Origin of the sequence: Streptomyces rubellus (assembly GCF_036323805.1) — a bacterium.
Lineage (GTDB): Bacteria > Actinomycetota > Actinomycetes > Streptomycetales > Streptomycetaceae > Streptomyces.
In genome coordinates this window covers 1-56,021 of sequence record NZ_JAZDCX010000013.1, presented here as the reverse complement: position 1 = coordinate 56,021, position 56,021 = coordinate 1, and the positions used below count along the sequence as shown (strand labels likewise).

Annotated in this window: 55 protein-coding genes; 40 read left to right on the top strand and 15 right to left on the bottom strand. The window is 77.1% G+C overall.

The genetic code is table 11. From position 1 onward, the window contains the following. The first annotated feature begins 133 nt into the window (after positions 1-133). From rsgA to V1L54_RS16930, 3 genes are read left to right on the top strand one after another with little or no spacing between them, the layout of a single operon-like run. Positions 134-1,231: a ribosome small subunit-dependent GTPase A gene (rsgA, locus tag V1L54_RS16940; RefSeq protein ID WP_330118849.1), complete on the top strand. Its 1,098-nt coding sequence runs from the start codon at positions 134-136 to the stop codon at positions 1,229-1,231. 57 nt (positions 1,232-1,288) lie between these two features. Next, on the top strand, positions 1,289-1,891 hold the full coding sequence (locus V1L54_RS16935) for an AAA family ATPase (RefSeq protein WP_330118848.1): 603 nt from the start codon (positions 1,289-1,291) through the stop codon (positions 1,889-1,891). A gap of 19 nt (positions 1,892-1,910) precedes the next feature. Beyond that, positions 1,911-2,516, top strand: coding sequence for a hypothetical protein (locus V1L54_RS16930; protein ID WP_330118847.1), 606 nt, complete (start codon positions 1,911-1,913; stop codon positions 2,514-2,516). A 165-nt stretch (positions 2,517-2,681) separates the two neighbouring features. Here the strand turns inward: V1L54_RS16930 and V1L54_RS16925 are convergent, their stop codons facing one another. Continuing rightward, positions 2,682-2,909 carry a hypothetical protein gene (locus V1L54_RS16925; RefSeq protein ID WP_330118846.1) on the bottom strand — a complete coding sequence of 76 codons (228 nt, stop codon included), beginning with the start codon at positions 2,907-2,909 and terminating at the stop codon, positions 2,682-2,684. A gap of 29 nt (positions 2,910-2,938) precedes the next feature. After that, positions 2,939-3,550, bottom strand: coding sequence for a helix-turn-helix domain-containing protein (locus V1L54_RS16920; RefSeq protein WP_330118845.1), 612 nt, complete (start codon positions 3,548-3,550; stop codon positions 2,939-2,941). Positions 3,551-3,700: 150 nt separating this feature from the next. Here V1L54_RS16920 and V1L54_RS16915 point away from each other — a divergent pair, with 150 nt between their 5' ends. From V1L54_RS16915 to V1L54_RS16905, 3 genes are all read left to right on the top strand, one after another. Then, positions 3,701-5,221, top strand: a complete 1,521-nt coding sequence (locus tag V1L54_RS16915; RefSeq protein ID WP_330118959.1) for a DNA-3-methyladenine glycosylase 2 family protein — start codon at positions 3,701-3,703, stop codon at positions 5,219-5,221. Then, on the top strand, positions 5,218-5,700 hold the full coding sequence (locus V1L54_RS16910; RefSeq protein WP_330118844.1) for a methylated-DNA--[protein]-cysteine S-methyltransferase: 483 nt from the start codon (positions 5,218-5,220) through the stop codon (positions 5,698-5,700). The genes V1L54_RS16915 and V1L54_RS16910 overlap by 4 nt, the downstream gene beginning before the upstream one ends. 80 nt (positions 5,701-5,780) lie before the next feature. Continuing rightward, complete coding sequence (locus tag V1L54_RS16905) at positions 5,781-7,022, top strand: protein phosphatase 2C domain-containing protein (protein WP_330118843.1); 1,242 nt, start codon at positions 5,781-5,783, stop codon at positions 7,020-7,022. A gap of 90 nt (positions 7,023-7,112) precedes the next feature. Here the strand turns inward: V1L54_RS16905 and V1L54_RS16900 are convergent, their stop codons facing one another. The 4 genes from V1L54_RS16900 to V1L54_RS16885 form a co-directional block, all read right to left on the bottom strand. Beyond that, positions 7,113-8,135, bottom strand: coding sequence for a DUF2637 domain-containing protein (locus tag V1L54_RS16900; RefSeq protein ID WP_330118842.1), 1,023 nt, complete (start codon positions 8,133-8,135; stop codon positions 7,113-7,115). Positions 8,136-8,323: 188 nt separating this feature from the next. Next, complete coding sequence (locus V1L54_RS16895) at positions 8,324-9,178, bottom strand: (2Fe-2S)-binding protein (protein ID WP_330118958.1); 855 nt, start codon at positions 9,176-9,178, stop codon at positions 8,324-8,326. Between the two features lie 139 nt (positions 9,179-9,317). Further along, the gene (locus V1L54_RS16890) at positions 9,318-10,106 is read right to left on the bottom strand and encodes a hypothetical protein (protein ID WP_330118841.1); all 789 of its coding nucleotides are present in this window, start codon (positions 10,104-10,106) and stop codon (positions 9,318-9,320) included. 229 nt (positions 10,107-10,335) lie between these two features. Beyond that, a complete protein-coding gene (locus V1L54_RS16885) occupies positions 10,336-11,589 on the bottom strand; it encodes a hypothetical protein (protein WP_330118840.1) in 1,254 nt (417 codons plus the stop codon). A 148-nt stretch (positions 11,590-11,737) separates the two neighbouring features. On the opposite strand from V1L54_RS16885, the gene V1L54_RS16880 reads away from it, so the two are divergent. The 11 genes from V1L54_RS16880 to V1L54_RS16830 all read left to right on the top strand — a co-directional run bounded on the left by V1L54_RS16880 (position 11,738) and on the right by V1L54_RS16830 (position 25,507). After that, positions 11,738-12,754 carry an ABC transporter substrate-binding protein gene (locus tag V1L54_RS16880; protein WP_330118839.1) on the top strand — a complete coding sequence of 339 codons (1,017 nt, stop codon included), beginning with the start codon at positions 11,738-11,740 and terminating at the stop codon, positions 12,752-12,754. Continuing rightward, positions 12,751-13,836, top strand: a complete 1,086-nt coding sequence (locus V1L54_RS16875; RefSeq protein WP_330118838.1) for a FecCD family ABC transporter permease — start codon at positions 12,751-12,753, stop codon at positions 13,834-13,836. Before V1L54_RS16880 ends, V1L54_RS16875 begins: the two co-directional genes overlap by 4 nt. Positions 13,837-13,946: 110 nt before the next feature. Next, complete coding sequence (locus tag V1L54_RS16870) at positions 13,947-14,912, top strand: FecCD family ABC transporter permease (protein ID WP_443076669.1); 966 nt, start codon at positions 13,947-13,949, stop codon at positions 14,910-14,912. A 137-nt stretch (positions 14,913-15,049) separates the two neighbouring features. Then, entirely contained in the window at positions 15,050-15,850 is an 801-nt protein-coding gene (locus tag V1L54_RS16865; RefSeq protein WP_330118956.1) for an ABC transporter ATP-binding protein, read from the top strand. Between the two features lie 72 nt (positions 15,851-15,922). Then, positions 15,923-16,033 (top strand): streptamidine family RiPP, encoded by a 111-nt coding sequence (amiA, locus tag V1L54_RS16860; RefSeq protein WP_330118955.1) that lies wholly within the window; start codon positions 15,923-15,925, stop codon positions 16,031-16,033. 214 nt (positions 16,034-16,247) lie between these two features. Next, positions 16,248-17,165 (top strand): hypothetical protein, encoded by a 918-nt coding sequence (locus tag V1L54_RS16855; RefSeq protein ID WP_330118837.1) that lies wholly within the window; start codon positions 16,248-16,250, stop codon positions 17,163-17,165. A gap of 62 nt (positions 17,166-17,227) precedes the next feature. Next, the gene (locus V1L54_RS16850) at positions 17,228-18,754 is read left to right on the top strand and encodes a CocE/NonD family hydrolase (protein ID WP_330118954.1); all 1,527 of its coding nucleotides are present in this window, start codon (positions 17,228-17,230) and stop codon (positions 18,752-18,754) included. Further along, a complete protein-coding gene (locus V1L54_RS16845) occupies positions 18,751-20,145 on the top strand; it encodes a YcaO-like family protein (protein WP_330118836.1) in 1,395 nt (464 codons plus the stop codon). The genes V1L54_RS16850 and V1L54_RS16845 overlap by 4 nt, the downstream gene beginning before the upstream one ends. 22 nt (positions 20,146-20,167) lie before the next feature. Continuing rightward, a complete protein-coding gene (locus tag V1L54_RS16840) occupies positions 20,168-21,694 on the top strand; it encodes a nitroreductase family protein (RefSeq protein ID WP_330118835.1) in 1,527 nt (508 codons plus the stop codon). Then, positions 21,691-23,463: an ABC transporter ATP-binding protein/permease gene (locus V1L54_RS16835; RefSeq protein WP_330118834.1), complete on the top strand. Its 1,773-nt coding sequence runs from the start codon at positions 21,691-21,693 to the stop codon at positions 23,461-23,463. The genes V1L54_RS16840 and V1L54_RS16835 overlap by 4 nt, the downstream gene beginning before the upstream one ends. A 283-nt stretch (positions 23,464-23,746) precedes the next feature. Then, on the top strand, positions 23,747-25,507 hold the full coding sequence (locus V1L54_RS16830) for an ABC transporter ATP-binding protein (RefSeq protein WP_330118833.1): 1,761 nt from the start codon (positions 23,747-23,749) through the stop codon (positions 25,505-25,507). A 288-nt stretch (positions 25,508-25,795) separates the two neighbouring features. Here V1L54_RS16830 and V1L54_RS16825 read toward each other — a convergent pair whose 3' ends face one another. Beyond that, positions 25,796-26,005 (bottom strand): DUF3099 domain-containing protein, encoded by a 210-nt coding sequence (locus tag V1L54_RS16825; protein ID WP_443076662.1) that lies wholly within the window; start codon positions 26,003-26,005, stop codon positions 25,796-25,798. Positions 26,006-26,077: 72 nt separating this feature from the next. On the opposite strand from V1L54_RS16825, the gene V1L54_RS16820 reads away from it, so the two are divergent. The 9 genes from V1L54_RS16820 to V1L54_RS16780 all read left to right on the top strand — a co-directional run bounded on the left by V1L54_RS16820 (position 26,078) and on the right by V1L54_RS16780 (position 36,216). After that, complete coding sequence (locus V1L54_RS16820) at positions 26,078-26,626, top strand: GNAT family N-acetyltransferase (protein ID WP_330118831.1); 549 nt, start codon at positions 26,078-26,080, stop codon at positions 26,624-26,626. Between the two features lie 63 nt (positions 26,627-26,689). Further along, positions 26,690-28,195 carry an ABC transporter substrate-binding protein gene (locus tag V1L54_RS16815; protein ID WP_330118830.1) on the top strand — a complete coding sequence of 502 codons (1,506 nt, stop codon included), beginning with the start codon at positions 26,690-26,692 and terminating at the stop codon, positions 28,193-28,195. Positions 28,196-28,226: 31 nt separating this feature from the next. Further along, positions 28,227-30,095 (top strand): ABC transporter permease subunit, encoded by a 1,869-nt coding sequence (locus V1L54_RS16810; protein ID WP_330118829.1) that lies wholly within the window; start codon positions 28,227-28,229, stop codon positions 30,093-30,095. Further along, the gene (locus tag V1L54_RS16805) at positions 30,092-31,393 is read left to right on the top strand and encodes an MDR family MFS transporter (protein ID WP_443076661.1); all 1,302 of its coding nucleotides are present in this window, start codon (positions 30,092-30,094) and stop codon (positions 31,391-31,393) included. Before V1L54_RS16810 ends, V1L54_RS16805 begins: the two co-directional genes overlap by 4 nt. Before the next feature lie 93 nt (positions 31,394-31,486). Next, positions 31,487-32,224, top strand: coding sequence for a GntR family transcriptional regulator (locus V1L54_RS16800; RefSeq protein ID WP_330118828.1), 738 nt, complete (start codon positions 31,487-31,489; stop codon positions 32,222-32,224). Positions 32,225-32,468: 244 nt separating this feature from the next. Next, positions 32,469-33,122 carry a hypothetical protein gene (locus V1L54_RS16795; RefSeq protein WP_330118827.1) on the top strand — a complete coding sequence of 218 codons (654 nt, stop codon included), beginning with the start codon at positions 32,469-32,471 and terminating at the stop codon, positions 33,120-33,122. A 259-nt stretch (positions 33,123-33,381) separates the two neighbouring features. Next, positions 33,382-34,101: a class I SAM-dependent methyltransferase gene (locus tag V1L54_RS16790; protein WP_330118826.1), complete on the top strand. Its 720-nt coding sequence runs from the start codon at positions 33,382-33,384 to the stop codon at positions 34,099-34,101. Positions 34,102-34,152: 51 nt separating this feature from the next. Then, positions 34,153-34,839, top strand: a complete 687-nt coding sequence (locus V1L54_RS16785) for a maleylpyruvate isomerase N-terminal domain-containing protein (RefSeq protein WP_330118825.1) — start codon at positions 34,153-34,155, stop codon at positions 34,837-34,839. Between the two features lie 93 nt (positions 34,840-34,932). Continuing rightward, positions 34,933-36,216 carry an XdhC family protein gene (locus tag V1L54_RS16780; protein ID WP_330118824.1) on the top strand — a complete coding sequence of 428 codons (1,284 nt, stop codon included), beginning with the start codon at positions 34,933-34,935 and terminating at the stop codon, positions 36,214-36,216. Here the strand turns inward: V1L54_RS16780 and V1L54_RS16775 are convergent. Continuing rightward, complete coding sequence (locus V1L54_RS16775; RefSeq protein WP_330118823.1) at positions 36,173-36,667, bottom strand: nuclear transport factor 2 family protein; 495 nt, start codon at positions 36,665-36,667, stop codon at positions 36,173-36,175. The genes V1L54_RS16780 and V1L54_RS16775 overlap by 44 nt on opposite strands. Before the next feature lie 163 nt (positions 36,668-36,830). Between V1L54_RS16775 and V1L54_RS16770 the strand changes: the two genes are divergently transcribed. The 3 genes from V1L54_RS16770 to V1L54_RS16760 all read left to right on the top strand — a co-directional run bounded on the left by V1L54_RS16770 (position 36,831) and on the right by V1L54_RS16760 (position 39,496). Continuing rightward, entirely contained in the window at positions 36,831-38,012 is a 1,182-nt protein-coding gene (locus V1L54_RS16770) for a winged helix DNA-binding domain-containing protein (RefSeq protein ID WP_330118822.1), read from the top strand. Positions 38,013-38,166: 154 nt separating this feature from the next. After that, positions 38,167-39,024 (top strand): RluA family pseudouridine synthase, encoded by an 858-nt coding sequence (locus V1L54_RS16765; RefSeq protein ID WP_330118821.1) that lies wholly within the window; start codon positions 38,167-38,169, stop codon positions 39,022-39,024. Positions 39,025-39,103: 79 nt separating this feature from the next. Next, the gene (locus tag V1L54_RS16760; RefSeq protein WP_330118820.1) at positions 39,104-39,496 is read left to right on the top strand and encodes a VOC family protein; all 393 of its coding nucleotides are present in this window, start codon (positions 39,104-39,106) and stop codon (positions 39,494-39,496) included. 55 nt (positions 39,497-39,551) lie between these two features. Here V1L54_RS16760 and V1L54_RS16755 read toward each other — a convergent pair whose 3' ends face one another. Both V1L54_RS16755 and V1L54_RS16750 read right to left on the bottom strand, forming a co-directional pair. Then, on the bottom strand, positions 39,552-40,358 hold the full coding sequence (locus V1L54_RS16755; protein WP_330118819.1) for a hypothetical protein: 807 nt from the start codon (positions 40,356-40,358) through the stop codon (positions 39,552-39,554). A 232-nt stretch (positions 40,359-40,590) separates the two neighbouring features. Next, complete coding sequence (locus V1L54_RS16750; RefSeq protein ID WP_330118818.1) at positions 40,591-41,289, bottom strand: nucleotidyltransferase family protein; 699 nt, start codon at positions 41,287-41,289, stop codon at positions 40,591-40,593. 311 nt (positions 41,290-41,600) lie between these two features. Between V1L54_RS16750 and V1L54_RS16745 the strand changes: the two genes are divergently transcribed. The 7 genes from V1L54_RS16745 (at position 41,601) to V1L54_RS16715 (ending at position 47,297) form a co-directional block, all read left to right on the top strand. Beyond that, positions 41,601-41,915, top strand: a complete 315-nt coding sequence (locus V1L54_RS16745) for a DUF5955 family protein (RefSeq protein WP_330118817.1) — start codon at positions 41,601-41,603, stop codon at positions 41,913-41,915. Between the two features lie 189 nt (positions 41,916-42,104). Continuing rightward, on the top strand, positions 42,105-43,307 hold the full coding sequence (locus tag V1L54_RS16740; RefSeq protein ID WP_330118816.1) for a cytochrome P450 family protein: 1,203 nt from the start codon (positions 42,105-42,107) through the stop codon (positions 43,305-43,307). 127 nt (positions 43,308-43,434) lie between these two features. Next, a complete protein-coding gene (locus V1L54_RS16735) occupies positions 43,435-44,580 on the top strand; it encodes an ROK family glucokinase (RefSeq protein ID WP_330118815.1) in 1,146 nt (381 codons plus the stop codon). After that, the gene (locus V1L54_RS16730; protein WP_330118814.1) at positions 44,577-45,155 is read left to right on the top strand and encodes a hypothetical protein; all 579 of its coding nucleotides are present in this window, start codon (positions 44,577-44,579) and stop codon (positions 45,153-45,155) included. The genes V1L54_RS16735 and V1L54_RS16730 overlap by 4 nt, the downstream gene beginning before the upstream one ends. 43 nt (positions 45,156-45,198) lie before the next feature. Beyond that, positions 45,199-45,867, top strand: a complete 669-nt coding sequence (locus V1L54_RS16725; RefSeq protein ID WP_330118813.1) for an MBL fold metallo-hydrolase — start codon at positions 45,199-45,201, stop codon at positions 45,865-45,867. Between the two features lie 83 nt (positions 45,868-45,950). Continuing rightward, complete coding sequence (locus tag V1L54_RS16720) at positions 45,951-46,727, top strand: exodeoxyribonuclease III (RefSeq protein ID WP_330118812.1); 777 nt, start codon at positions 45,951-45,953, stop codon at positions 46,725-46,727. A gap of 129 nt (positions 46,728-46,856) precedes the next feature. After that, positions 46,857-47,297, top strand: a complete 441-nt coding sequence (locus tag V1L54_RS16715; protein WP_330118811.1) for a DUF6278 family protein — start codon at positions 46,857-46,859, stop codon at positions 47,295-47,297. Between the two features lie 35 nt (positions 47,298-47,332). Here V1L54_RS16715 and V1L54_RS16710 read toward each other — a convergent pair whose 3' ends face one another. Next, the gene (locus tag V1L54_RS16710; RefSeq protein ID WP_330118810.1) at positions 47,333-48,079 is read right to left on the bottom strand and encodes a GntR family transcriptional regulator; all 747 of its coding nucleotides are present in this window, start codon (positions 48,077-48,079) and stop codon (positions 47,333-47,335) included. 185 nt (positions 48,080-48,264) lie between these two features. Beyond that, positions 48,265-49,044, bottom strand: a complete 780-nt coding sequence (locus V1L54_RS16705; RefSeq protein WP_330118809.1) for a hypothetical protein — start codon at positions 49,042-49,044, stop codon at positions 48,265-48,267. A 207-nt stretch (positions 49,045-49,251) separates the two neighbouring features. Here V1L54_RS16705 and V1L54_RS16700 point away from each other — a divergent pair, with 207 nt between their 5' ends. Further along, positions 49,252-50,730: a hypothetical protein gene (locus tag V1L54_RS16700; protein WP_330118808.1), complete on the top strand. Its 1,479-nt coding sequence runs from the start codon at positions 49,252-49,254 to the stop codon at positions 50,728-50,730. A 412-nt stretch (positions 50,731-51,142) separates the two neighbouring features. Here the strand turns inward: V1L54_RS16700 and V1L54_RS16695 are convergent, their stop codons facing one another. Continuing rightward, entirely contained in the window at positions 51,143-51,919 is a 777-nt protein-coding gene (locus V1L54_RS16695; RefSeq protein ID WP_330118807.1) for an SIR2 family NAD-dependent protein deacylase, read from the bottom strand. A 166-nt stretch (positions 51,920-52,085) separates the two neighbouring features. Between V1L54_RS16695 and V1L54_RS16690 the strand changes: the two genes are divergently transcribed. Together V1L54_RS16690 and V1L54_RS16685 are read left to right on the top strand one after the other, a co-directional pair. Then, positions 52,086-52,904 carry an inositol monophosphatase family protein gene (locus V1L54_RS16690; protein WP_330118806.1) on the top strand — a complete coding sequence of 273 codons (819 nt, stop codon included), beginning with the start codon at positions 52,086-52,088 and terminating at the stop codon, positions 52,902-52,904. A 28-nt stretch (positions 52,905-52,932) separates the two neighbouring features. Beyond that, on the top strand, positions 52,933-54,357 hold the full coding sequence (locus tag V1L54_RS16685) for a phytoene desaturase family protein (RefSeq protein ID WP_330118805.1): 1,425 nt from the start codon (positions 52,933-52,935) through the stop codon (positions 54,355-54,357). Positions 54,358-54,867: 510 nt separating this feature from the next. Here the strand turns inward: V1L54_RS16685 and V1L54_RS16680 are convergent. Both V1L54_RS16680 and V1L54_RS16675 read right to left on the bottom strand, forming a co-directional pair. Further along, positions 54,868-55,494: a Clp protease N-terminal domain-containing protein gene (locus tag V1L54_RS16680; protein ID WP_330118804.1), complete on the bottom strand. Its 627-nt coding sequence runs from the start codon at positions 55,492-55,494 to the stop codon at positions 54,868-54,870. Positions 55,495-55,500: 6 nt separating this feature from the next. Beyond that, positions 55,501-55,725: a hypothetical protein gene (locus tag V1L54_RS16675; RefSeq protein ID WP_100205412.1), complete on the bottom strand. Its 225-nt coding sequence runs from the start codon at positions 55,723-55,725 to the stop codon at positions 55,501-55,503. A 65-nt stretch (positions 55,726-55,790) separates the two neighbouring features. On the opposite strand from V1L54_RS16675, the gene V1L54_RS16670 reads away from it, so the two are divergent. Beyond that, a complete protein-coding gene (locus tag V1L54_RS16670; RefSeq protein ID WP_330118952.1) occupies positions 55,791-55,991 on the top strand; it encodes a DUF2191 domain-containing protein in 201 nt (66 codons plus the stop codon). Positions 55,992-56,021 lie beyond the last annotated feature (30 nt).

Below are 56,021 nucleotides of genomic sequence, written 5' to 3'. Positions count from 1 at the left end.
CCGTGGGGTCCGCCCACGGCCACCAGCCCGCCAGTCCCACTTCCGCGGTCTCCGGCTGACGTCTCTCCTTCCTCCGGGCTCCTCGCCAGGAGCCCCCTGCGCCGGGGCCGCCCTTCCCGAAGGGTCATCCGCGTTGCGCGCCTTCGACACCGCACACGCTTCCGCACATCCGCTCGCCCCTTACGGCTGGGACGAGCACACCGCCGAGTCCTTCGCCCCCCACGGGCGGCAGGGCCTGATCCCCGCCCGGGTGGTCCGGGTGGACCGCGGCCGGTGCGACGCCGTCACCGCCGACGGCACCGTACGGGCCGACAGCGCCTCCGTCACCGGCCCCGACCCGGTGCGCACCGTCTGCACCGGCGACTGGGCCGCCCTCGGCCCCGGTGCCGGCGGGTTGCCCGAGGTACGCGCCCTGCTGCCCCGGCGCACCGCCTTCGTACGGTCCACCTCCTCCAAACGCGCCGAGGGCCAGGTGCTGGCCGCCAACGTCGACCACGCCGTGATCGCCGTCTCCCTCGCCACCGAGCCCGATCTGGGCCGGCTGGAGCGCTTCCTCGCCCTGGCCTGGGAGAGCGGCGCCCAGCCGCTGGTCGTCCTCACCAAGGCCGATCTCGCCCCGGACGCCGGGCACGTCGCCGCCGACGCCGAGGCCGCCGCACCGGGCGTGCCGGTGCTGTCCGTCAGCGCCCGCACCGGCGAGGGCCTGGACGCGCTCGCCGCCGCACTGTGCGAGGGCACCGCCGTCCTGCTCGGGCAGTCCGGCGCGGGCAAGTCAACCCTGGTCAACGCGCTGGTCGGGCAGGAGGTGGCGACCGTACAGAGCACCCGGTCCCGGGACGGCAAGGGGCGGCACACCACGACCGGCCGCGAGCTGTTCCTCCTCCCCGGCGGCGGCGTCCTCATCGACACCCCGGGGCTGCGCGGCGTCGGGCTGTGGGACGCCGGGGACGGTGTCGGCCGCACCTTCGCCGACGTCGAGGAGCTGGCACGCGAGTGCCGCTTCCCCGACTGCGCGCACACCGCCGAACCCGGCTGCGCCGTCCTCGCCGCCGTCGACGACGGCACCCTGCCCGTGCGCCGTCTGGACAGCTACCGCAAGTTGCTGCGGGAGAACGAGTACCTCGCCGCCCGCACCGACGCCCGGCTGCGGGCGGAACTGCGGCGCGACTGGAAGCGGAAGCAGGCGCTCGGCCGCCACATGGCGGAGCGCAAGCGCGGCCCGCGGCGGTAGGCCGGACCGTTCCCGGAACGCACGGGGCGGTGGTGGCCCGGCTGCTACCGTCGCCCCGTGCTCCTCTGGATCAACGGACCGTTCGGTGTCGGCAAGACGCACACCGCCCACGAGCTGGCGCGGCGGCTGCCGGGCAGCACCGTCAGCGATCCCGAGCTGCTGGGTTTCGGCATCCACCGCATGCTGCCGCGCGCCCTGCGGGACGACTTCCAGGACTTCCCCGCCTGGCGGCGCGGCGTGTGCGAGGTGCTGGACCATCTGCTGCGCCACCACGACGGTCCGGTGGTCGTCCCGATGACACTGGTGGTGCCGCAGTACTTCGAGGAGACCGTCGGCGCCCTGCGCGCCGGTGGCCACGAGGTGCGCCACGTGACGCTGCTGGCCGAGCGGGAGACGGTGCTGCGCCGGCTGCGCGGGCGCAGGCCGCTGCCCGGGCTGCCCGCCGACCGCTGGGCGGCCGGACAGCTGGACCGCTGTCTGACGGCGCTGCGCGGACCGGAGTTCGCCGAGCACGTCCACACCGACAACCTCCCCCTGCCGCGCGCCGCCGAGGCGGTCGCGGACGCGGCGGGGCTGCGGATCGCCCCGCCCACCGGCGGAGCGCTGCGACAGCGGATGCGCCGGGCCCGGACCACGCTGCGCAGCATCCGGTTCGACTGATCCCGCCCGAGGAGTCCTCATGCCCCCCACCGCACCGCGCGGCACCCCGGCCGGACCGTTCGGCCCCCGCGAGTTCCAGCTCGTCCTGCTGCGCCGGATGGCCGACTTCCAGCCCGGCCTCGTCCTGGACGCGCTGCGGACGCTGGACGCCGACCGGGCCGAGCTGCGCGAGGCCAACCGCCGCTGGCAGGCGTGGAACCACTCGGGCGGCTCCCCCCGCGCCCGCGGCGCGGCGGCCCGCTACCGCTTCGTCCTCGGCGAGCCCGAGACGGACGAGCCGCGCCGCGTCGGCGACCTGGCGTGCCGGGCGCTGCGCTGGCCGGTGCCGCTCTGGCCCGACCTGCGCTTCGAGGTGCTGACCGCGCCAGGCGGCGCGGTCTGGAACGAGTGGCTGGTACGCGCCCCGGGCGCGCCCGCCCCCGAGCTGCGCACCGTGGAGGACCTGCTGCCGTGGAGCTGCACGGTGGACGAGGCCGCCCGCGCCTTCGCCCCCGCCCGGCCCCTGGAGGGTTCCGCCCCCACCCGCTGGCGGCTGTCCTTCACCGCCCCGGACCGCTCCGGGACGCGGCACACGGTGCTCGCCGAGTTCACCTGGGGCCTGCTCCAGCGCCTCCCGGACCACTGACCCCGGTCTTCCCGCGGGCTTCCTCCGCCGGGCGGTCCATCGTCCGCCAGGCGGGGAGGACCAGCGGGCTCAGTGTCGCCGCCAGACAGAGCCCTCCGGTGACCAGCAGCGCGGGCCCGAGCCCGGCCACCTCCACCGCGGCTGGGGCCGCGGTGGGGCCGCCGGTCACGGCGCTGTCGCGCTCCGGCCGGAGTGGACCAGGCGCAGCCCCGTCTCGACCAGGGCCCAGCCGACCCGGCGGCGTACGGCGGACCGGCGCGGGCGCGCGCGGGGCCCGTGCGCCGTACGGGGCCCGGCCGCGCGGGCCAGGCGCCAGGCGGCGGCCTCGCGCCGCAACTCGGCCGAGCGCGACCGGGCGACGAAGAGGTGGGCGTCGGGCTGGAAGGGATGCACGGATGCCTCCGCCGGTGTCGGGTGCCGGATCAGTCCCCGGCACGGGGGAAGGAGTGCAGATGGACGCGGAACCGCTCGGCCCGCTCGTCCCCGGCGGCCCGGTCGCGGTAGCTCTCGACCAGCTCGTGCAGCCGCTCGTTCAGCTCCCTGGCCAGCTCGGGGGGCAGCCGCAGACTGAAGTCGCTGAGCTCGGAGGCCCGCTGCCACTCCTCGGGCCACTCGTGCACCGTCCCCAGCCAGGTGTCCAGCTCCCGGGCGTGGATGGTGGCCACCTCGTGCAGCAGCAGGCCGAGCGCGCCGCGCACCTCCGGGTCGGGGTGCCGGAGGAACTGCTCGACGTCGCCCACCTGCGTGCCCCGGTGCACGGCCTTCCACCAGCGCTCCCGCGCGGTGCCGCGCCCGGTGTCCTCCTCGGTGAAGCCGTACGCGGCCAGTTGCCGCAGGTGGTAGCTCGTCGCCCCGCTGGACTCGCCGAGCCGGTCGGCCAGCCGGGAGGCGGTGGCCGGGCCGTACTCGCGCAGCGCGCCGAGGATGCGGATGCGCAGGGGGTGGGCCAGGGCGCGCAGTGAGCGCGGGTCGAGGGTACGGACGGGATGCTGAGGACCGGGGCGCCGGGAGTCGGGGGACGGATCGTCGGGCATGGGATGACGGTAAGGGTGCAAAGGAATCTTTGCAACAGATTTTTGCAAAGAAATCTTTGTACAGTGGACCGGCCCGGTGCGGAGCCGTTCACCACCGCGTCCGATTTCCGCCAGTGGCGCGGCGCCGCGCGGCGCACACTGGATCCCGTGATGGACGACGACAGCAGGTACGAGGCGGTACGCGGCCGGGACGAGCGGTTCGACGGGGTGTTCTTCACCGGGGTGCTGACCACCGGCATCTACTGCCGTCCGAGCTGCCCGGCCGTCACCCCCAAACGGCACAACGTGCGCTTCTTCCCCTCCGCGGCCGCCGCCCAGCGGGCCGGGCTGCGGGCCTGCCGCCGCTGCCGCCCGGACGCCGTGCCCGGCTCGGCCGAGTGGAACGTACGGGCCGACCTCACCGGCCGCGCGATGCGGCTGATCGCCGACGGGGTCGTGGACCGCGAGGGCGTCGAGGGGCTCGCCCGGCGGCTGGGCTACAGCGTCCGCCAGATACGCCGCCAGCTCACCGCCGAACTCGGCGCGGGGCCGGTGGCCCTGGCCCGGGTGCGGCGGGCGCACACCGCCCGGGTGCTGCTCCAGACGACCGAGCTGCCCGTCACCGAGATCGCCTTCGCCGCCGGTTTCGCCAGTGTGCGGCAGTTCAACGACACCATCCGGGAGATCCACGCCCGCACCCCGCGCGAACTGCGGGCCCGGGGCCGCACCCGGTCCGGGGCGCCCGCCGCCGGGGCCGGGGGAGTGGCGCTGCGGCTGGCCTGCCGGGGGCCGTACGCCACCGGCGCCGTCCTCGACTTCCTGGCGCGGCGGGCCGTGCCCGGGATCGAGGAGGTCACCGGCACACCGGGACAGCGCGTCTACCGGCGCACCCTGGCACTGCCGTACGGGCACGGGATCGCCGAGATCCACGAGAGCGGCGGCACCACGGCCGGCGGCGGCACCGCGGGCGGCGGCTGGCTGCCGTGCCGGCTGCACCTGGCCGACCTGCGGGACCTGACCACCGCCGTCCAGCGGATCCGGCGGCTGCTCGACCTGGACGCCGACCCGTACGCCGTCACCGAACGGCTGGGCGCCGACCCGCTGCTGGGCCCCCTGGTCCACCGCCGGCCGGGGCTGCGCTCCCCGGGCGCGGCCGACCCGCACGAACTGGCGGTGCGCGCCGTGCTCGGCCAGCAGGTCACCGTCGGCGCGGCCCGTACCCTGGCGGGCACGCTGGTGGCGGCGTACGGCAAGCCGCTGCCCGCCCCCGACGGCACCCTCACCCACCTCTTCCCCGACCCCGGCAGTCTGGCCGACGCGCCCCTGGCCGAGCTGGGCATGCCCGCCGCCCGCCGCGCGGCGCTGCGCACCCTGGCCGCGGCCCTCGCCGACGGCGCCCTCGTCCTCGACCCCGGCGCCGACCGCGACGAGGCCGAGCGCGCGCTGCTCGCCCTGCGCGGCATCGGCCCGTGGACGGCCGGCTACATCCGGATGCGCGCCCTGGGCGACCCGGACGTCTTCCTGCCGGGTGACGCGGGCGTACGGCACGCCCTGGCGCGGCTCGGCGCCGGGACGGACCGGGCCGGGGACTGGCGGCCCTGGCGCTCCTACGCCCTGCACCACCTGTGGCACTCGACCACGATCACCGAGCCGACCGAGCCGACCGAGACGCACGAACCGGAGAAGCGATGAGCACCCTGTACACCGTCCACCCCAGCCCGCTGGGCGACCTGCTGCTCGCCGGCCCCGAGCCCGGTGTGCTGGCCTCGGTCACCGTGCCCGGCCAGAAGGGCGGCGCCCGGGTGCTGCCCGACTGGCGGCGCGACGACGCCGCCTTCGCCGAGGTGGTGCGGCAGTTCGACGCCTACTTCGCCGGGGAGCTGAAGGAGTTCGACCTCACCCTGGCCACCCGGGGCTCGGAGTTCCGCGAGCGGGTCTGGGCCGCCCTGGAGCGCGTCTCCTACGGAAGCACCGTCACCTACGGCGAACTCACTGCCATGGCCGGACTCCAGGCGCGGTCGGTGCGGGCCGTCGGCGGCGCGGTCGGCGCCAACCCGCTGACGGTGGTGCGACCCTGCCACCGCGTCATCGGCACGAGCGGCGCGCTGACCGGTTACGCGGGCGGCCTGGAGCGCAAGCGGTGGCTGCTCGTCCACGAGGGGGTGCTGTGACCGGCCGGTGAACCCGACACGCCCGCGCCGGACCCGCCTCGGCCGGTGGCCTACCGGCCACCGGCGTGGACAATGAGCACATGGGTCAACAGGGTGAGCGGGCCGGCGGGGCGGACTGGTGGGGCCGGCTCTACGACGAGGACGCGCCGGACACCGGCCGTACGCCGGCGGGGGACAGCGTGGACGAGCGCTTCGACTCTGCCGCCCGTACGGTCGGCCTGTTCCGCCGGGGGGCCGGGAACACCGAAGGAGCCGGCGGGGTGCCGGAGGCGGCGGACTCCGCACCGGAAGCCGTCACGCCGGAGGTCCCCGCACCGAGAGCCCCCGCACCGGAGACCGGACCCGCCCCCGCGGCACCCGCCACCGCCCCCGTCCCGGACTTCGTCGGCGACCGCCCGCCCACCTACGAGCCCGAGCCGACCGCCCTGCCCGCCGCCGACCCCGAGGAACTGGCCGAGGCGGCGGCCGGGGCGGTGTCGGTCCCCGGCGCGGCGCCCGACACCGTCCTGGAGGGGGCCCGCTACGGCTGCTTCACCCTGCGCGCGGTGTCCCTGCGCGGCGACTCGGCCCGCTACCGGGGCGAACCGCGCCGCGACGCCCTGCTCACCGCCCGGTTCGGCAGCGGCCGGCACGCCCTGGTGCTGGTCGCCGTCGCCGGCGGGGCCCGCACGGCGGGGGAGGCGCACCGGGCGGCGCGGGAGGTGTGCCGCTGGATCGGGGCGTACGTCGGCCGCAGCCACACCCGGCTGTCGGAGGACATCCGCGCCGGCCGCCGCGACGAGCTGAAGTCCGGTCTGCACCGGCTGACCGGCCGCGGCTACGGAAGGCTGGCGGCCCGCGCCGCCGAACTGGGCCTGGACACCGCCGAGTACACCGCCGACGTGCGCTGTCTGCTGCTGCCCGCCGACCCCGGGTGCCGGACCCGGGTGTTCTTCGGGACGGGCGGCGGCGGGCTGTTCCGGCTGCGCGGCGGCGCCTGGCAGGACATCGAACCCGAAGCCCGGGAGGAGGACGGCCGCGCGGCGGACACCGGGGACATACCCGGGCCCGTCGAGGGCTTCCCCGCCTCGGAGTCCCCGGCCACCGCGATGCCCGGCCCGTTCCGCTTCCGGACCTCCGTAGCCCGTCCCGGTGACACCCTGCTGCTGTGCAGCGCGGGTCTGGCGGAGCCGATGCGGGGCGAGCGGGCCTTCGCCGACCGGCTGGCCGGGTGCTGGGCCGGTGCCGAACCGCCGGGGCTGGCGGGCTTCCTGGCCGACGCCCAGCTACGGGTCAAGGGGCACGCGGACGACCGTACGGCCGCCGCGGTCTGGGAGCACTGACCGCGGCGGCCGTACGGCGCCGTGTGACGCGGTTGCCTGACGGTGTGCCGGGACCCGGCCGGGTCCCGGCACACCGTCAGGCCGGGAGTGTCAGCCGAACTGCTTCTCGATGTCGGCGAGTTTCGCCTCCAGCGAGTCGAGCCGGGGGCTGGTGAGGCTCTCCTCGCCGCCGAACGGGTCCGCCGGGCGGGGCGGGTCGACCTTGCGCAGCCCCTCCGGTCCCGTCCCGGTCCCGCCGCTCTCCTCCGCGGCGGGCTGGAGCGCCGCGCGCGGCACCGTGCCGCGCTCCAGTTCGGCCGGCTGGTCGCTGCCCCGGGGCAGCATCCGGCCCCGGCTGATCGCCTTGAGCCGGGCTCGCTCCAGCTTCTGCTGCTCGCGCCGGCGGGTCCGCTCCTCCTCCTTGCGGCGCCGGTCGTCGCGGACCTCGTCGACCGCCTCGTCCAGCGTCCGCACGCCCTCCAGCAGCATCAGCGACCAGGCCGCGTAGGTCTCGCGCGGGGCGCGCAGCCACCGCACGACGCGGATCTGCGGCAGCGGACGCGGCACCAGGCCCTGCTCGCGCAGGGCGGAGCGGCGGGTCTGCTTGAGCGCGCGGTCGAACAGGACGGCCGCCGCGATCGACATGCCGGCGAAGAACTGCGGGGCGCCCGCGTGCTCGTCGCCGCGCGGGGCGTGCACCCAGTTGAACCAGGCCGCGGCGCCCGCGAACAGCCACACCAGCAGCCGGGAGCCGAGGGAGGCGTCACCGTGGCTGGCCTCGCGGACGGCGATGACGGCGGAGAACATCGCCGCGCCGTCCAGGCCGAAGGGGACGAGGTACTCCCAGCCGCCGCTCAGCCCCAGGTTCTCGCGGCCGAAGCCGACCAGGCCGTGGAAGGAGAGGGCGGCGGCCACTCCCGCACAGCAGAACAGCAGTACGTAGGAGGCGATGGCGTAGACCGTCTCCTTGCGGCGGCGGCGCTCCTCCATGCGTTCCCAGGAGTCGGAGTTCTGCTCCTCCTCGTTTCTGTGCTTGCCGCGGCCGCGGCCCATCATCACGACCGCGACCAGGGCGCCGACGAGCAGTACGGCGCTCAGCAGCACCCAGGTCATCGATATGTCCGTCAGATTCATCCGGGGGTGTCCCTTGCCTGGCGGCATGCCGTGGACCGGCCCCGCCGTACTCGCATTGGCTACTGATGCGCAGCATCCTGGCGGAAGAACATACTGTCCGGCAGTCCTTTCGGGTCGGAAAACCGGCGAACGGGAACCAGGACGCGCGACCAGGAGTGTAGCGACCCGGAATTACCGTCGATAATCGGTCAGGCACTCGAACCGGTCAGGCGGTTGACGCGCTCGGTGTCGCAGGTGCGCGGACAGGTCGCGCAGGTGTCCTCGGGGCGCAGCGTGTAGAACAGGCAGCAGCTCGCCCGGTCCCGGGTGGGGAACCGCTCGCCGTCCGGTCCGGTCAGCTCCCGGAAGCCCGCCCCCTGCGCGTAAGGGGTGACGGAGCCCGGCAGCAGCAGCTCCGCCTCGGCCCGGGCGCGCGGCTCCTCGCCCAGCAGGTGGCCGACGTACCACAGGCCCTCGGTGATCTCGTCCGTCGCCATCCCCCACAGCGCCCGCGGCCCGCGGCGCATGCGCGGCCGGAAGGCGTCGAGCACGGGGGCGAGGTGCTCGGCGGTCGCCTCCCGGACGGCCGCGCGCAGCGCCTCGGCGTCCGGCACCACCCGGGCGCCGGGCAGGCGGGCCGCCGGGTCGCCGGGCAGGCAGGAGAACTCCTCGATCCGGACCGCCATCCGCCCCTCGGCGCGGTCGAAGGCGACCGCGTCCACCGGGACGCGGGGGACCCGGCGGTGCAGGAACCAGGGGACGGTGACCAGCAGACAGGCGGGCCAGGCGTAGCGGTGCAGACCGAAGCTGGCGATCACGTCGGGGCGGCCCGGCCGCCCGTAGTCGCGCCGCACCTGCTCGTCGTCCCAGGCGAGGAAGGAGTCCAGGGCGGTACCGCCGCCGGCCAGTTCCGCGGCCCGCACCCAGTGGCCGCCGCGCGGCAGCTCGCCGCCGACGCCGGTCTCCACGACCCGCAGACTGGGGAGGACCTCCGCCAGCCGGGTGTAGGACGCGGCGAAGGGTGACGCGGCGGACGCCGTGGGCGCCGGGGCGAGGGTGCACATGGCCATGCGGGTACCACCGGATCGACGGTTTTAACAGGTAAGGCTTACCTTACCCCAGTCACGCGCCGGGGACTCCAGTCCTCCCGCCGCCGGAGTGACGCACATCACTCCGGCGGCGGGCCCGGCGGTACCGGCGGGATCAGCCGCCGAGTTGGTCGGTGAGCCAGGTCGGCACCCCGCCCAGCAGCCGGAACAGCCGTCGCGCCTCGGCCCGCAGCCGGTCCGCGTCCGGTTCCGGCTGGACCTCCGCCAGGGCCGCCAGGGCCGGGGCCATGCCCACCAGGTAGCCCAGCTCCTCGCGGATCCGCAGCGACTCGGCGAAGCCGTGCCGCGCCTCGGCGTGTTCTCCGGCGCGCAGGGCGAGCCCGGCCAGGTGGCGCCAGGTGAAGGAGCACAGCAGGGCGTCGCCCTGCGCGGTCGCCCCGGCGTGCGCCCGGCGGTACGCGGCCCGGGCCGACTGCGGGCTGTCGCCGAAGTGCTCGGTCGTCAGCCCGCGCCGGAAGTCCAGCAGTGCCCGCTGCGGCGACGCGGGCGGGAGCAGGGCGGCGGCCCGTCCGAGCGCGGCACGGGCCTCGTCGGCCCGGTCGCGTACGCCCAGCACCGTGGCGGCGTAGGCCAGGTGCCCGCGTTCGCAGGCGGCCGCGCCGCGCTCCTCGTCAGTGCCCGCCATGGCCTCGGCCGCGCGCAGCGCGTCCTCGGCCTCGGCCCAGCCGCCGGCGGTGAACATGCAGTGCTCCACCAGCAGTGCCGCCCGCCGCAGCGCGGCCGGTACGTCTCCCCGGGCGATGTGCGGCTCCAGCAGTGCCGCCGCGTCCTCCCAGCATCCGCGCGATCTCAGCCGCCACACCGCGTGATCCAGCGGATCGCCGCCCGTATCACCGCCCGCACCCGTCGTCCGTGCCGAACGTGAGATGGCGGTCTCCGTCACAGTGCCCTCCCCAAGCGCGCCGTCGAGCCGGATGTGAGCGCATCTCAGCACGAAGTCGAGGGTCCAGCCAAGAGGAAAGTGTGAAAGATTTCACAATCTTGAGCGGTTCTTGGCACGGATGGCGGAACGCTTCCCACCTGCGCTCCCGCCGGCCGGGGGTCGGCGCCGGGCCGCCGCGGCGGCCCGGCGGGCCCGTGCGGCGCCGGGCTCCCGTGCCGCCCACCGCCCGTCAGCGGCCGGCCGGGTCGCGGTGCGCGCCGTCGCCGGGGGTGAGCAGCGCCAGCCGGCCGCCCTCGTCCAGTGGGCCGGGCAGCGTCAGCCGGGCCCGCTCGGTGCCGCTCGCCGCGTCGAACAGGTGGACCTCGCCGTGCCCGCCCCGGGAGACGGCCACCCACGGCGCGCCCGGGGAGGCGGCGACGGCCCGGCGCTGCGCCCCGTCGTCCCAGGGGGTCCGCCCGCGCCGGGGCGCGCCCGCCATGGGCGGCAGCGGCACCCGGGCGGTGATCCGCGGGACCCCGCCGCCGGTGGCCAGCAGCACCAGCTCGTCGCCGTCCGGGTGGCAGCGCGCGTACGCCACGTGGTCCGCGGCCACCGCCATGCGGAACACCAGTCCCTCGCCCAGCCCGATCCGGCCGGTGCGGCCGGTGTCCAGGTGGTGCCACCAGGCGTCGTTGGTCCAGGCGGGCCAGTCGGCGGGACCGGCCGGGCCGCCGCGCAGACAGGACCACAGCAGCCGGTGCCGTACGTCGATCCGCAGGAAGTAGCCGCGCCCGCCCGTGCGGCCGTCCGCCGCCCAGGGCAGCGGCGGCGCGGCCGTCAGTCCCTCGCCCGACCGGTGCGCCCGGTGCACCCCGGAGCCGGTGGCGGCGAACAGGTACCCGGTGACCGGGTCGTGCGCGTCGCCGTGTCCGTCGCCGGGCAGCGGCAGGCGGGCGTGCGGCGTCACGACCGGGCAGCCCGGCGCGGCGGCCAGCAGGCCGGCGAGGCGGTGGACGTCCAGGGCGCCGGGCTCGCGGTGCCGCAGGACGGCCAGCGGGCCGTCCGTCCGGCCGCCGTCCAGGACCGTGATCCCGGGCTCGCCCGTCCGGGTCCGCGTCCGGACGGCGTACGGGCCGCCCGGTGCGGCCAGGTCCACCACGGTCAGCAGATCGCTCCACGGCTCGGCGGCGGCGCCCAGCCCCGTGGTGACCACCAGGAACCGCCCGTCCGGGTCGGCGGCCAGCTGCTCGGCGGGCACGGCCACCGGTGCCGCGGCGGCGAGGAGCACCCCGCCGCGCGCCGCCTCGAAGGGGGCGAGCACCAGCAGCTCGCCCGCCCGGTCGTCCACGCACGCCACCCGGTCGCCGGGCAGGGCCAGGAAGCCCGTGTGCTCGGAGATGTGGCGGCCCGTCAGCCGGGCCAGCGGCCGGCCCCCGGGGAGGTCCAGCAGATCGACGGTGCCGGCGACGTGGTCGGCGGCCAGTAGCACAGCGGCTGCGGTCATGGGCGGAGAACCTCCGAAACGGGTGACGCGTCAACTGGTTCTGATAACGATTATCATGTGCCACTCTGGTGCCGGGTGTTCCGGGGACCCGCGCCGCGGCCGTATCCCCTGCTCACCCCCGGGAGTTGACAAGGACTGGGAGCCACCGATGACGCGTCCACCGCACCGCACCCCCCGCCCCGTACGGGCCGCCGCCGTACCGGTCCTGCTGGGCGCTGTACTCGCCGGGCTGGCCGGGCTCACCGGCTGCGGCACCACCGGCGGAACGGCCTCCGACGACGGGAACGCCGGGGAGACCGGCGCCGGGCCGCGCACCGAGGTCACGGTCGAACCGATCGAGCCCGCCCGCCGGGTCACCGGCCCCGACGGCACCGCCGTCACCACCGACGCCGAACCCCGGCGCGTCGTCTGCCTGGTCGCCCTGTGCGACGACATGCTGACGGAGCTGGGCATCATCCCCGTGGCCACCAACTCCGCCCTGCTCGCCCACCCGGACTTCCTCGGCCCCGAGAAGGCCGGGAAGGTCCCGGTGATCCCCGGCGGCTTCCTCGCCCCCGAGGTCGAGGCGGTCCTCTCCCACAAGCCGGACCTGGTGATCGGCCTGGGCGACACCCACGGCAAGCTCGCCCCCGCCCTGAAGGGCGCCACCGTCTTCTGGCCCGTACAGCCGGAGAAGTGGGAGGACAGCGTCGGCTACCTGCGCGCCCTGGCCGCCCTCACCGGCCGCACCGAGCGGGGCGAGGCCGCCGAGAAGCGCTTCCGCGCCAAGCTGGCGGCGGCCGAGGAGAAGCCCAGCGGGAAGACCGCGCTGATCGTCTACGGCAGCGACGAGAACTTCGGCGTCGCCACCCCCGGCACCGACGTGGCCGCCGGGCTCTTCCCGAAGATCTCCCGCTACCCCTGGAAGTCCCGCGGTGTGGAGGGCAGCTACAGCCTGGAGGAGATCCTCGCCCGCGAGGTGGACGTGCTCTTCGTGGAGACGCTCTCCTTCGGCGACAGCGACGGGAAGCTCTCCGAGAAGCTGGCCGGCAACCCCCTGTGGTCGAGGATCCCGGCCGTCGCGAACGGCCGGGTGCACGAGGTGAACTCCGAGGTGTGGGCCAAGGGCCGCGGCACCCGCTCGCTCGGCGTCGTCCTCGACGAGGCCACGGCCGCGCTGCGGTGAGGGCCGCACGGCAGTGGACGGCCGTCGCCCTGCTGGTGGCGGCGGCCGCCGGATGCGCCCTGTGCCTGGGCACCCCCGCCGTACCGCCGTGGGAGCTGCCCGCCGCGCTGAGCGGCGACGGGGAGGGGTTCGCGGCGGTGGTCGTCACCGAGCTGCGGCTGCCCCGGCTGGTGCTGGGGCTGGTCGCCGGGGCCTCGCTGGGCGCGGCCGGACTGGTGCTCCAGGAGGCGCTGCGCAACCCGCTGGCCGTTCCCGAGATGCTCGGCGTCTCCTCCGGGGCGGCCCTGGGCGTGGCCGCGCCGCTCGTCCTCGCCCTGTCCGTGCCGGCGCTGCTCCAGCCGGTGCTCGCGCTCGTCGGCGCGGCGCTGGGCGGCGCGCTGACGCTGCTGGCGGCCGGGTTCGGGCGCAGCCCGTCGGCCGTGCTGCTCACCGGGGCCGCCGTCGCCGCCGCCCTGCAGGCCGGGCTGCTGGTGCTGATGGTGCTCGCCGACCAGCTCGACCTCCAACTGCTCTACCGCTATCTGCTGGGCAGCCTCTCGGCCCGCACCTGGGACGACGTCGAAGGGCTGTGGCCCTGGCTGCTGGTCTCCGTGCCCGCGCTGGTGCTGTGCGCGCCGGTGCTCGCCGTCCTGCGGCTGGGCGACGACGACGCCCGCGCCCTGGGCGTGCGGGTGCGGCGGGCCCGGCTGGGCGCGCTGGCCGTCGCAGTGGTGCTGATCGCCCCGGTGGTGGCGGTGTGCGGGCCGGTCGCCTGGGTCGGCTTCCTCGCCCCGCACCTGGCCCGGCGGCTGCGGCCGGACGCCGGCGCGGTGCGGTGGCTGCCGCTCGCCGCCGTCTGGGGCGCGGCGGTCGTCGTCTGCGCCGATCTGCCCGCCCGGCTGGCGCTGGCCCCGGTCGAGACCCCGGTGGGCGCCTGGACGGCGCTGCTGGGCGTACCGGCGGGCGTGGCGCTGCTGCGCACCGGGCGCGGCGGGCGTACGGACCGGCCGGCGCCCGTTCCGGCCGACCGCCCGGCGGGGCCGCCGGCGGGCGTCCCGGCGCCCGGGCGGGAGCGTCCGGCGGGGACGGAGGCGGTCCGGTGAGCGCGCCGGGTGTGTCCGGGACCGGTGTCGGTGCCGGAGCCGGGAAGAGCGCCGGGAAGGCCGTGCGCCCGGGGCGGCGGCTGCTCCTGCTGCTGGCCCTCGTCACCGTCCTGGCCTGTGCCGACGCCCTGGCCGGACGCTCCCCGACGCCCGGCCGGGTGGGGGAGGTGCTGCTGGGCGGCGGCGATCCCACCGCGCGCCACGTGGTGCTCCAGCTGCGGCTGCCCCGGCTGCTGGTGGCGCTGGCCGCCGGGGCCTGCCTGGGGGTGGCCGGACTCGTCCTGCAGTCGGCGCTGCGCAACCCGCTGGCCGGACCGGAGGTCACCGGCGTCACCCCGGGCGCCGTTCTGGGGGCGGTGACCGCGACCGGGCTCGGCCTGGCGGGCTGGGAGTCCCCCGCGGCGGTGGTGGCCGCCGCGTGCGCGGGCGGTTTCGCCGGGGCGGGGCTGCTGTGGCTGCTGGCCGGCCGGGACCGGGGCGACCCGGCCGCGACGGCCGTGCACGGGGTGCTGGTCTCGGCCGTGCTGTCCGGACTCACCGCGATGGTCCTGCTGGTCGCGCCGGGGGAGCTGGGCAGTGTCGTGCAGTGGCTGGTCGGCACCACCGAGGGCCGGGTCTGGCAGCACTGGCACCTGCTGTGGCCCTGGGCCCTGCTCTGGCTGACGGCCGCCTGGCTGCTGACCGGGCCGCTGACGCTGCTGCGCTGCGGTGACGAGCAGGCCGCGGCGGCCGGGCTGGCCGCCGGCCGGGCCCGGGTGGCGGCGCTGGTGTGCGCTGTGGCGCTGACCGCCGGTGCCGTCGCGTCCGTCGGGGCGCTCGGCTTCGTCGGCCTGCTGGTGCCGCATCTGGCCCTGGCCGTCGCCGGCGCGGACCTGCGGGTGGCGCTGCCGTGCGCCGCGCTGACCGGCGCGGCGGTCGTCTGCGGCGCCGACGCCGCGGCCCAGCTGCTGTCCCGGCTGCTCGCCGCCGCGCTGGCGGCCGACCGGCTCACCCTGCCCGTCGGGGCGCTGACCACCTGTCTGGGCGCGGTCCTGCTGCTGCTCGTGGTGCGCCGCGCGCCCGGCCACACGTACTGAGCCACACGTAGCGAGCCACACGTACCGAGAAGGGCGGCACGACCGAAGTGAGCGAAGTGACCGATCCCGTGATCCGCGGCCCGGAGCCGTCCGCCGCCGCGTCCGGCCCGGACGGCGGGACGAGCGGTGGCGCGGACATCGCCGTCGAGGGCGTCGGCTTCGGCTACCCCGGGCGGCCGGTGCTGCGCGGTGTGGACCTGCGGATCGCCGCGGGCGAGCTGGTGGCCCTGGTCGGCCTCAACGGCTGCGGCAAGTCCACCCTGCTGCGGCTGGCCGCCGGACTGCTGCGGCCGACCGCCGGGCGGGTGCTGCTCGGCGGGGACGACCCGGCCCGGCTCTCCCGGCGGGCCACGGCCCGCCGGGTGGCGCTGCTGCACCAGTCCGCGCCCGCCGTGCCGGGGATGACGGTGCGCCAGCTGGTGCGGCAGGGGCGGTACGCCGTCCGCGGCCCGCTCGGCATGCTCCGCGAGGGCGACGACGCCGTCTGCCGCCGCGCGATGGCCGACGTCGGGGTGGCGGACTGGGCCGACCGGCCGGTGGACTCCCTCTCGGGCGGCGAGCGGCAGCGGGTGCGGCTGGCGATGGCGCTCGCCCAGGACACCCGGATCCTGCTGCTGGACGAACCCACCACCTACCTCGACCTGCGGCACCAGCTGGAGGTGCTGCGGACGGTGGTACGGCTGCGCGCCGAGCGCGGTCTGACGGTGGTGATGGTGCTGCACGACCTCGGCCACGCCGCCCGGTTCGCCGAGCGGCTGGTGGCCCTGCGCGGCGGCCGGGTGGCCGCCGACGGGCCGCCCGCCGAGGTCGTCACCCCCGAACTGCTCGCCGGGGTGCTGGGGGTGGCGGGCCGGGTGGGGCGGGATCCCGAGGGCGGCTGGCCGGTGTGCTATCCGGATCGTCCGATCCCTCTTGAAGACGGTAACCATTTTCATTAGTGTGTGGGTGCGGCATCCGAACGGATGTCGTACCGACTGACGATCACTCAGGAGGCTTGCCCCATGGAGAACCTGGAGCAGGAGAAGGTCTTCACCCCGATCGCCGACCCGGGCCAGCTCGCCCACGCCTCGGCCACCCACTCCAACGCGCTCGTCGAGAACCCCTTCGACGACGAGGAGTGACACGGGGCGAAGCCCCAGGGCCCGCCCGGTCGTCTCTTCCCGCCCGGGCGGGCCCGCCCCGTCCCGCGTCCGCCCACCGCACCGCGGTCCGTCCGCCCACCGGCGGCCGGGAGGCCCCGGAGAACCGGACGGTACTCCCGGTGAGCCGCCGAAGGCGGGGATCCGACAGCCACCCGAGGCCCTCCCGGGCCGCCCGACACCCCACGGAGGACCCGTGACCGGCATCCGCCTCGCACCCGGTGTCACCGTCGTCGCCGTCCCCGGCCGGGGCGCGGCCGTCCGTACCGCCGACGGGGAGTTCCTGCGGGTGGCCACCGGGGACGTGCCGGTGGCGGACCTGCTGGACCGGCTCTCCGGCGACGGCGCGGACGCCCCGGACACCGCGGACGGGGAACCGGAGCCCGCGCTCGCCCGGCTGCTCGGCGCGTTCGCCGCCGCCGGATACACCCGCACCGGCGACGCCCCCGGGCCCCCGCGCGACCGGTGGCCCGCCCGGCTGCGCACGGTGTGGCTGCTGGGGGACGCGGTCCTCACCGAGCCGCTGGGCGACTGCCTGCGGCGCGCCGGAGCGGCACCCCGCCCCGCCGCGCCCGGGGAGGTCGCCGCACTCGTACGGGAAGCGGCGCCCGGCGGGGACGGCCGGCCCGCCGCGGTGGTGTGGTGCCTGGACGGGCCGGTGCCCGCCGGGCTGTGGGACGACGCCGACCGGCTGCCCGCCCTCGGTGTCGCCTGGCTGCGCTGCCACCGGGAGGGCCGGCAGCTCTGGCTCGAACCGCCGGCCGTGGCACCGGGCGACGTCACCGCCGCCCAGGTCCGGCTGCGGCGGCTGGCCGCCACCCCCGCCCACCGGGAACTGGCCGCCTACTGGGCGGGCGAGCGGGTCACGGGGGACGACCGCTTCACCACCCCCGCCTCGGCCGCGCTGGCCGCCGCCCTGCTCACCGCCGACCTCGCCGACTGGGCAACCGGTGCCCGGGGCACCGGGGAGGCGGCGGCCCCCGCGGCCCCCGGCGCCCTGCCCGCCCGGCGGCGGCTGCGCCGGGTGGACCTGCGCGGCCTGACCGTCACCGAGCACCCCGTCCTGCCGGTGCCCGACGTGGCGCCGCTGCCCGCCCCGCGGGGCGCGGCGTGAACCCCGCGATACCCGGTGCGTGTGTCCGTGCGCCGCACACCGGCGCGCGGCTCCCCGTCCGCATCGCCCTGGTCCCCGCGCCCGACGGCACACCGCTGGCCACCGACCTGTGCCTGCCGGACGGCCCGGGCCCGCACCCCGCCGTACTGGTCCGCACCCCCTACGACCGCCGGCGCCACCACGCGGAGCTGCGCGGCTGGGCGCGGCGCGGCTTCGCGGCCGTCGCCCAGGACGTCCGCGGCCGGTACGGCTCGGCGGGGCGGTGGCGGCCCTACGGACCGGAGGCGGACGACGGGGCGGCGACCGTCCGCTGGATACGCGAGCGGCCCTGGTCCGACGGCACCCTCGTCGCCTGCGGCGCCTCCTACGCCGCCCACTGCGCCCTGGTCACCGCGCTGGCCGCCGACCCCGCCGGACGGGCCGACGCGGTGCTCGCCGCGGTGCCCGCCCTCGGGCTCGCCGAGACCGCCCGCGAACCCTCCGGCTGCGAGCGGCTGCTGGCCCGGGCCGGCTGGTGGGCCGCCCACGGCGACCGCCGCGACGGCGACGAGGAGGCCCTCGCCCGGGTGCTGGCCCGCGACCCCGGCCTGCTCGAACACCTCCCCCTGACCGACCTGCCCCGGCGGCTCGGCCGCGAGTTGCCCACCTGGCCCGAGCTGTGGCGGGCCCGCCCCGCCCCCCTGCCCGCCGCGGCGGGGGCGGTGCCGCTGCTGGCCGTCGGCGGCAGCCACGACCCCTTCGCCGCCGACCTGCTGCGGCTGTGGCGCCACTGGGGCGGGCCGGCCCGGCTGCTGCTCGGCCCCTGGGGACACGGGCTGACCGCCGACCCCGGTCCCGACGCCACGGACGCGCACCGGACACCCCTCGGCGAGCTGTACGCCGCATGGGCCCGGGCCGCCCTCGCCGGGCGGCTCGCCCCCGGCCGGGCCGGGGCCGTGGCGCTGGGCGGCAGCGGGCGGTGGCTGCCGGCCGCCGCGCTCGCCCGGCCCGGCACCCCGTACCGCTTCACCGCGGACCGGGCCGGCACCGGCACCGACGGCACGGACGGCACCGGCGGGGAACTGCGGCTGCTGCGCGGCCGGGAGTTCACCGCCGACCCGCTGCGGCCGGTGCGCTCCGACGACCTGGCCGTGCCCGCAACCGGCGTCCCCGACCGCTGCCTGCTGCTGACCGCGCCCCTGCCCCGTTCCCTGGACCTGCTGGGCGAGGCCGAGGTGCGGCTGTCCGCCGCCGCCGACACGGCCGACGCGGACTGGGCCGCCCGGCTCGTCGCCCTCGCCCCGGACGGGCGGGCCGCGCCCCTGGCGGCGGGCATCGAGCGCTGCCGCGCCGCTCCCGGACGCACCACCGCGATCCGCGTCCCGCTGGGCGTGCTGGCCCGCCGGCTGCCCGCCGGGACCCGGCTGCGGCTGGAGATCGCCGGACACCACTTCCCCGCCCACGCCCGCAACCCGCACACCGGCGAGGACCCCGTCACCGCCACCGCCCCGCGCCCCTCCCGCCGCACGGTGCTCACCGGCAGCGCCCTGCTGCTGCCGGTGAGCACCTCCCATCCGTCCGCCGACCCCCTCCGGGAGACCCGCCGATGACCGTCCCACCGGCCGGCGCACTGCCGGTCGACGCCCTCGTCGACCCCGTGTGCGGAATCGTCCGCGCCGTCGGCCCCGTCGAGCACCCCGACGGCGCCCCGCCCCGCTACACCGCCATGACCGCCGACGTCGGCGACGCCCGGCGGCTGGGCGCCTGGCCCGCCGACCGGGTCGCGCTGGGCACCACCTTCGGCGACCCCGACGGCGCCCGGATCGCAGCCGTGGCCGAGGCCGTCGAGCGCTACTGCGGCAACCGCGTGCCGCCGCCCGGCCACCCCGCCGCGCCCCTGCCCGCCACCGCGCGGGAACTGGCGGAGAAGGGGCTGCGCCGGTACGGGCCGCAGGACGTACCGGTCCACGCCGACTGGCAGTACGAGCGCCCCCGCTTCCCGTACCGCCGCCTCACCGCGGACACCCCCGCGCTGTGGACGCGCGGCACGGAGCACACGGCGGACGGCGGCACCCGGGAGTGCTGGGCGCCGGTGGCGCTCACCCACCTCAACTGGCGCCAGGGCGAACTGCGTTCGCTGCCCCGCACCCACCACCTCAACTACGCCGGGATCGCCACCGGGCAGGGCCTGGCCGACGCCGTCGAACGCGCGCTGCTGGAGGTCGTCGAACGCGACGCGCTGGAGCTGTGGTGGCATCTGGACGGGCCGACGCGCGGCATCGACCCCGACAGCGTCCCGGGGCTCGCCGACGATCTGGCCGGAGCCGGGCTGCGGGTGTGGATCGCCGAGATGCCCTCGGAGTTCGCCCCCTGCATGGCCGCGCTCGTCCACGACGCGCGGCGCGGCATCCACGCCGCCGGTTTCGCCTGCCGCTTCGACCCGGCCGAGGCCGCCCGCAAGGCCGTCCTGGAGGCGGTGCACACCTGGGTCTTCACCCTCGGCCTCACCGAGGCGGACGGCTGGGTGTTCCGGGCGGTCGAGGCCGGGCTGCTGGCCCGCGGCCTGTATCTGGACCACCGCGCCGACCGCCGCTACCTGGACGACTGCGGGCCGGACTTCGCGGCCGTGCGGGACCTGGGGGCGCACGTCCAGGTGTGGCTGGACGACCGCGCGGCCCCGCTGGCGAGACGTTTCACCGATCCGGCGCACGGCACGGCCGGGATCGGCGAGGTGGCGCCCGGCAGCCGCGCGGAACTGGACGCCCGGCTGCGCGCGGGCGGCCACCGCACCGTCACCTTCGACCTGACCACCGAGGACGTGGCCGAGACCCCGCTGCGGGTGGCCCGGGTGCTGGTCTCCGGGCTGGTGCCCAACGCGCCGGCCGCCTTCGCCTACTACGGCTGCCCCCGCTTCGCCGAGGCCGCGCTCGCCCGCGGCTGGCGGACCACCGCCCCGAGCGCGCCGGACGACTTCACCCTCGCCCCGCCGCCGCACATGTGAGACACGACCGGGAACACGGGACATGACGACCTCCAGGACAGCCCCCGGGACAGCCCCCGGGACAGCCCCCGGGACAGCCCCCGGGACGGCCCCCGGGCCGGCCGCCGCGACGACGGCCGGGACGACAGCGGGGACGGGCCGCGGCCCGGATCCGGCCCGGACGGTGGTGGCCGCCGCCCTGGCCCGGGCCCGCTCGGCCGCCGAACCCGGCCCGGACCGCGACCCCGGACCCCTCGTCCCCGCCCGGCCGGGCCCGGGACTGCCCGTCCCCGCGGCCGGCCCCGGCGAACTGCCCCTGGAACCGCTGCTGCGGTTGTCCCTGGCCGCCGACGGCGCCACCGGCCGGGGCGGCCGGGGCAGGCTGCGGCCCCACGCCTCGGCGGGCGGCCGCCACCCGGTGAGCGCCCACCTGCTGGTCGGCCCCGGCTGCCCGCTGCCGCCGGGCCGCTACGCCTACGACCCGCTCGCCCACCGCGTCCACGCCCGCGGCCCGGCGCCCGGCGGCGTCCCGGCGGGCGCGGTCGCCGTCCTGACCGTCACCCCCCGGCGGACCGCCGCCCACTACGGGCACCGCGCCTGGCCCCTGCTGCTGCTCGACACCGGGCACGCCGCGGCGGCGCTGGTGCTGGCGGCCCGCGCCCACGGCGGGACGTCCGGGCACCCGGCCGTCCGCCCGGCCGTCTGCAGGGACGCCGCCGGGTCGCTGCTGGCCGCCGCGGCCGGACTGGACCGCCCGGTGGGGGAGACGGACGAACACCCCCTGGCCGCCGTACGGCTGATGCCCCCGGACCCGTGGCCCGGGCCGTGGCCGCTGGCCCGCTGGGCGGACGGCACCGACGGCACCGACGGCACCGACGGCGCCCCAAGGCCCCTGACGGGCACCGCCGGCGACGGTGACGGCACGGACGCCGACGACACCGGCGCCGTGCTGCGGGCCCTGACCGCCGCCCCGCGCCCCGGCGGCGGCCGGGAGAGCTGGTGGACGCCGCCCCCGGCACTCCCCGCCCCCACCGGGCACGACCTGCTCGCCCGCCGCAGCGCGCCCCCGCCCCTGTCCGGCGCGCCGGAGTGCGCCCACCTGTCCGCCGTCCTCGCCGCTGCCGCCGCCGCGGGCCCCGGCCTGCGGTGGTACGCGGCCACCGGCGGCCCGGGCGGTGAACCCGGGCCGGGGCTGCTGGCCCCCGACCCGGCCGCCCCCGGCGGCCTGCGCCGGGTGGCCGCGGGGGAGGCCCGCCCCACCCTCGCCGCCTGGGCCGCCGGGCAGGGCTGGGCCGCGGACGCCGGAGCCGTCCTGCTCGCCTGCGGCTGCCCCTCCGGCGCCCCGCCGCACCGGGTGCGCGCCGACCATCTGACCGCCGGACACGCCGTGGGCACCGCGCAGGCCGTCGCCACCCGCCTGGGACTGCGGTCCCGCCCGCTGGGCTCCTGGCAGGGCGCCGACCTCGGCGCGGCGCTGGGGGAACCGCCGGGCCGCGACTGGGTGGTCCACGGTCTGGCCCTGGCGGCACCCGGCACGCCCGGCGCGCCCGGCGGGGGTGACCGGCCGTGATGCTGCACCGGGAACTGCTCACCGCCGCCCGCACCGCCCGCGCCCCGCTGGCCGGCGCCACCGCCCTCCTCCTGGCCGTCGCCGCCACCCATCTGGTCCAGGCGCTGCTGCTCGCCCTCGCCCTGTCCGCGATCGCCCGCGGCGCGGCCGGCGAGGTGCCCGCGCTGCTGGCCGCCGTGCTGGGCACCGTCGCGGTCCGGGCCCTGCTGGGCTGGTGGCAGCGGCGGATGGCGGCGGGCGCCGGGGCGCTGGTGCGGGTGCGGCTGCGCGACGCGCTGCTGGCGCACCTGGGGCGGCTGGGCCCGGCCTGGTCGGCGGGTTCCCGGGCGGGCGCGGTCCGGGCCGCGGTGGTGGACGGCGTGGAGGGCGTGGACGCCTACGTCTCGCGCTATCTGCCGCAGCTGGCCACCACCTGCCTGCTGCCGCTGCCGCTGCTGGCGGCGGTCTGGGCCGTCGAGCCGTACGCCCCGCTCGTCCTGGCCCCCGCCCTGGCCCTGGCGCTGTTCGCCCCCCGCTGGTGGGACCGGCTGCTGGCCCGGCGCGGCGGCGAGCACTGGGACACCTACGAGGCGCTGGGCGCCGACTACCTGGAGGCCCTCCAGGGCATGCCCGCGCTGCGCGCGGCCGGTGCCGTCGGCCGCACCCGCGAGCGGCTGGAGGAGCGGTCGGCCGCCCTGCACCGGGCCACGGTCGCCAAGATGCGGGTCTCCCTGGCGGACACCGCCCTGACCGATCTGGCCGTCCAGGGCGGCACGGTCGCCGCGGCCCTGCTGGCCTGCGCCTCGGCCGCCTCCGGACGGGCCACCACCACCGGGACGTACCTGCTGCTCCTGCTGGCCTCGGAGTGCTTCCGGCCGGTCCGCGACCTGGCCCGGGAGTGGCACGCGGGCTACCTCGGCGTCTCGGCGGCCGACGGCATCGCCGCCCTGCGCCGCGCCGAGCCCGCGGTGCCGGACGGCGGGGTACGCACGCCCGCGTGGGCCGGCCGTCCGCAGGACCGCCCGCACGGTGCCCGGCAGGCGCCGCCCGGGATCCGCTTCGAGGACGTGCACCTGACCTATCCCGGCGCGGCCCGGCCCGCCCTGCACGGGGTGACCTTCACCGCCGAGGCCGGCCGCACCACCGCGATCGTCGGCCCCTCCGGCGCGGGCAAGACCACCCTGCTGGCGCTGCTGCTGCGGCACCGCGACCCGGACCGGGGCCGGATCACCCTGGACGGCGTCCCCACCACCGAGCACTCCCTGGAGGCGCTGCGCCGCGGCATCGCGGTGGTCTCCCAGGAGACGTACCTGTTCCCGGCGAGCATCGCCGAGAACCTGCGGCTGGCCCGCCCGGACGCGGACGAGGAGGAGCTGGAGCGGGCCGCGCGGGCCGCGGGCGTCCACGACGAGATCACCGCGCTGCCCGACGGGTACGCCACCGTCCTCGGCGAGCGCGGCGCCACCCTCTCCGGCGGCCAGCGGCAGCGCCTGGCACTGGCCCGCGCCCTGCTGGCCGACGCGCTCGTCCTCGTCCTGGACGAGGCGACCAGCGCCGTCGACGAGCGGCGCGAGGCGGCCATCACGGCCGAACTGCTGCACGCCGCCCGCGGCCGCACCCGGCTGGTGGTCGCCCACCGGCTGCGGACGGTGCGGGACGCGGACCGCATCGTCGTCCTCGACGGCGGCCGGGTCGAGTCGGCCGGCGACCACCGCGGGCTGCTGGACCGGGGCGGGGTGTACGCGGAGCTGGTCGCGGCCGGGGAGACGGACCGGGGGCGCGCGGCATGACCCGCGCCCCGGCAGCCGTCACCGGCGCCTCGCGCGCCGCCGCCGTGTCCGCCGTCCGGGAGACCGCGGCCCGCCGGGCGCGGTACCGGTCCAGCGGGCCGAAGGCCGACGGTTCCCGGAGGCCGTCGAGGCCGTCGACGGCCTCCGCCGGCCGCCGCGCCGCCGCGGGTACGGTGACCGCCGCCGTCCACGGCTCCGCGGCGGCGCACACCGCCGCCCCGGCGGGCCGTGAGCCCGCCGGGCCCGGGGGAAGCCCCACGACACGTGGAGAGAGGGCCCACCAGTGACCACGACCGCACCGTCCGCACCGTCCGTGCCGCCCGGCGCGCTGCGCGCCCTGCTGCCCGCGCTGGCCGGGCACCGGGCCATGATGGCCCGCACCTGCGCCGCCGCCCTGACCGAGCAGGCGTCCCTGGTCGCCCTGGTGGCGCTGGCCGCGCACACCACCGGCGCCGCCGTGCTGCGGGGCGCCGCCCCCTCGTCCGGCACCGTCGCGGCGCTGGCCGCCCTGGTGCTGGTGCGGGCGGTGACCACCTGGCGCGAGATGGACCTCTCCCACGACCTGGCCTACCGCGTGCTGGCCGCGCTGCGGATACGGGTCTTCGACGGCCTGGCCCGCAGCGCGCCCGCCCGGATCGCCGGGCGGCGCAGCGGCGACCTGGCGGCCACGGCCATGGCGGACGTGGAGGCGCTGGAGTTCCTCTACGCCCACACCACCGCCACCCTGCTGGCCTCCGGCACGGTGTTCACCGCCGGGGCGGCGGTGTGCGCCGCCGCGGAGCCGTGGACGGCGGCGGTCACCGTACCCGCGGCGGTGCTGCTGACGGCCCTGCCCCTGCTGGACGCCCGGATCCGGGCCGAGCGCGGGGCCCGCACCCGGGAGCGGGCGGCACGGCTGTCCGCGGAGGCCGTGGAGACCGTCGACGGGCTCCGGGAACTGCTGGCCTTCGGCGCGCTGGACCGGTACCGCGCCCGGCTGGCCGACCGGGGCCGGGAACTGGGCGCCGCCCAGCGGGCCGAGGTCTCCTGGGAGGCGGGCACGGCGGCGGTGCGCGAGGCGCTGGTGACGGCGGCCGTGGCGGGGACGGTCGCGGTGGCGGCCTGGTCCGTCGCCGCCGGACGGCTGCCGGGGGAGTGGGCCCCGGCGGCGGTGGCCCTGGCGCTGGGCATCCTCGGCCCGGTCGCCGAGTCCTCCGCCGCGCTGGGCCGGGCGGCCGGTCTGCGGGCGGCGGCGGCCCGGGTGGGCGCGGCGGCCGGGGCCCCGGCGCTCGCCCCGCCGCCGCGCGAGCCCCGCCCCGTACCGGACGGCCCGCTGGGCGTGCGGCTGCGCGGGGTGCGCTTCGACTACGGCGGCGCCCCCGTCCTGGACGGCCTCGACCTGACCGTCCCCGCCGGGCGGACGGTCGCCCTGGTGGGCGCCTCGGGCGCGGGCAAGTCCACCTGCGCCCAGCTGCTGGCCCGCTTCTGGGACCCGGGCCGCGGCGCGGTCGAACTGCTGCCGCGCACCGGGCCGCCGCTGGACCTGCGCGAGGTCTCCGACGCCGAACTGCGCCGCACCGTCGCCGTCGTCGGCCAGGACGCGCCGCTGTTCCACGGCACGCTCGCCGACAACCTCCGGCTGGGCGCGCCCGGGGCCGGGGACGAGGAGCTGTACGCGACCGCCCGCGCCTGCGGTGTCGACCGGATCGCCGCCGCGCTGCCCGACGGGTACGCCACCGTCCTGGGCGAACGCGGCACCGGCCTCTCCGGCGGCCAGCGCGCCCGGGTGGCGCTGGCCCGCGCCCTGCTGGCCCGGCCCCGGGTGCTGGTCCTGGACGAGACCACCGCCCAGCTCGACACCGCCGCCGACGCCGAACTGGCCGCCGCCCTGGCCGAGGGTGCCGCGCACCGCGCCACCCTGGTGATCGCCCACCGCGCCGCCACGGTCCGCCGCGCCGACCGGATCGCCGTCCTGGCGGCGGGCCGGATCGCGGCGGAGGGCACCTGGCAGGAGCTCACCGCCTCCGGCGCGCTCGCCCGCGTGCTGCCCGAGGCGCGGGACTGATCCGGGCCCTTCCGGCTGCCGGCCCGGACTCCCGGCTCCCGGGCCGGCAGCGGGCCGGAGACGCGCCGGTCCCGCCCGGAGCACGGACCGACCGCTCGCGAGGACCGGGCGGGGGTGCGCCCTGCCGCCGGGGGCGGCGCCCGGCCGGACGCCGCCGGGCGTTCCGGCTGCCCGCGTCCTTCCCGTACCCACCGCGTCCGGCGCGGCCGGCCCGCCGTCCGGCGGCGCGTCGGGCGGCGGGGATCCGGGCCCGCGGTCGGGGACGGGGCCCGCGCCCGGGAGCGCGGGTCAGCCCGGCGGCCCCTCGTCCCACCAGCGGTCGTCCGGCCCGCGGCGGTTGGCGACGACCGCCGCGACGGGCGGGACGGCCGCGGCGACCACGCACATCGCGATCGCCAGCGGCACCGACCACAGCCGTACGAAGGCCCAGGCGCCGACGAACAGCAGCAGGCACAGGGTCATCAGCGCGAGGTAGCGGCGGCGCCGGCGTGCGTACACGTCCTCAGCGTAGGACCGGCCGGGCCGGGGGCGGGTGCCGGCCGCGCGATCCTTGTTGCGTATGATTCGCAGGTGCATGACTACCGCATCAGTACGGCGACCGAGGCGGACCTCGACGGGGCGCGGGCCGTGCTGCTCGACACCGTGTACCGGGACTTCGGCACCGGGTACGTGCCGCGCTGGCACGCCGACATCATCGATCCCGGCGCCTTCTACCTTGCCCCGCCCCGGCACACCCTGCTGGTCGCGGCCGACGGGGCGGACGGGACGGTCGTCGCCACGGCCGCCCTGGACGCCCGCGGTCCCGCCCACCCGCCGAACCCGCGGTGGCTGGCCGAGCGGTATCCGTCGGGGGAGACCGCCCAGCTGCGGCGGGTGTGCGTGCGCCCGGAGCACCGGCGGCGCGGACTGGCCCGGCGGCTGGTGGGCGAGCTGCTGGAGTTCGCCCGGGCGGACGGCGGCTACCGCGCGGTCTACCTGCACACCCATCCGCACTCGCCCGGGGCGATGGACCTGTGGCGGTCCCTGGGCAAGATCGTCTGCGACGAGCGGGACGGCCGGCGTGAGGGGGCGTCCGGCGGCGGGAGCGGGACCGTGCACTTCGAGATCCCTCTGGGCTGAATGAAAATCATTTTCATGTAGTCTGTGTCCGACATCCGCTCCCGGAAGGCGAGAACGAGGACCATGAGACCCATCCGCCGTCGGTCGGCCACCGCCCTGCTGATCGCCCCGCTGCTCTCCGGCTGCTTCGCCTCCGGCGGCGACCCGGGCTCCTCGGACTCCTCCGGCTCCGGGGGCGGCAAGCGGCTGCGGGTGGCGCTCGCCTTCCCGCCGACGCAGAACTTCTCCCCCCACGGCCAGGACGCCCTGCTCCTGTCCCGGCTGGGCGTCGCCGAGGGACTGACCCGGCTGGACGCCAACGGCGCCGCGGCGCCCGCGCTCGCCGAGTCCTGGAGCAGTGAGAAGGGCGGCCGCGACTGGCTGTTCACCCTGCGGGACGCGCGGTTCCACGACGGCGCCGAGGTCACCCCGGAGGCCGTCGCCGACGCCCTCACCCGCGCGGCCCGGGCCACCCCGCCCCCCGCCGCCCTGACCGGCGTGGAGCTGACCGCCGAGGCCGTGGACGGCGACCGGGTGCGGGTGAGCACCGGTGAGGCCGACCCGGTCCTGCCGCTGCGGCTGTCCAACCCCTCCCTGTCGGTGTTCTCCCCGAAGGCGTACGGGAGGAAGGGCGCCGTGGACCCGGCGGGCACCGCCACCGGCCCCTTCGAGCTCACCGAGGTCACCGGTGACACGGCGGTCCGCCTGGACCGCTTCGACGACCACTGGGGCGGCCGGGCCCAGGCCCCCGGCATCGACGCGAGGTTCATAGCCGACGGCACCGCCCGGGCCAACGCCCTGCGCACCGGTGAGGTGGACATCGCCGAGTCCCTGCCCGTCGCCCAGCTCGCCTCCCTCGACGCGGACACCGTCCGAGCCGCCGCCACCGCCCGCAACACCGGACTGCACCTCAACACCTCCTCCGGCCCCTTCGCCGACCCGGGGCTGCGGGCCGCCGCCCGGGAGGCGATCGACACCTCCGCCCTCGCGAAGGGCGTGTACGAGGGCCGCGCCGAGCCCGGCCGCGGCGTCTACGGCCCCGCGCTGACCTGGGCGGCCGGAAAGCGGAAGGAACCGAAGGGCCGGGCGGAGCCCGCCGACCCCGGCGGCACGGACATCACCCTGGCCACCTACGACAACCGCCCCGAACTGCCCGAGACCGCCCAGGTGCTGCAGCAGCAGCTCGAGAAGGCCGGCTTCGAGGTGGAGCTGGAGGTGCGCGACTACTCCCGGCTGGAGAGCGACGCGCTGGCCGGGAAGTTCGACGCGGTCGTGCTCTCCCGCAACACGATGCTCGACACCGGCGACCCCGTCGCCGTCCTCGCCGCCGACTTCACCTGCGAGGGCGGCTACAACCTCTCGCGGCTGTGCGACGAGAAGGTCGACGCGGCCGTCGCCCGGGCCCAGACCACCGCCGACCCCGACCGGCGCCGGGACGCGGCCATGGCGGCGGAGGCCGCCGTCCTCGGCACCGACGCGGTGGTGCCGCTGGCGCACCTGGAGACCGTCACGGGCGTCGGAACGCCGGTGCGGGGCGTACTGCTCGACCCGTACGAGCGCACCCTCGTCGGTACGGGGACCCGGCGCTGAACCGCGCGCCCGACGCTCCGTGGAAGGCGCCGTGAAGGACTCCCCGAAGGGCACCGCGGCCGGTCCCGCCGCCCTGCTGTGGCGCGCCGCGCTCGCCGCCGCCCCGGTGTGCGGCATCGGCCTGCTGCCGTGGCTGTCGCGCACCGACCCGGCGCTGACCGTCCTCAAGGCCCGGTCGGCCGAACGCGACCCGGCGCCGGAGGTGCTGGCCGCGGTCCGGGCCGAACTCGGCCTCGACGACGGGCCGCTGCGGCTGCTCGGCCGCTGGCTCGGCGGGCTGCTCCGCGGCGACGCGGGACGCTCCTGGGTCTCCGGCACCGAGGTGCTGCCCGCCGTCCTCCAGGCCCTCGGCGTCTCGCTGCTGCTGATGGCCGGGGCGCTGGCGGTGGCCGGATGCACGGCGGGCGCGGTGTGCGCCCGAACGCTGTGGCTCGGCTCGCGGCGGCGGCTCGCCGGACGCGGCGCCGGCGGCAGCGCGGCGGCGGCGCTCGCCGCGCTGCCCGAGTTCCTCCTCGCCGCCGTGCTGGCCGCCGTGGTCGGCGTACGGCTTGGCTGGCTGCCCGCACTGGGCTGGTACGGGCCGAAGTGGACGGTGCTGCCCGCCCTCGCGCTCGGCCTGCCCGCCGGAGCGGTCCTGGGGCGGCTGCTCGGCGACCAGTTGCCCGGCGCCTTCGCCGAGCCCTGGGCGAGGGCCGCCGCCGCCCGGGGCCTGCCGCCGCGCCGCGCCGCCCGGTACGCGCTGCGCCGCTGCCTGCCCGGAACGCTGCCCAACCTGGGCCTGTTCGTGGTCGGCCTGACCGGCGGCGCCGTCGCCGTCGAGCAGGTCTTCGACATCCCCGGCCTGGGCCGGCTGACCCTGCGTGCCGCCCTCGCCCAGGACCTGCCCGTCCTCCAGACCGGCACCCTCGCCCTCGTCCTGCTCGCGGCCCTCGCCGGAGCACTGGCCCGCCTCGCCGCCCGCCGGCTGCTGGGCCCCGCGCTGCGCGACGGCGCGCTGACCTCCCCGCACCGGCCCGAACCGCCCCCCGCCCGGGCACTGCCGCTGCTGTACGGCGCGCTGCCGGCCGGCGTCGTCTGCCTCGGCCTGCCGCGCGATCCGCTCGCCGTGGACACCGCCGCCCGGCTCCACCCGCCGTCCGCCGCGCACCCGCTGGGCACCGACGCGCTCGGCCGCGACCTGCTGGCCCGGATCGCGCACGGCGCGCTGGACACCCTCGCGCTCGCCCTCGCGGTGAGCGCGGCGGCCCTGGTGGCCGGGGTGCTGCTGGGGCTGCTGCCGAGGCTGTCCGCGCCGCTGGTCGACACCGTCAACGCCGTACCGCCCGTCCTGGCCGGACTGCTGGTGGCCGGGGCCGTGGGCGGCGGTCCGTGGACGCCGGCGCTCGCGGTGGCCGCCGTCGCCTGGTCCCCGCTGGCCGCCCACACCTCCGCCCTGCTGCGGCAGGAGCGCGCCACCACCCACCTGGCCGCCGCCCGCGCCCTGGGCGCCGGGCGGCGGCACCTGCTGCGCCGCCACCTGCTGCCCGCCGTCCTGCCGCCCGTCGTCCGGCACGCCCTGCTGCGGGTGCCCGGAATCGCCCTGGCCCTGGCCGCCCTGGGCTTCCTCGGCCTGGGCGCACAGCCGCCGTCACCCGAGTGGGGCCTGCTGCTGGCGGAGAACCTGCCCTACGCGGAACGCGCCCCCTGGGCGGTACTGGCGCCCGCCGCCGTGCTCGCCCTGCTGGGCGCGCTGGCGGTGACCGCGGCGGACGGGGTGCGCCTGCCGCGTCCGCCGCGGCGGGCCCGGCGCGCCGGACACCCTCCGGCCCGGCCCCCGTTCCCGTCCGTACCACCGCAGGCCGGGCCGCCCGCCGCGCCCCGGGAGCCCGTGCCCGCCACCGCCCGCGAGGACGCCCCGTGACCGGCCGGACTCCCCGGCCCGCCCCGCCCCGGCCCCGCCTCCGGGCACGGCGCCCCCGGCGCGAACGGATCTGGCCGACCCTCCCCCCGCTGCTGCGGCTGCTGATCCTCACCCAGCTGGCCTTCAACGTCGGCTTCTTCGCGGTGCTGCCGTTCCTCGCCGAGCACCTCGGCGGCGCGCTCGGTATGGCGGGCTGGCTGGTCGGGCTCGTCCTGGGACTGCGGACCTTCAGCCAGCAGGGCCTGTTCGTGGTCGGCGGCGTGCTCACCGACCGCCACGGGGTGCGCCCGGTGGTGCTGACCGGCTGCGCGCTGCGGATCGCCGGGTTCGGCTGGCTGGGGTACGCGGAGCGGACCTGGTCCGTGCTCGGAGCGGTGCTGCTGATCGGCTTCGCCGCCGCGCTGTTCTCCCCGGCCGTGGAGTCCGAGACGGCCCGGCAGGCGGTGCACTGGGAGCGGGCGGGCCACGGCCCCCGCACCCGCGTCCTGGCCCTGTTCACCGTGGCGGGGCAGGCGGGCGCGTTCACCGGACCGCTGCTGGGCGCCCTGCTGCTCGCCGCGGACTTCCGCACCGCCTGCCTGGCCGGTGCCGGGGTCTTCGTCCTCGTCCTGGCCGGACACCTGCGGCTGCTGCCGCGGCACATCCCCGGCCGCACCCGGGCGCCGGTGCGGGGCGGCGCGGGCGCGGTGCTGCGCAACCGCCGCTTCCTGGCGCTGTGCGGGGCGTACGGTGCCTATCTGCTCTCCTACAACCAGCTCTATCTGGCGCTCCCGGCGGAGGTGGCGCGCGCGACGGGTTCCCAGGCGCCGCTGGCCTGGCTGTTCGCGCTCTCCTCGCTGCTGGTCGTCCTCGCGCAGCTCCCGGTCACCCGCTGGGCGGGGGAGCGGCTGGACCTGCGCCGCTCGCTGGCCGCCGGACTGCTGCTCGTCGCCGCCGGATTCGCGGCGGTGGCCGCCGCCCGCCCGGCCGGGTGGACGGGTGCCGGGGGGCTGGTGCCCGCGGCCGGGTTCGTCGTGCTGCTCACCCTCGGCCAGATGCTGGTCGTACCGGCCGCCCGCGCCTGGGTGCCCGACCTCGCCGAGGACGGCCGCCTCGGCCTCTACACCGGGGCGCTCTCCTCCCTCTCCGGTCTGCTGGTCCTCCTCGGCAGCTCGGCCACCGGCGCCCTGCTGGACGGGGGGCTGCCCCCGGCCGTCCCCTGGCTGGCCCTCGCCGCCGTCCCGCTCCTGGCCCTGTGCGCCCTGCCCCGCCGCCCGGAACGCCCCGGCGGCGGGCCGGACGCGGCGGCTGCCCGCTGAGCTGTCTTCACCCCGGCGCTACCCCCGCGAATCATTTCTGGGACTGGTGTGCCAAGGTGGAAAGGAAGCACCCTAGGGAAGTGAGGGCCATCGATGGCGGAGAGTGCCAGGCGGATCGCCGATGAGCTGCGGGAGCGTATCCACTCCGGTGAGCTGGCGCCTGGAACTCGGCTTCCCGGTGAGCCGGCCCTGGTGGGTGAGTACGGTGTCGCCAAGGAGACCGCCCGCCGGGCGTTGACACTGCTCGTCACCGAAGGGCTGGCGGTCCGCAGGCGGGGCAGTGGAACATACGTGCGGGAGTTCCGGCCGATTCGGCGGGTGGCCAACCGCCGCCTGGCCGAGGACGGCTGGGGAACCGGGCGTTCCATCTGGGCCGCGGACGTGGGTGATCGTCCCATGTCGGTCACTGACCTGGAGGTCTACGAGACGGCCGCACCCGACCACGTGGCACGCCTGCTGGACCTGGCCGAGGAAGCCCCGGTCGTGGTCCGCGACCGTCTGTTCGTTGTGGAAGGTGAACCGGTCCAGGCGGCCGTCTCCTACCTCCCGGCCGAGCTGGTGCGCGACACCGCGATCGCGCAGCACGACACCGGTCCCGGTGGCACGTACGCACGCCTGGCGGAGCTGGGAGCGAAGCCCGTCCGCTTCACTGAGGAACTGCGGGCGCGCATGCCCAGCCAGGCCGAGGTCGAACGGCTGCACTTGGCGGAGGGGACGCCGGTGGTGGAGATCTGGCGCACAGCGTTCACCGAGGACGGTCGCGCCGTCGAGGCGAACCGGATGCTGCTGGACGCGGGGGTTTATGTCATGGAGTACCACCTGCACGGCTGAGGGACCCGCCAGTCTCCGAATCCGGGGAGCCCGCTCCAGGCGGGCTCCCTTTTGAGTGACCTGATGCCGAATCGATTGATATCCCTAGGGAAGTTGCCTATCTATCTCCCTAGGGATGTTTCGTGTTCGGGGGTACGGAGCCGAGACCGCATCCCCGCATCCCCGCATGCCTGAAAAAGGCGCGTTTCCTGGTGGGACGACCCCGGGCAGCGCGTGACAGAACCCGAGCGGAGGTCAGGTACCCGTGACGACAGGTACGGCAGACGAGAAGCAGGGCGGACGGCTCACCCAGGACGCCCGTCCGGGCACGGTCCCCTACATCGCCGCCTGGAGCCGGGAGCGGACGTACCGGCCCGCCATGGCGCGGCGGGCGGTCGGAGACGGTGAGGGCGTCGGGTACCTGGACGAGACCCCGTACGACCGGGACGGGCGCGGGGTGCTGTGGGTGCGGCAGGCCCTCGCGCGGGGCAGCGGCAGGCCGCAGTTCCAGAACGTGCACGTGCTGCGGCAGCGGCGGGCGGTGCGGCGCATGCTCTGCCAGGTGTGCGGACACCCCACCCCGCGCGGCGGGCCGTGGCTGTTCGTGCTGCGGGATGTGGGGCGCCCGGTGGAGGAGGGCGAGCGGACCACGGCGCCGCCGGTGTGCGCGCCGTGTGCCCGCCTCTCGGTACGGCAGTGCCCGCGGCTGCGGGAGGGGTACGCCGCCGCGCTGGTGGGCCGCGCGGAGGTGTGGGGCGTGGCCGGGATCGTCCACCACCCGGCCACGCTGGAACCCGCCGACGGCTCCCTGCACGAGGTGGCCCACGAGGACCCCGCGATCCGCTGGGTCACCGCCCACCGACTGGTCCTGGAACTGCGCGACTGCACCCCCGTGGACCTGAATCACCTCACCACCTGACCGCACTGCCTCCGCCGCCCCGCAGGTCCGGGAAAAACCGGACCGGGGCGGCTGGGAAAGGCACCGTGACGGCCCCCGGCAGGGGCGCGGACGGCACTTCGCCCCCGGCCGCGGGGGCGGGCCTTCCCGCATCCGCCCCGGCCCGTCACACGGCCGAACGAGCCGCCGTCTCACAGCGCCTGACCAGGAGTCGGAAGGCCATCCGGCCTACGGTCCCGGGCGGGGAGAGGGGGCCCGGACGGACCGGAGCGTCCGCACCGTGGAGGACGTGTTCAGGCTGCTGGACGGCCTGTTCGCGCCGGAGGCCGACCGCTGGACGGCCGACGCGGCCGACTGGTGGGACGGCTTCTACGCGGACCGCACCAAGCCGGTGCCGTTCTTCGCGGCGAAGCCGGACGAGAACCTGGTCTCGTACCTCGAGCGCGGACTGGTCACCCCGGGGCGCGCCCTGGACCTGGGGTGCGGACCGGGACGCAACGCGCTCCACCTCGCCGCGGCGGGTTTCGAGGTGGACGCCGTCGACCTCTCCCCGGCGGCGATCGACTGGGCCCGGGACCGCGCCCGGGAGGCGGGTGCCGAGATCGGGTTCCGGTGCGGCGACGCCTTCGACCCCGCCGGGACCGGACCGCGCGGCCCGTACGACCTGGTCCACGACTCCGGCTGCTTCCACCACCTGCCGCCGCACCGCCGCGTGAGCCACCTGGCCCTCCTGGACCGGGTCCTCGTCCCCGGCGGGCACTTCTCCCTCACCTGCTTCGCGGCCGGAGCGATGGGCTCCGAGCTCGACGACGCCGACTTCTACCGCCAGTCCCGGCTCCACGGCGGCCTCGCCTACGCCCCCGACGGCCTGCGCCGGATCTTCTCGGACCTGGAGGTGGTGGAACTGCGCCGCATGCGCGACGAGCCGCCGCGGTCGCCGTGCTTCGGAGAGCCCTTCCTGTGGACGGCCCTCTTCCGCCGCCCCGCGAGTACGCCGTGACCCGGCACCGGAGGGGGTGTCCGGCGCCCGCCGCCGGGCATCATCGGGGATGTGCCGTACGAGGAGACACCCCCGCCCCCGCCCGCCGACGTGCTGCGCGCGTCCTACCGAGCCTTCGGCGCCGTCGTCGCGAGCGTCGACGAGGAGCAGTCGTGGCTGCCGACCGGCTGCACCGGCTGGGCGGTGCGCGACCTGGTCCTCCACTGTCTGGACGACGCCCGGCGCGGACTGGTGGTGCTCCACACCCCCGCCGGCCGGGAGCCGGACCGCGACGCGGTGACGTACTGGGAGCTGTGGCGGCCGGGGACGGCGGGCGGCTCCGTCGACCGGGCGGTCCCGCGGGTGATCGCCGGACTGTTCGCGGAGTTCGCGCAGCTCCGCGACCTGTACCTGGAGACCTCCGCCGCGGTCCTGCACGCCGCCGACCGCGCCGACGACGGGGAACCGGTCGCCGACCAGGAACACGTGCTCACCGCGGGCGACCTCGTGCGCACCCTCGCAGTCGAGGCCACCGTCCACCACCTGGACCTGACCGTCTCGCTCCCCGATGCCCCGGAGCCGTCGCGGGAGGGGCTGGGTGAGGTGCGCCGCACCCTCGACGGGCTCCTCGGCCGTCCGGTGCCGCTGCCCTGGGACGACGCCCACTACGCGCGCGCCGCCACCGGGCGCGCACCCCTGACGGAGGCCGAACGGGAGCGGCTCGGTGCGGACGCCGGCCGTTTCCCGCTGTTCGGTTAGCGCCGCCGGCGACGGTGGCGTGAACCCGGTCTTTTCACGCGGCGGCCGGTGGTGGTGTCCTTCTCCCACCCACGAGCCGAGGAGGCACACCCCATGCTCGAGCTGGCCGCCGAACTGCACCGGTGGTGCGAGCAGGGCCGCGACTTCGCCGTCGCCACGGTGGTGGCGGTCGGCGGGAGCGCGCCCCGGCAGCCGGGCGCCGCGCTCGCCGTCGACTCCGGCGGCGCCGCCCTCGGCAGCGTCTCCGGGGGCTGTGTGGAGGGCGCCGTCTACGAGCTGTGCCGTACGGCGCTGGAGACCGGACGGCCGGTCACCGAGCGCTTCGGGTACGCGGACCCGGCGCCGGACCCGGACGCGCCGCCCGGCCCGGCGGACGGCGATCCGTTCGCGGTGGGCCTGACCTGCGGCGGGACCGTCGAGGTGCTGGCCGTCCCGGTCACCGCGCACCCCCGCGGCCGCGCGGACCGCGCCACCGTGGCCGAGGCGCTGGCCACCGCCGCCGCGGGCGGTACGGCGGCGCTGGTCCGGGTGGTGGCCGGGCCGGGGGAGCCGCCGGGGGAGTTACTGGGCCGCCCGCTGCTGGTGCGCCCCGACGGCACCGTCTCGGGCGGCCTCGGCGGCGGGACGGAGCTGGACCGCGCCGCGGCGGCCGAGGCGCGCGCCCTGCTGGCGGCCGGCCGTACCGCGACGGTGGGGGTGGGCGCGGGGACGGCGGACGGCCGGTGCGGGCAGCCGGTGACCGTGCTGGTGGAGTCCAGCGTGCCGCCGCCGCGCCTGCTGGTCTACGGCGCGGTCGACTTCGCCGCCGCGCTGGTGCGGATGGGCCGGTTCCTGGGCTACCGGGTCACCGTCTGCGACGCCCGGCCCGTCTTCGCCACCCCGGCCCGCTTCCCGGAGGCCGACGAGGTCGTCGCCGACTGGCCGCACCGCCATCTGGCCGCCCACGCGCCGGACGCCCGCACCGCTGTCTGCGTCCTCACCCACGACCCGAAGTTCGACGTGCCGCTGCTGGAGCTCGCCCTGCGGCAGCCCGCCGCCTACATCGGCGCCATGGGCTCGCGCCGCACCCACGCCGACCGGCTGGCCCGGCTGCGCCGGACGGGGCTGACCGAGGGGGAGCTGGCCCGGCTGCGCTCCCCGATCGGCCTGGACCTGGGCGCCCGTACGCCCGAGGAGACGGCGGTGTCCATCGCCGCCGAGCTCGTCGCCGCCCGGCACGGCGGCTCCGGCGCCCCGCTCACCGGCGGCGAACTCCCCATCCACCACGATTCCGTGCCCCGGGGCGGCGCGGGCCCGCGGCCCGTGCGGAACGCACGGGCCGCGGCCGGCGGGGCTACCCCACCTGCCCCTGCTCCTGCTCCTTCTCCTGCTCCCTGAGCATGTCGGCCCAGCCGCGCTGGGCCATCGTCTGGAAGACCCACCGGCCCTCCTGGCGGACCAGGATGTCGGCGTAGTTCATCCGGTGCTCCTCGCCCCCGGCCCGCATCACCGACGAGGAGAACACCACGACCATGGACGGGGAGAGGAAGAGCGGGGTGCGGACCGACTCGAAGCTCAGGTCACCGCCTGTCGTGCCGCCCAGCACGGCGTTCATCGTGCGGACGTACCGCTCCCGGTCCCACTGGCCGGTCCAGGGCTCGCCGTCCGAGCCGTCGGTGACCAGGTTGAGCGGGAAGACGGCCATGTCGGCCATGCGCTCGACGTTCTCCGGTGTGGGGTCGGCGCTGCGGGCGTCGTAGGTCTCGAACCACTCCCGCAGGCCGCGCAGGTCCTCCTCGGTGGGCGTGTAGCCGGTGAGGGCGGCGGCGGTCTCGATGTCCCGGAACAAGGATCCCCCATTCGTCAAATTTGACTAGTGGAGTCGAAGGTAACTCCCGGCGCGGCACGGGTCAAACGGGAAACGGGACAACAGGGAACGGCGTCCCGGCCGGACCCCGCCGTCCCCGCGAACGAGGACCGGAACCGTCCGCAAGGGTCCTTAACGTGGCCCCATGACACAGCCGAGGCAGCAGACGCGGCGCCCGCCGCAGGCACCGCCGCTCAGTACCCGCGAGCTCAACCGGGCCACCCTGGCCCGGCAACTGCTGCTCGGCCGCGAGCACCGGGACCGCCGGGACGCCGCCGAGGTCGTCGAGCACCTGGTGGGCCTGCACTCCCAGCTCCCCGGCAACCCCTACACCGCGCTGTGGAGCCGGATCGAGGGCTTCGACCCGGAGGAGTTCTCCCGGCGGATCGAGCGGCGCGAGCTCGTACGGATCAGCCTCCAGCGCTCCACCCTCCACACCGTCACCGCCCGCGACTGCCTGGCGTTGCGCCCGGTGCTCCAGGCGGCGCAGGAGCGCCTGCTGACCCCGGCCTTCGGCAGGCGGCTGGCCGGCGCGGAACCGGTGGAGGTCGCCGCCCGGGCCCGGGAGCTGGTCGAGGAGCGCCCGCTGACCTTCCACGAGCTGGGTGCCCTGCTGGCGGCACAGTGGCCCGGCGGCGACCCGCAGGCCCTGGCGACGGTCGCCCGCCAGCTCCTCCCCCTGGTCCAGGTGCCGCCGCGCGGGCTGTGGCGGCGCGGCGGCGCGGCCCGCCACACCACCGCCGAGTCCTGGCTCGGCACCGGCCCGGCGGCCGACAGTGCCCCCGACGCATCCGACGCATCCGACGCCCCCGACGCGCTCGTCCTGCGCTACCTCGCCGCCTTCGGGCCCGCCTCCGTGAAGGACGCCCAGACCTGGAGCGGGCTCACCCGCCTGACGGAGGTCTTCCGGCGGCTGCGGCCCCGTCTGGTGGTCCTGCGCGCCGAGGACGGCACCGAGCTGTACGACCTGCCCGACGCGCCCCGCCCCGGCGCCGACGCCCCCGCACCGGCCCGCTTCCTGCCGGACTACGACAACCTCCTCGTCGGGCACGCCGACCGCACCCGGGTCGTCGGTGCCGCCGCCCGCGCGGCGGTCTGGACCGGCAACGCGGCCCGCCCGGCCTTCCTCACCGACGGCTTCGTGGGCGGCACCTGGCGGCTGGAGACCGACACCCGCCGCGCCCGGGCCACCCTCCTCCTCCGCCCTCTCGGCCCGCTGCCGCGCGCCGCGCGCGCCGCGCTGGAGGAGGAGGGCGCCGCCCTGCTGGCCTTCCGCGTACCCGGCGCGGACCACGAGCTGACCTGGGAGGCGCCCTGGTACGGCTGACCCGCGCGCGGTGACCCCGCACCACGCGCCCGCGCCGGTTCCGGTGCCGTCCGTCGCTATGATCGGCGGCCGGGCGCATCCCGTCGGAGACGGGCCCCGGGAGACCACCCCGGCGCCCGCAGCGAACGACCGGGCGAGAGCAGGGGATGGGCCAGTGAGCCGTTGGAGCGAGATCCGGGACGGTGCGGCCCTCTACGAGGACGAGGCGATCCTGGTGCTCGACAAGCCCGCCGGGATCTCGGTCATGGGCGAACGCCACGAGACCGACCTCGTCCGGCTGGCCGAGGAGGAGGGCGAGACCCTCTACCCGGTCCACCGGATCGACAAGGTGACCTCGGGGGCGGTCCTGTTCGCCAAGGAGGTGCGCTTCCACTCCGTGCTGACCCGTCAGTTCAACCGGCGCACCGTCGACAAGTCCTATCTCGCCGTCACCCGCTCCACCGGACTGCCCCGGACCGGCACGATCGACCTGCCGCTCGGGGTGGGGCGCAAGAACCGGGTGCGGGTGGCCGGCAACCGGGGCGACATCGTGGCCGACGAGAAGGACGGCGGGGACGGCGGGGACGGCGGGGAGGTGCGCTGGTCGCTCGCCCCGGGGGCCGGCTTCGGGGAGAAGAGGAGCTATCCGTCGCTGACCGTCTTCGCCCGCGTCGGGGACGACGGCCGGCACACCGTGCTGGCGGTGCGGCCGGTCACCGGGCGGCGTCACCAGATCAGGGTGCATCTGGCCTGGACCGGCCACGCCATCGAGGGCGACCCGCTCTTCGACCGGGAGAGCGCCGCGGCGGGGGCCCGTACCCGTCTGCACTCCTGGTGGTTGGCCTTCGACGCGCCCTGGGCGGGCCCCGGGGCCCGGCTGGAGTTCCAGGCGCCGCCGGACGCGGACTTCTGGGTGCCGCTGGGCGGGGACCTCGCCGGCGGCCCCGCGGCGGACGAACTCGACCGCGCCCACCGGGTGCTGGCGGAGCGGGCGGCGGCGGAGGCCGACCGGTGGGACGCGGCCGGGGCGTAGCCCGCAGCCGGGGCGGGCACCCGGTCCGGTGACCGGCGACGCCCGGCGACGACCGGGAGCCCAGCCCCCAGGAGGCACCGTGAGCGAGACCCCGCACCGCGACGGCATCCCGAAGGCACTGGCCGGTGTCGTCCTCGACGCCCCCGATCCCCGCGCCCTGGCCGGCTTCTACCGGCGCCTGCTGGAGTGGGAGACCGTCGAGGACGGACCGGACTGGGTGAGTCTGAAGGGCCCTGACGCCACGAGGCTCTCCTTCCAGACCGAGCCGGAGTACCGGCCGCCGACCTGGCCGGGAAAGGCCGACCGTCAGCAGATGATGCTGCACCTGGACTTCGAGGTCGAGGACCTGGCGGCGGCCGAGCGGCGCGCGGTCGGTCTCGGCGCCCGTGTCGCCGACTTCCAGCCCCAGGACGACGTACGGGTGCTCCTCGATCCGGCCGGGCACCCGTTCTGCCTCTTCACCGGGGGATGACCCGGGAGGGTGATCCGCGAGGGGTGGTGATCCGCCGTCGTGGGCGGGCCGGCCGTCAGCGGGGGGCGCCGGTGCGCACCAGTTCGCGCGCCGTGTCGTTGACCGGTTGCGGCGTGCCCGTCAGATCCATGACGAACAGGGGCAGCCCCAGGACGTCCGCGCGGGTCCGGGCGGCGGTGGTGTAGCCCGCCAGGGAGAAGCAGAGGGCGACCGCCGACTCGTTGAGGCCGTGCAGCCACAGCGTCTCGACGGTGGCGGGCCCGACCGGTGAGGTGGTGGGGTCCACCCGGGCCAGCACCTCGGGCCCGCGCAGGTCGACACCGGAGGCGGGGTGGCTCTCGGTCGTGGTGCGCACCCGCTCGAAGCCCAGCCAGTCCAGGTACCGGGCGGCGGCCGTCACGGCGTCCCGCGCGGTGCGGATGGTGACCGGGCGGAAGGCGGGCCGTTCCCGGGCCGCGGTCCGGGGCGCCGCGCCCGGCGGTGGCTGCGGCGCCGGGTGCCCGGTGCCGGGGACGCCGGCGGCCTCGGGGAGTCCGGCCGTGTCGGCCGGCGGGCCGGCCAGGGAACCGGCCGGGGCGGCGCCGGGGACCGGGGAGGCGTGGTCGTGGGCCAGCGGCAGCCGCAGCAGCGCACCGCACGGGCAGCCCAGCTCCGGCCGCGGCCACTCGTCGTACCGCCCGCAGGACGCGCAGCGCAGCGTCAGCCAGGAGTCCGCCCACACCCGGTGGTGGATCCGGACGGGGACGCCGCCGCGCAGCAGCGGCGGCGCCACCGGGGCGCCGCACGGGCACGGGTAGACGGGCGGGACGTAGGCGTGCTCCCGCCGGCACACCGGGCACCGCACCGGCACGTTCTCCGTCATCGGCGGCTCCAGCGCGGACAGTCGGGCCCGAGGGCCACGGGGCCAGGGTTCGCGTCCCATCGTCCCCGATGGCCCTGGCGGTGGGGAACGGTTCGGGAGGATCCCGTCGTTCCGGGGCGCGCCGTCCCGGTCGCCGCCGGCCGGCCGTACGCACCGGCCGCGGTGGCGCCCGTCGCCCGTCCCCGGCGGCGCGGTCCGGTGGGCGGGAGGGGACCGGAGGATCAACTTCCGGTCAACTTCCGGCCGTTTCCCCCGCCGGGGGACCCTCCAGCAGGGCCAGGTCGCCGGGGGTGTCGACATCGGCCGGGTCGGCGATGTCGCCGCACTCGACGAGCACCACCTCCCCGGCGTGTTCCCGCAGGTGGTCGCGGGCCCCCCGGTCGCCGGCCGCGCGGCGCGCGACCGCCGTCCAGTGACCGGCGCCCAGCAGTACCGGATGCCCGCGGTGCCCGCCGTACGCGGCGGCGGCCAGTTCCGCGCCCCGCTCGTGCGCCGCCCGCAGCCGGGCCACCGCCGCCGGGCCGATCCCCGGCTGGTCGACGAGCGCGACGACCGCGGCGCCGGCGCCCGTACCGGCGAGGGAGGCCAGGCCGGCGCGCAGCGACGATCCCATGCCCTCCTCCCAGGCCGGGTTGTCCAGCAGGACGCAGCCGGGCAGGACGGCTCGCTCCCGCACCTCGGCGGCCGCCGCGCCCAGCACCACGTGCACCGGGGAGCAGCCGCCCGCCCGCAGCACCCGTGCCGCGTACTCGACCAGGGGGCGGCCGCGGTGGGGGAGCAGCGCCTTGGGGCGCCCGCCCAGCCGCCGCCCGCCGCCCGCGGCGAGCAGCAGCCCGGCGACCCTGGGGACGGGCCGGGCGGCACCGGCGGGAGGGCCGGCGGGGGCGGTGACGGAGGAGTCGGCGGCGGCGCTGAGGGAAGAGGAGGACATGCCTCACCTCTGCCCGCCCGGGGGCGCCGCCCCCTTCCGCCGGCAGGGGATTTACCGGAGACTGGCATATGCCAAAAGGAGGATGCGACGCTGATCCGAATGGCTTGAACCGTGCCCCGGTTCTCGCACTCCGTGTGGCGTGATGTGCGGAGCGTGCCGTTTACTGTGCGGACCCCTTCCGTCCGGCTGGTGTGGGAAGCGGGGTGGACAGGCCCGACCGTGAAGGCGGGCACTCGTCGCCCGACAGCGGCGAACGACGAACGAGGACGACAACCGACGGCGGACACAGCATCCGTGTGGGGGGAGCTGCGTTGCGAAAGGAAACGGTAGAACCGCGTACGGTCGTACCCGGGCAGGACGATCCCCGGGTCGCCGAGCTGAACCGGGCCGTGACCCGCTTACAGCGGGAACTCGCCGGTTACCGCGGCCATCTGGCGGACCGCGGGATAGCCGAGGAGGAACTGACGGCCGTGGGCACCGCGCTCCGCACCGGGGCGCCCGAGGTCGCCCGGCTGCGTCATTCGTTGCTGCTGATTGCGGGAGCGATCGGTTCGGTGAGCGCTCTCTCGGAGCCGCTGGGAAAGCTCCGCAACGCGGTCGAGCTGTTCGGCCGGCCCGCGCGCTGACCCCGGGGACCGCCTTCCGGGTATCCGGACCCGGCCCTCCGGCGGCCCGACGCGACTCCCGGGGGACCTCCGCCGGGCGTGCGTGATCGCCCGGATCCGGCCGACTCCCCGGCGAAGCGGCGCTGTTGGCCCGGACCCGCGGCCCGGGCATCATCGAGGGCACCCCGTGACCACAGGGAGGCGCGGCGCATGAGCACCGACGAGCTCGCACCGGTCGATCTGGCGGCGCTGGGCGAGGACTTCGCCCGCGACCCGTACCCCGTCTACGCCGGACTGCGCGCCCGCGGCCCGGTGCACCGGGTGCGGACCCCCGAGGGCACCCTCGCCTGGCTGGTCGTCGGCCACGACGCGACCCGGGCCGCCCTCGCCGATCCCCGGCTCTCCAAGGACTGGGAGAACGCCTCGCCCGCCCTGGAAGCGAGCGCGCCCGCCGCCGGGATCACCATGCTCAGCTCCGACCCGCCGGTCCACACCCGGCTGCGCAAGCTCGTGGCCCGCGAGTTCACCGCACGGCGCGTGGAGGCCCTGGAGCCCCGGGTGCGCCGGATCGCCGACGGCCTGCTGGACGAGATGCTGCGGGCCCCCGGGCGGCGGGCCGACCTGGTCGACGCCTACGCCTTCCCGCTGCCCATCACGGTGATCTGCGAACTGCTGGGCGTGCCGTCCCTGGACCGGGAGTCCTTCCGGAAATGGTCGGGTACCGCCGTGGGCAGCGCCCCCTTCGCGGAGAAGAAGGCCGCCAAGGAGGCCGTCACCGGCTACCTCGCCGGACTGCTGGCGGCGAAGCGGGAGCAGCCGGGCGAGGACCTGCTGAGCGCCCTGCTGCACACCGCCGACGAGGACGGCGACCGGCTGTCGGCCGACGAACTGCTCGGCATGGCCTGGCTGCTGCTGGTGGCCGGCCACGAGACCACCACCGGCCTGATCGCCAACGGCGTCCTCGCCCTGCTCACCCATCCCGACCAGCTGGAGCTGCTCCGCTCGGACCCGTCCCTGACCGAGAACGCCGTCGAGGAGATGCTCCGCTACGACGGCCCGGTCGAGACCTCCACCACCCGCTTCACCACCGAGCCGGTGGAGATCGGCGGGACGGTGATCCCCGGCGGCGGCGAGCTGGTGCTGGTCGCCACCGCCGACGCGGACCGCGACCCGGACCGCTTCCCCGAGCCGGACCGCTTCGACATCCGCCGCCCGGCGCGGGGCCACCTCGCCTTCGGGCACGGCATCCACCACTGCCTGGGCGCGCCGCTGGCCCGGCTGGAGGGCCGGATCGCCGTCCGGGCGCTGCTGGACCGCTGCCCCGCCCTCGCCCTCGACGCCGACCCCGCCGGCCTCACCTGGCGGGAGGGCATGCTCATCCGCGGCCCCCACCGGCTGCCGGTGCGCTTCTGACACCCGCCGCCCGTTCCCGCCCGCCCGCCCCGCGGCGGGCGGCGTACTGGAACAGCTCCGTCACGAATCGGGCCACGCCCCGCCCTCGGGGCCGGACGGGGAGCGCGCATGAGGCAGAATCGACCCGATGAGTACGTACCGTGACCGTGCCCGCCGCGGATCGGCCAGAGCGACGGTGCTGAGGACCGTCGCCACGCGCGAGCGGCGCTCGCACCTGTCCGCGCCGCGCGTGCCGACGGTGGGCATCGACATCGGTGGTACGAAGGTGATGGCGGGCGTCGTGGACGCCGACGGCCACATCCTGGAGAAGGTCCGCGCCGAGACTCCCGACAAGTCCAAGAGCCCCCAGGCCGTCGAGGACACCATCGTCGAGCTGGTCCTGGACCTCTCCGACCGCCACGACGTGCACGCCGTCGGCATCGGCGCGGCCGGCTGGGTGGACGCCGACCGCTCCCGGGTGCTGTTCGCCCCGCATCTGGCCTGGCGCGACGAGCCGCTGCGCGACGCGCTGACCGCCCGGCTGGCCGTCCCCGTGATGGTCGACAACGACGCCAACACCGCCGCCTGGGGCGAGTGGCGGTTCGGCGCCGGCCGCGGCGAGGACCACCTCGTCATGATCACCCTCGGTACCGGTATCGGCGGGGCCGTACTGGAGGACGGCCGGGTCAAGCGCGGCCGGTACGGGGTGGCCGGGGAGTTCGGCCACATGCAGGTCGTGCCCGGCGGCCACCGCTGCCCCTGCGGCAACCGCGGCTGCTGGGAGCAGTACAGCTCCGGCAACGCCCTGGTCCGGGAGGCCCGCGAGCTGGCCGCCGCCGAGTCCCCGGTGGCGTACGGGATCATCGACCGGGTCGGCGGCAACGTCCGCGACATCACCGGACCGCTCATCACCGAGCTGGCCCGCGAGGGCGACGCGATGTGCACCGAACTCCTCCAGGAGATCGGCGAGTGGCTCGGGATCGGCATCGCCAACCTGGCCGCCGCGCTGGACCCCTCCTGCTTCGTGATCGGCGGCGGGGTCAGCGCCGCCGACGAGCTGCTGATCGGCCCGGCCCGGGACGCCTTCCGCCGCCATCTGACCGGCCGCGGCTACCGCCCCGAGGCCCGGATCGCCCGTGCCGAACTGGGGCCGGAGGCCGGGATGGTCGGCGCCGCCGACCTCGCCCGGCTGGTCGCCCGCCGCTTCCGCCGCGCCAACCGCCGCCGGGTGGAGCGGTACGAGCGGACCGGGGTCGGTCTGCTGATGACCCGCGGCTGGGTGACGGGGAGGTGACCGCGACCGTGCCTCCGTCCGCCTCCCCGCCCGCCGTCCCGCCGCCGGAGCGTCCGCCGCACCGCCCGCGGCACCGCCTGCTGGCCGCGATCGTGGTGGTGCTGCTGATCGCGATCCCGGCCGGCTACCTGGTGCTCTCCGCCGCCCAGAGCCGGGACAGCGGCCAGGACAAGCAGCGGGACGCCGCCGCCCCCGGCCTGATGTGGCGATGGCCCAGCAAGGTGGAGCGCCGCGTCTACGAGCTGCCCCTCCCCGACGACACCACCTATGTGGCGCACTACGAGCGCAACTCCTGGCAGCGGAGCTCCTTCTACGTGCAGTTCCGCACCTCGCCGGAGGGGCTGGACGCCTTCCTGGCGGAGGCCGGCGGCGATCCCGCCGGGCTCGCCGCCGGGCGGCCGGGCGTGAGCGACCGGCACGCGGACGTGGTGGGCTGGGACTTCGACGTCCCGGGCCACCGGTACGCGGGCGCCCGGATCGACCGGCCCGGCGAGCGGCCCGACCTGCAGATCACCGTGGACGTCACCCGGGAGGACCGGCCGCAGGTCCATGTCGTCTCCACGGTCGAGTTCTGAGCCGGGCGGGGCGCACCGGCACGGCGACCGCCACAATGACCCCATGGAGCTCACGAAGAAGGGCCACTCCTGTGTCGCCCTGCGCCACGACGGACGCACACTCGTCATCGACCCGGGCGCCTTCAGCGAGGCGGACGCCGCCGTCGGCGCCGACGCGATCCTGGTCACCCACGAGCACCCCGACCACTTCGACGAGGGCAGACTGCGCGCCGCCCTGGAGGCGAACCCGGCCGCGGAGATCTGGACCCTGCGCAGCGTCGCCGGGAAGCTGACCGCCGCCTTCCCCGGCCGGGTCCACACCGTCGGCGGCGGCGACACCTTCACCGCGGCGGGCTTCGAGGTGGAGGTGCACGGCGAGCTGCACGCCGTCATCCACCCGGACATCCCGCGCGTCACCAACGTCGGCTACGCCGTCACCGTCCCGGGCCCGGACGGCGCCCCCGGCGCGCTGTTCCACCCCGGTGACGCCCTGACCGTGCCCGACCGTCCGGTGGACACCCTGCTGCTGCCGGTGCAGGCCCCCTGGAACAAGGTCGCCGAGGTCATCGACTACCTCCGCGAGGTGCGGCCGAGGGTGGCGTACGACGTCCACGACGGGCTGCTGTCGGACTTCGCCCCGCCCGTCTACGGCCGGATGCTCGGTCCCGACGGGCCGGGGGTGGGCGGCGCGGAGCACGTCCGGCTGGTGCCCGGGGAGCGCGTCGAGCTCTGAGCGGGCCCCGGCGGACCGGGTGGGACGGTCCGGTGCCGGGCCGTCCCACCGTCGTGTCGGCGGCGGACGGTAGATTCGCCGTCATGCGCATCGCCACCTGGAACGTCAACTCGATCACCGCCCGGCTGCCGCGGCTGCTGGCCTGGCTGGAGAGCAGCGGCACGGACGTGCTGTGCCTGCAGGAGCTGAAGTGCGCGGCGGAGGCGTTCCCTGCCGAACCGCTGCGCGAGCTCGGCTACGAGGCGGCGGTCAACGCCACCGGCCGCTGGAACGGGGTGGCGGTCCTCTCCCGGGTCGGGCTGGCGGAGCCGGTGACCGGTCTGCCCGGCGGCCCGGCGTACGAGGGCGTCACCGAGCCCCGCGCGGTGGGCGCGACCTGCGGCGGGGTACGGGTGTGGTCGGTGTACGTGCCCAACGGGCGCGAGGTGGGCCACCCGCACTTCGAGTACAAGCTCCAGTGGTTCGCGGCGCTGCGGGAGCTGGCGGTGCGGGAGTCGGGCGAGCGGCCGTTCGCGATCCTCGGCGACTACAACGTCGCGCCCGCCGACGAGGACGTCTTCGATCCGGCCCTCTTCGAGGGCGCCACCCATGTCACCCCGGCCGAGCGGGCGGCGCTGGCCGAGCTGCGGGCGGCCGGCCTGGCCGACGTGGTGCCGCGGCCGCTGAAGTACGACCACCCCTACACCTACTGGGACTACCGCCAGCTGTGCTTCCCCAAGAACAAGGGCATGCGCATCGACCTGGTCTACGGCAACCCGGCCTTCGAGGCGGCGGTGCGGGACGCCTACGTCGACCGCGAGGAGCGCAAGGGCAAGGGCGCCTCCGACCACGCTCCGGTCGTCGTCGACCTCGAGGTGTGACCGCCCTTCCCGCCGGCTCCTCGCACCGGTGCGCCCCCGGCCGGGCCGGGGGCGTTCGCGGGGTGTTCGGCGGGCGTTCGCCCCGCGTGCCGGTGGTGTTCACCGCCGCCGCGGTGTCACCCTGAGGACATGAACATCCCCTTCCTGGACAACTGGCGCAAGCGGCACGGCATGTCCCGCGGTGTGGCGGTGATGACGGCCGGCCGGCACGACGACGAGGATGTGTCCCAGCTGCTGTCCGAGTGCGAACTGCTGCGCAGGCAGGCCGGATCGGCGGGGATCGAGCTGGACGACACGGCCGAGTCCCTGGCGGCCATCGACCAGCTTCTGCCACGCTGGCGCGACGACTCCGAGACCCAGCAGTGGCTGGGCAACGATGCCGGCCTGTACCTGGGCACGGTCATCGTCCGCACGGTGCCGGGAGCGGCCTGGCAGGTGTGGCCGAACGGCCGCCCGGTGGTGCGGCTCGCCTCCGGCCGGGAGATCGACGTGGTGGCGGCCGGTCACGACTGGGCGCTCAGCGGCAGCCCGGAGCTGTCGCAGCTGTACGCGGAGGCGTCCGAGGCATGAGGAGCGGGCCGCGGGGGAGGCCCCCGGGCCGGTTCTCAGAAGGCGATGCGGTACTCCAGCCGCCAGCGGTCCGCGCGCACCACGATGTCGGAGGTCTCCACGGCCCGGCCGTCCGCCGTGTGGTGGGTGCGTTCGATGACCGTCACACACTGCCCCGGCGAGCAGCCCAGGGCCTCGGCCTCCGCGCTGGTGGCCGGGCGTGAGCCGACCAGTTCGGTGGCGCCCGTCACCCGTACGCCGATGGCCGCGAACCGTTCGCGCACCCCGCGCCGGGCGTACGGGCCGCGTTCGGGGGAGACCACCTCGGTGCCCTCGGTGAGCGCCAGGGGCTCCCAGCTGGTGGCGAGCTGGAGCGGCCGCCGGTCGGCGAGGTACTCGTAGTGGGTGCACATCACCCGCTCGCCGGCGCTGACGCCCAGCCGCTCGGCGATCCGCGGGGGAGCTGCGGTGGTGGTGGAGGTGGCCTCCCACAGCAGCGCGGTGACGGACTCGCCGCCGTTGATCCGGGCGGCGAACGGCGAGTCCGCCGCCTCGCCGGTCCGCAGCAGGCTCCCGATGGGACTGCGGTCGGTGACGAACACCCCGCGTCCGAACTGGCCCTCCGCGTACCCCGCGGCCTTGAGGACCCGTACCGCCCGGTCCACGGTCTGGTCGCTGGCGGCGTAGGTGCGTTTCAGCTCCGAGCGCGACGGTATCCGGGCGCCCACGGCCAGCACTCCCTCGTCGATCTGCTGCCGCAGGTCGTCGGCGATCCGCTGGTAGACCGGCCTGCTGTCGCCCATGCGGGGACTCCTCTCCGTGCTGCCGCCTGTGCCGGGTACGGGGAGTGATCTTCGTACCTAGGTCAACAGGGTAGAAGGGCGGTCCCCCTCGCACCGGGCGCCGCCGGCAACATCATCGCGGCATCCGCGCCGCGGTTGGGGGAAAGTCCGCGGACCCGGAGGGACTTGATCGGTTCAGTCGGTGATCAGCCCTGCGCCCGGTGCTGCCGGCGGCCGCCGGACGCGGGAGCGGGCGAGGGGGCGGGGGCGGGCGGCGGGCTGGTGGCCGCCTGGGTGACGTCCCCGACCAGTTCGACGACGTCGGGGCCGTACGCCTGGGAGTTGATCACCTTCAGCAGCAGGCAGAAGTCGCCGTTCCGGCCGTGTCTGCGGGCCAGCGCCCGGTGGTGGCGGGCGAGATGGCGGGCGGCGGCCTGGTTGGTGACGGCCCGCTGGCCGCACAGGACGAACACCGGATGGGAGCCCTCACCCGCGGTGAGCCGGGCGAGGAGGACGTACTCCACCGAGCCCTTCACCATCCGGTAGCGCTCGCTGCCGATGGCGAACGCCGCCTGGTCCGGGCCCGGTTCGGGGTCGGTGTTGATCCGCACTCCCGGCAGCAGGGAGTGGAGGTGCGCGGCCGTCCGCCGGTTCGCCGCCGGCCCGCCGATGCAGAACTCGGTCCGCTCACCGAACCCCTGACGGGCCGCCTCGTGGGATATCACCTGCGCGTTGGCCCCGCAGTCCTTGATCAGGGCGGACAGCTCCAGCAGGGCGAACACGTCGTCGCGGGAGACGGCGCCCTCTCCCGTGGCGGCCTTGCGGCCGACCACCAGCAGACACTCGGAGTGCTCCGGCAGTCCGAAGAAGCGCTGCTTGCGGCGGAGTCCGCGGCGCCACAGGTAGGTGCGGCCGAACCAGCCGAGCGACGTGGTGAGGCCGGCCGCGAGCACGCCCAGCACGATCTCGCGCAGGTTGTCGTTCATGGGGCGGAAGCGTAGCGCCGCGCACGCGGTGGGTACGAGGTCCGCGGACCGGCGGACCGGCCCCTTCCGGCGGTACCGGGGCGAAGGATGCGGACGGGCGGGGAACAGCTGGAAAACGGGCGGGAGCAGGCGGGGAGGGACGGGCGAGAACTGTTCGTAGCACGGCCGTTACCGTGGCCGAAACAATCCCGGTGTGGCATGTCCGCCATGCCGACGACACAACCGGCCGACGGTGTCCTCGATGTCGCGGGCACCGCCGGTGTCCGAGCCGCGCCCCGCTCCCGGGAAGCTCCCCGGGCACCCGAGACCGCCGAGTTCGCGGCCGCGTTCGGCGAACTCGCCGGAGCCCTCGACCCGGAGACGGGCTGGTACGGGGTCTTCGGCCGCCGGGATCCCGACGGGCTGGCCGCCTGTCTGGCGGGTCACCGGACACCGCCCTGGGACGTGGTCGCGTCCCTGCTGGACGACTTCGCGGCGTACCACGGACCCCGGCGGGCAGGCCCCCGGGCCGCCCGGCTGCGCGCCCTGCACCGGGCGGCGGTCCTCGCCCAGGACCGGGCCGCCGGTGATCCGGGCGAACTGAGGGAACGGCTGGCGGCGCTGCGGCACGAGCAGTGGCGGGCGGTCCGCCGGGAACAGGCCCTGGCCCGGGCGCTGTCGGCGGGCGGCCACCCGGCGGGCACCGACCGGCTCGCGGCGGATCTCGCCTGGGCGCGCGACGACCGGGCCCGTGCCGCCGCCCGCCGCCAGGAGCTGAGCGACCGGCTGGCGGCCCTGGAGGCCGGGCCGGAACCCGCCCGGGGCGCTGGGGCGGGCCCCGGAGCGGGCCGTGTACCGGAACACGGCGGCGGGCCGGGCCCGGGACGGGAGGCCGTACGCCCCGCGCCGCCCGCGCCGGAACCCGGCGCCCTGTCCGCGGAGCCGAGGCCCGCGGCGCCGTCCGCGCCCGTCCGGCCCCGGCCGCGCGGTGCCCGGTTCGCGGGGCTGGAGGCCGCCTCCCCGGAGGAGCCGGCCGCCGCGCTCCCCGCCGTGGCTCCGCCCGCGCCCGTCCGGCCGCGCGGCGCCCGGTTCGCCGGGGCGCGGGACGGCGCGGACGCACGCCGGGAGGAACGCGCCGAGGCGGCCGCCCGGGAGGCCCGGTTCCGGCGGGAGTGCGACGAGATCGTCGCCCGGCTGGCCGAACTGCGCGCCCTGGGCCGCACCGGAGAGGAGCACATCGCGCTGTGCGGGGCCGCGCACCGGCCCGCCGGACTGCTGCCGGTGCTGGCCGGGCGGCTGGAGGAGGCCGGGCGGGCCGCCGATGTCGCCACCGTGCTGTGGGAGGCGGCCGCCCTCCCGCCCGGCCGGCTCGCCGCCGCCGCCGACGCGCTGGCCGCGGCCGGGCGGCAGGAGGACTGCCTGCGGACGCTGCGGCAGTCGGCCGCCAGACCGGCCGGTGAGGTGGCCGCCACCGCGCTCGCCCTGGCGGCGGCGGGCCGCCGTGCCGAGGCCGTCGAACTGCTGTCGGCCCTGGTGCGGGCCCGGCGGCCCGAGGAGGCGGCCGAGGTCGTGTCCGGCGATCCGGCCGTGCTGACCCCTTTACTGCTCGCCGCGGCGGCCCGGGTGTCCGACCGTCGCCGGCGGGATGTCGAGGGGCTGCTGGCCCGCGGACACCCGGCCGGGCTCCGACCGGGCCGGGCGGGGTGAGCCCGCCCGGCTCACGGGCCCGTGCCCGGCCGGTGCCCGGTACGTACGGCGGCCGGACCGCCCGCCGGTAACGGCGCCTTCCTCCGCGAGCGCGCACACCCGCCGGCCGGGCTTCGAGAAGCCGACGCCGTCCCGGTGCGCCGAGGGGCGCGGGCGGGCCCGCGGCCGCCCTGACCGGGCCCGGTGGGCCGGCACCGGTCCGCCGGGAGCCCGGGGCGGTGCCCGTCCGGTGTCCTGGACGCCCGGTGTACCGTCCGCGCCGTCCGCGGGGCGCGCACCCCGCCGGGAGGGCTCCGGCGAGCCGGAGCCCTCCCGGGACGGCACGTGGCGCGGGGGCCGGCCCGGGCTCCGCCCGGTCCGCGGACGGAGCGACCGTGATCCGCGCCCGTGATCCGCGCCCGCGCGCCCCCGCTCAGCTTCCCGTGAACTCCGCCAGCAGCACGGGCAGCGACCGCCCGATCGGCTCGCGGACCACCCGGTCGGCCAGGGCGTCGTACGGGGTGGGGTCGGCGTTGACGATCACCAGCCGCGCACCGTGCTCGACCGCGATCCGGGCCAGCGAGGCGGCGGGCTCCACCTGGAGACTGGTGCCGACCGCGAGGAAGACCTCGCACGCCGTGGCGATGCTCAGCGCCTCCGCCAGCACCGCCGGGTCCAGTGCCTCCCCGAACATCACGGTGGCCGACTTCAGGATGCCGCCGCAGCGCAGGCACTCCGGATCCGCCACCCCGGCCCGCACCCGTTCCAGCGCCTTCTCCATCTCCGAACGCGCCCGGCAGCCGGTGCACACCACGGCCCGCGCGGTGCCGTGCAGCTCCAGCACCTTCCGCTCGGGCAGCCCCGCCAGCTGGTGCAGTCCGTCCACGTTCTGCGTGATCACCCGCACCGGGACCCCGGAGCGCTCCAGCCGCACCACCGCCTCGTGCCCGGCGTTGGGCCTGGCCCGCAGCGCCGGGCCGGTGAGCCGCAGCCGCCAGGAGCGGCGGCGGATCTCCGGGTCCGACATGTAGTACGAGTAGGTGACGAGCTTCTCGGCGTCCGGGTCCGTCCGCCACAGGCCGTTCGGCCCGCGGTAGTCGGGGATCCCGGAGTCGGTGGAGATCCCCGCGCCGCTGAGGATGGCCACCAGGGGCCTGCGGCGGACCGGGCCGCTCCCGCCGCCGGCGCCCTGGACGTCCTCGGTGCTCATGTCTTCGAGACTAAGCGGTCGGGACGTCCGTGTTCGCGGACTGTCCGCCGTATCGTCCGCTCCTGTCGCGGTTCCTTCCCCGTTCGCCCCGGGGCGCCGCCTCCCCGGCCTCCCGCCGTTCTCCGCCGTTCGGCGGGAACACCGCCGGGCGTGCTTCCATGGGGGGATGATCACTGATGAGCTGGTGTCCTCGGTCGAGACGGTGGTCCGCGAGACGGCGGACGAGGAGGTCCTGCCCCGCTGGCGGCGGCTGGCCGGGCACGAGGTCAGCCGGAAGACCGGCCCGCACGACCTGGTCACCGTCGCCGACCACCGTGCCGAGGAGCGGCTGACCACCGCCCTGACCGCGCTGCTGCCCGGCTCGGCGGTCGTCGGTGAGGAGGCGGTGCACGCCAACCCGGCCACCTACCAGGTGCTGCGCGGCGACGGCCCGGTGTGGATCGTGGATCCGGTCGACGGCACCCGGCAGTTCGTCCACGGAGACCCGGGCTTCTGCACCCTGGTGGCCCTCGCCCACGGCGGCGAGGTGCTGGCCTCCTGGACGTACGCACCCGCCCTCGGGGAGCTGGCCGTCGCCCGGCGCGGCGGGGGAGCGTACCTGAACGGCGAGGCGCTGCGCTCCGGCGGCCCGGGACCGGACGAGGCGCTGGAGGTCGCACACTCGCACCCGGACTTCACCAGCGACGCCCAGAAGCGCGCCCTGCTCGGGCTGCGCGCGGAGGGGGTCAAGCCCCGGCCGTGCGGCTCGGCGGGACTGGAGTACCTGAACGTGGCGCGCGGCACCCTGGACGCGGTGGCGTTCTCCTGGGAGAGCGCCTGGGACCACGCGGCCGGTCTGCTGCTGGTGGCCGAGGCGGGCGGCGGCCACGCCACCCTGACGGGGGAGCCGTTCCGCCTGGCGGGCGGCAACGCGCTGCCGTTCACCGCCGCCCGGGACGCGCTGACGGTACGTCGTATCCTCTCCCTGCTGGCCACCGCCGGCTGACCTCAGGGCCGAGGGGAGAGAACCGAACGTGCCGTCGATGCGTGACGTGGTCGTGGTGGGCGCCGGGCCGAACGGGCTGACCGCCGCCGTCGAGCTGGCCAGACGGGGGTTCTCCGTCGAACTGTTCGAGGCGATGGAGACGGTCGGGGGAGGGGCGCGCACCGAGGAACTGACCCTGCCCGGCTTCCGGCACGACCCCTGCTCGGCCGTCCATCCGCTGGGCGTCGGCTCGCCCGCCTTCTCGGCGATGCCCCTGGAGGAGCGCTACGGGCTGGAGTGGCTCCACCCCGAGCTGCCCCTGGCGCACCCCTTCCCGGACGGCACCGCCGGGGTGCTGGCCCGTTCCCCGGCCGAGACGGCCGCCTCCTTCGGGCCGCGCGACGCGGGGACGTACCGCCGGATGACGGCGCCCTTCCTGGGCCGCTGGGACACCCTGGTCCCCGACTTCTTCAAGGTGCCCTGGGACGGGCTGCCGCGCGATCCGGTCACCCTGGCCCGCTTCGGGGCGCTGGGGCTGCGGCCGGTGGACCGGCTGGTGCGCCGCTTCCGCGACGACACCGCCCGCGCGCTGCTGTTCGGGCTGGCCGCCCACGCCATCGGGCCCACCACCTCGCCGGCCACCGGCGGTATCGCCCTGGTCTTCGCGCTGGCCGCGCACGAGGTGGGCTGGCCGCTGCCGCGCGGCGGCTCCCAGTCGCTCTCCGACGCGCTCGCCGCCTATCTGCGCGACCTGGGCGGCGGGATCCACACCGGGGTCGAGGTCAAGCGGCTGGACGAGCTGCCGCCCGCCCGCGCCTACGTCTTCGACACCTCGCCCACCGCGCTGGCCCGGATCGCCGGGCTGGGCGACTTCTACCGGGACTTCCGGTACGGCGCCGGTACCTTCAAGATCGACTATGCCCTCTCCGGGCCGGTCCCCTGGACCTCCGTGGACGCCCGCCGGGCCGGCACCGTCCATCTGGGCCCGTCCAGCGGCGAGGTCGCCGGCGCGCTGCGCGCCGCCGCCATCGAGGGCCGGCAGCCCGACCCGCCCTTCCTGATCACCTCCCAGCCCACCCTGCTGGACCCGGGCCGGGCGCCGGAGGGCAGGCATGTGTTCTGGGTGTACGGCCATGTGCCGCGCGGCTGGAACGGGGACGCCACCGAGGCGATCGAGCGGCAGATCGAGCGCTTCGCGCCCGGCTTCCGGGACCTGGTGCTGGCCCGCGCCACCGCGGGCCCGCCCGAGCTGGCCACCCGCAACGCCAACTACGTCGGCGGCGACATCGCCTGCGGCGCCTTCACCGGCCTGCAGACCCTGCTGCGGCCGAAGCTCGCCCGCGTCCCGTACGCCACCCGGCACCCGGCCGTCTACCTGTGCTCCTCGGCCACCTGGCCGGGGCCCGGCGTGCACGGCATGTCCGGGCACAACGCGGCGAAGGCGGTCTGGCGGCGGCTGCGCGCCGCGCGGTAGCGCGGTCCCGGGCCGCGCCCGGCCGGACGCGCGGTCAGGGCCGCCGCGCGGGCCTGTCGCAGGGAGCAGGGAGTCCGGTTCCTGCCGGGTGCGCACGGCGGGGAACCAGGCGTGCCCGGACGGCTCCCGGTCCACCCGCACCCGGTACCAGCGGGTGGTGCCCACCCCGGTCTCGTCGGACACCCGGTCGCCGTCGTGGACCACGCAGTCGGCCGCCCGGACCGCGGGCACCGGTGGCGGGCGAGGTCATACGGCGCCCCCGGAGCGGTGGGGCCCGGCCGGCCCGAAGACGCCGACCGGGGCGGAGGGGCGCGTACCGGGACTGCCCCAAGGCACGTCCTCCGTCGTCCCGCGTCCGCGTCCGCGGACGCGATCCGCCCGCCCGCAGCGGCGGCCGGGCCGCCCGGGCGGTTCACGATCACTTCCGGCACGTACTCCAGGACGCCGGGCGACCGGCGGACAGGTGACAACGAGTCACCCGGCCGGTGTCGGCGGTCCGTCTCCGGCCCGCTACGCCGCGCGGCGCAGGTCGTCGATCACCCGGGTCCGGACGGCCTCCGGCTCCAGGCCCAGCCGGGCGGACACCTCACCGACGAGCCGGTCGCCGGAGCGCAGCACCCCCAGCACCAGGTGCTCCACACCGATGTGACGGTCCTTCAGCGCGAGCGCCTCGCGCAGGGACAGCTCCAGCGACTTACTGGCCCGCGGGGTGAACCGGAGGTGCCGCCGGTTCCGGCGGTTCCGCCGGTCCCGGCCGCCGCGCCGGAACGGCAGGACGGAGCGCTTCCCGTCGCGCTCGTCCGGCGGCTCGGCGAGCCGGTCCAGCGCCCCGGGGCCGAAGGCATCCTCGGCGCGGCGCCGCACTTCCGCCAGGTCGATGCCCAGCGCCCGCAGTACCTCGGCGTCGGCCTCGTCGACCCCGTCCCCGCCGTGGTCCGTGAGCCGTTCCGCGGCCGTCCGTACCGCCCCGGCGTCCAGGCCCAGCCGGGCCAGTGTCGCCGCGCCCGGTTCGTCCGGCCGCCGCAGCACGGCGAGCAGCAGGTGCTCGGTGCCGATCCAGCCGTGCCCGAGTTCGCGGGCCTCCTCCTGTGCCCCCACGACCACCGCGCGGGCCTCGCGGGTGAACCTTTCGAGCATTCCCGTCTACCTCCTCGCGTGTTTCTTGTGCACGGCCTGCCTGCTCACGCCCAGGGCGGCCCCGATCTCCTCCCAGGACCAGCCCTGCCGGCGCGCGTTGTCCACCTGCAGCGCTTCCAGCCGCTCCACCAGCCGCCGCAGTGCGGCGACGGCCCGCAGGCCCACCCGGGGGTCGCGGTCCATGGCGGCCTCGGCGGTGTCGACCGCCTCTCTTGCCTCTGATCCGGCCATGTGTGTCAATCTACGTTGACAGCATGCAAGTGTCAACCTTGGTTGACAAGAGAGGGGGTGTCGGCGTGGCGAAGGTGGAGACAGCGCTCGGCGCGGAGCTGGTCGTCGAGGTCATGGTGCTGGCCGGGGTCAACAATCCGCAGGACGCGGTCGAGGCGGTCGTCCGCGACTGCATCGCCCGCGGTCACCGTACGGAGATGCGTACGGGGGAGGTGTCCGGGCGGCTGCGGGAGGTCGACGGGGGGCCCAGGGTCCAGGAGGGGTAGTCGCGCCGCGCGGACCGAGTGGCGTCCGGG

Excerpts from the sequence above, each read along its gene's own strand:
- V1L54_RS16740 (WP_330118816.1), top strand. The coding sequence starts at position 42,105 with ATGAGCACCGACGAGCTCGCACCGGTCGATCTGGCGGCGCTGGGCGAG.
- V1L54_RS16900 (WP_330118842.1), bottom strand. The coding sequence starts at position 8,135 with ATGAATCTGACGGACATATCGATGACCTGGGTGCTGCTGAGCGCCGTA.
- V1L54_RS16780 (WP_330118824.1), top strand. The coding sequence starts at position 34,933 with ATGCTCGAGCTGGCCGCCGAACTGCACCGGTGGTGCGAGCAGGGCCGC.
- V1L54_RS16915 (WP_330118959.1), top strand. The coding sequence starts at position 3,701 with ATGGACGACGACAGCAGGTACGAGGCGGTACGCGGCCGGGACGAGCGG.
- V1L54_RS16815 (WP_330118830.1), top strand. The coding sequence starts at position 26,690 with ATGAGACCCATCCGCCGTCGGTCGGCCACCGCCCTGCTGATCGCCCCG.
- V1L54_RS16720 (WP_330118812.1), top strand. The coding sequence starts at position 45,951 with ATGCGCATCGCCACCTGGAACGTCAACTCGATCACCGCCCGGCTGCCG.
- V1L54_RS16800 (WP_330118828.1), top strand. The coding sequence starts at position 31,487 with ATGGCGGAGAGTGCCAGGCGGATCGCCGATGAGCTGCGGGAGCGTATC.
- V1L54_RS16920 (WP_330118845.1), bottom strand. The coding sequence starts at position 3,550 with ATGCCCGACGATCCGTCCCCCGACTCCCGGCGCCCCGGTCCTCAGCAT.
- V1L54_RS16710 (WP_330118810.1), bottom strand. The coding sequence starts at position 48,079 with ATGGGCGACAGCAGGCCGGTCTACCAGCGGATCGCCGACGACCTGCGG.
- V1L54_RS16705 (WP_330118809.1), bottom strand. The coding sequence starts at position 49,044 with ATGAACGACAACCTGCGCGAGATCGTGCTGGGCGTGCTCGCGGCCGGC.
- V1L54_RS16700 (WP_330118808.1), top strand. The coding sequence starts at position 49,252 with ATGCCGACGACACAACCGGCCGACGGTGTCCTCGATGTCGCGGGCACC.
- V1L54_RS16895 (WP_330118958.1), bottom strand. The coding sequence starts at position 9,178 with ATGTGCACCCTCGCCCCGGCGCCCACGGCGTCCGCCGCGTCACCCTTC.
- V1L54_RS16750 (WP_330118818.1), bottom strand. The coding sequence starts at position 41,289 with ATGTCCTCCTCTTCCCTCAGCGCCGCCGCCGACTCCTCCGTCACCGCC.
- V1L54_RS16675 (WP_100205412.1), bottom strand. The coding sequence starts at position 55,725 with ATGGCCGGATCAGAGGCAAGAGAGGCGGTCGACACCGCCGAGGCCGCC.
- V1L54_RS16880 (WP_330118839.1), top strand. The coding sequence starts at position 11,738 with ATGACGCGTCCACCGCACCGCACCCCCCGCCCCGTACGGGCCGCCGCC.
- V1L54_RS16695 (WP_330118807.1), bottom strand. The coding sequence starts at position 51,919 with ATGAGCACCGAGGACGTCCAGGGCGCCGGCGGCGGGAGCGGCCCGGTC.
- V1L54_RS16690 (WP_330118806.1), top strand. The coding sequence starts at position 52,086 with ATGATCACTGATGAGCTGGTGTCCTCGGTCGAGACGGTGGTCCGCGAG.
- V1L54_RS16735 (WP_330118815.1), top strand. The coding sequence starts at position 43,435 with ATGAGTACGTACCGTGACCGTGCCCGCCGCGGATCGGCCAGAGCGACG.
- V1L54_RS16885 (WP_330118840.1), bottom strand. The coding sequence starts at position 11,589 with ATGACCGCAGCCGCTGTGCTACTGGCCGCCGACCACGTCGCCGGCACC.
- V1L54_RS16680 (WP_330118804.1), bottom strand. The coding sequence starts at position 55,494 with ATGCTCGAAAGGTTCACCCGCGAGGCCCGCGCGGTGGTCGTGGGGGCA.
- V1L54_RS16770 (WP_330118822.1), top strand. The coding sequence starts at position 36,831 with ATGACACAGCCGAGGCAGCAGACGCGGCGCCCGCCGCAGGCACCGCCG.
- V1L54_RS16845 (WP_330118836.1), top strand. The coding sequence starts at position 18,751 with ATGACCGTCCCACCGGCCGGCGCACTGCCGGTCGACGCCCTCGTCGAC.
- V1L54_RS16905 (WP_330118843.1), top strand. The coding sequence starts at position 5,781 with ATGGGTCAACAGGGTGAGCGGGCCGGCGGGGCGGACTGGTGGGGCCGG.
- V1L54_RS16725 (WP_330118813.1), top strand. The coding sequence starts at position 45,199 with ATGGAGCTCACGAAGAAGGGCCACTCCTGTGTCGCCCTGCGCCACGAC.
- V1L54_RS16930 (WP_330118847.1), top strand. The coding sequence starts at position 1,911 with ATGCCCCCCACCGCACCGCGCGGCACCCCGGCCGGACCGTTCGGCCCC.
- V1L54_RS16715 (WP_330118811.1), top strand. The coding sequence starts at position 46,857 with ATGAACATCCCCTTCCTGGACAACTGGCGCAAGCGGCACGGCATGTCC.
- V1L54_RS16755 (WP_330118819.1), bottom strand. The coding sequence starts at position 40,358 with ATGACGGAGAACGTGCCGGTGCGGTGCCCGGTGTGCCGGCGGGAGCAC.
- V1L54_RS16910 (WP_330118844.1), top strand. The coding sequence starts at position 5,218 with ATGAGCACCCTGTACACCGTCCACCCCAGCCCGCTGGGCGACCTGCTG.
- V1L54_RS16840 (WP_330118835.1), top strand. The coding sequence starts at position 20,168 with ATGACGACCTCCAGGACAGCCCCCGGGACAGCCCCCGGGACAGCCCCC.